This window comes from Sinosporangium album (assembly GCF_900100605.1).
In the GTDB taxonomy this organism is placed as follows: Bacteria; Actinomycetota; Actinomycetes; order Streptosporangiales; family Streptosporangiaceae; genus Sinosporangium; species Sinosporangium album.
This window is the reverse complement of record NZ_FNCN01000039.1, coordinates 1-54,524: the sequence shown is the minus strand read 5'-3', so window position 1 is coordinate 54,524 and position 54,524 is coordinate 1. Positions and strand designations below refer to the sequence as shown.

General features: G+C 70.6%; 46 protein-coding genes. 16 read left to right on the top strand and 30 right to left on the bottom strand.

Features of this window, described 5'->3' with window-relative positions:
* From BLQ73_RS26895 to BLQ73_RS26885, 3 genes are all read right to left on the bottom strand, one after another.
* Positions 1-425 (bottom strand): AAA family ATPase (locus BLQ73_RS26895; RefSeq protein WP_143020460.1); only part of this gene is annotated, 425 nt, incomplete at its 3' end.
* Between the two features lie 117 nt (positions 426-542).
* Complete coding sequence (locus BLQ73_RS26890) at positions 543-1,007, bottom strand: DUF2231 domain-containing protein (RefSeq protein WP_093174699.1); 465 nt, start codon at positions 1,005-1,007, stop codon at positions 543-545.
* Positions 1,008-1,097: 90 nt separating this feature from the next.
* Positions 1,098-4,403, bottom strand: a complete 3,306-nt coding sequence (locus BLQ73_RS26885) for a S41 family peptidase (protein WP_218126030.1) — start codon at positions 4,401-4,403, stop codon at positions 1,098-1,100.
* Positions 4,404-4,539: 136 nt separating this feature from the next.
* On the opposite strand from BLQ73_RS26885, the gene BLQ73_RS26880 reads away from it, so the two are divergent.
* Complete coding sequence (locus BLQ73_RS26880) at positions 4,540-5,436, top strand: peptidylprolyl isomerase (RefSeq protein WP_093174695.1); 897 nt, start codon at positions 4,540-4,542, stop codon at positions 5,434-5,436.
* Between the two features lie 69 nt (positions 5,437-5,505).
* Here the strand turns inward: BLQ73_RS26880 and aspS are convergent, their stop codons facing one another.
* From aspS to BLQ73_RS26865, 3 genes are read right to left on the bottom strand one after another with little or no spacing between them, the layout of a single operon-like run.
* Complete coding sequence (gene aspS, locus BLQ73_RS26875) at positions 5,506-7,260, bottom strand: aspartate--tRNA ligase (RefSeq protein ID WP_093174693.1); 1,755 nt, start codon at positions 7,258-7,260, stop codon at positions 5,506-5,508.
* On the bottom strand, positions 7,257-8,522 hold the full coding sequence (hisS, locus tag BLQ73_RS26870; RefSeq protein WP_093174691.1) for a histidine--tRNA ligase: 1,266 nt from the start codon (positions 8,520-8,522) through the stop codon (positions 7,257-7,259). Before hisS ends, aspS begins: the two co-directional genes overlap by 4 nt.
* Positions 8,522-9,205, bottom strand: a complete 684-nt coding sequence (locus BLQ73_RS26865; RefSeq protein ID WP_093174689.1) for an MBL fold metallo-hydrolase — start codon at positions 9,203-9,205, stop codon at positions 8,522-8,524. Before BLQ73_RS26865 ends, hisS begins: the two co-directional genes overlap by 1 nt.
* A 150-nt stretch (positions 9,206-9,355) precedes the next feature.
* Between BLQ73_RS26865 and BLQ73_RS26860 the strand changes: the two genes are divergently transcribed.
* On the top strand, positions 9,356-10,210 hold the full coding sequence (locus BLQ73_RS26860) for a peptidylprolyl isomerase (RefSeq protein ID WP_245691446.1): 855 nt from the start codon (positions 9,356-9,358) through the stop codon (positions 10,208-10,210).
* 65 nt (positions 10,211-10,275) lie between these two features.
* Positions 10,276-11,505, top strand: a complete 1,230-nt coding sequence (locus BLQ73_RS26855; RefSeq protein ID WP_093174711.1) for a DUF349 domain-containing protein — start codon at positions 10,276-10,278, stop codon at positions 11,503-11,505.
* A 145-nt stretch (positions 11,506-11,650) separates the two neighbouring features.
* Here the strand turns inward: BLQ73_RS26855 and BLQ73_RS26850 are convergent, their stop codons facing one another.
* From BLQ73_RS26850 to pgsA, 17 genes are all read right to left on the bottom strand, one after another.
* Positions 11,651-13,846, bottom strand: a complete 2,196-nt coding sequence (locus tag BLQ73_RS26850) for a RelA/SpoT family protein (protein ID WP_093174685.1) — start codon at positions 13,844-13,846, stop codon at positions 11,651-11,653.
* A 208-nt stretch (positions 13,847-14,054) separates the two neighbouring features.
* Entirely contained in the window at positions 14,055-14,600 is a 546-nt protein-coding gene (locus tag BLQ73_RS26845) for an adenine phosphoribosyltransferase (RefSeq protein ID WP_093174683.1), read from the bottom strand.
* A gap of 148 nt (positions 14,601-14,748) precedes the next feature.
* Positions 14,749-15,822 (bottom strand): protein translocase subunit SecF, encoded by a 1,074-nt coding sequence (gene secF / locus BLQ73_RS26840; protein ID WP_093174681.1) that lies wholly within the window; start codon positions 15,820-15,822, stop codon positions 14,749-14,751.
* Positions 15,822-17,654, bottom strand: a complete 1,833-nt coding sequence (secD, locus tag BLQ73_RS26835) for a protein translocase subunit SecD (protein WP_338056654.1) — start codon at positions 17,652-17,654, stop codon at positions 15,822-15,824. The genes secF and secD overlap by 1 nt, the downstream gene beginning before the upstream one ends.
* A gap of 215 nt (positions 17,655-17,869) precedes the next feature.
* Complete coding sequence (gene yajC / locus BLQ73_RS26830; RefSeq protein ID WP_093174707.1) at positions 17,870-18,259, bottom strand: preprotein translocase subunit YajC; 390 nt, start codon at positions 18,257-18,259, stop codon at positions 17,870-17,872.
* 468 nt (positions 18,260-18,727) lie between these two features.
* Entirely contained in the window at positions 18,728-19,768 is a 1,041-nt protein-coding gene (ruvB, locus tag BLQ73_RS26825; RefSeq protein ID WP_093174679.1) for a Holliday junction branch migration DNA helicase RuvB, read from the bottom strand.
* Entirely contained in the window at positions 19,765-20,400 is a 636-nt protein-coding gene (ruvA, locus tag BLQ73_RS26820) for a Holliday junction branch migration protein RuvA (protein WP_093174677.1), read from the bottom strand. Before ruvA ends, ruvB begins: the two co-directional genes overlap by 4 nt.
* The gene (gene ruvC, locus BLQ73_RS26815) at positions 20,397-20,951 is read right to left on the bottom strand and encodes a crossover junction endodeoxyribonuclease RuvC (RefSeq protein WP_093174705.1); all 555 of its coding nucleotides are present in this window, start codon (positions 20,949-20,951) and stop codon (positions 20,397-20,399) included. The genes ruvA and ruvC overlap by 4 nt, the downstream gene beginning before the upstream one ends.
* 143 nt (positions 20,952-21,094) lie before the next feature.
* Positions 21,095-21,844, bottom strand: coding sequence for a YebC/PmpR family DNA-binding transcriptional regulator (locus BLQ73_RS26810; protein WP_093174675.1), 750 nt, complete (start codon positions 21,842-21,844; stop codon positions 21,095-21,097).
* Between the two features lie 3 nt (positions 21,845-21,847).
* On the bottom strand, positions 21,848-22,438 hold the full coding sequence (gene pdxT, locus BLQ73_RS26805; protein ID WP_093174673.1) for a pyridoxal 5'-phosphate synthase glutaminase subunit PdxT: 591 nt from the start codon (positions 22,436-22,438) through the stop codon (positions 21,848-21,850).
* Positions 22,439-22,532: 94 nt separating this feature from the next.
* Positions 22,533-24,089, bottom strand: coding sequence for an alkaline phosphatase D family protein (locus BLQ73_RS26800; protein ID WP_093174671.1), 1,557 nt, complete (start codon positions 24,087-24,089; stop codon positions 22,533-22,535).
* Between the two features lie 178 nt (positions 24,090-24,267).
* Positions 24,268-25,182 (bottom strand): pyridoxal 5'-phosphate synthase lyase subunit PdxS, encoded by a 915-nt coding sequence (gene pdxS / locus BLQ73_RS26795; RefSeq protein ID WP_093174669.1) that lies wholly within the window; start codon positions 25,180-25,182, stop codon positions 24,268-24,270.
* Positions 25,183-25,352: 170 nt separating this feature from the next.
* Positions 25,353-26,369, bottom strand: coding sequence for a DUF3048 domain-containing protein (locus tag BLQ73_RS26790; protein ID WP_245691445.1), 1,017 nt, complete (start codon positions 26,367-26,369; stop codon positions 25,353-25,355).
* 240 nt (positions 26,370-26,609) lie between these two features.
* Entirely contained in the window at positions 26,610-27,152 is a 543-nt protein-coding gene (locus BLQ73_RS26785; RefSeq protein WP_093174665.1) for a hypothetical protein, read from the bottom strand.
* A complete protein-coding gene (locus tag BLQ73_RS26780; protein WP_093174663.1) occupies positions 27,149-28,297 on the bottom strand; it encodes a glycosyltransferase family 4 protein in 1,149 nt (382 codons plus the stop codon). The genes BLQ73_RS26785 and BLQ73_RS26780 overlap by 4 nt, the downstream gene beginning before the upstream one ends.
* 46 nt (positions 28,298-28,343) lie before the next feature.
* Positions 28,344-29,255: a phosphatidylinositol mannoside acyltransferase gene (locus BLQ73_RS26775; RefSeq protein ID WP_093174661.1), complete on the bottom strand. Its 912-nt coding sequence runs from the start codon at positions 29,253-29,255 to the stop codon at positions 28,344-28,346.
* Entirely contained in the window at positions 29,252-29,854 is a 603-nt protein-coding gene (gene pgsA / locus BLQ73_RS26770) for a phosphatidylinositol phosphate synthase (protein WP_093174659.1), read from the bottom strand. The genes BLQ73_RS26775 and pgsA overlap by 4 nt, the downstream gene beginning before the upstream one ends.
* Positions 29,855-30,190: 336 nt before the next feature.
* Between pgsA and BLQ73_RS26765 the strand changes: the two genes are divergently transcribed.
* On the top strand, positions 30,191-32,320 hold the full coding sequence (locus BLQ73_RS26765; RefSeq protein WP_093174657.1) for an elongation factor G-like protein EF-G2: 2,130 nt from the start codon (positions 30,191-30,193) through the stop codon (positions 32,318-32,320).
* Positions 32,321-32,638: 318 nt separating this feature from the next.
* Positions 32,639-34,219, top strand: a complete 1,581-nt coding sequence (locus BLQ73_RS26760) for a glycoside hydrolase family 10-like protein (protein ID WP_093174655.1) — start codon at positions 32,639-32,641, stop codon at positions 34,217-34,219.
* Here BLQ73_RS26760 and BLQ73_RS26755 read toward each other — a convergent pair.
* Complete coding sequence (locus BLQ73_RS26755; protein WP_143020459.1) at positions 34,160-35,713, bottom strand: hypothetical protein; 1,554 nt, start codon at positions 35,711-35,713, stop codon at positions 34,160-34,162. The genes BLQ73_RS26760 and BLQ73_RS26755 overlap by 60 nt on opposite strands.
* Before the next feature lie 673 nt (positions 35,714-36,386).
* On the opposite strand from BLQ73_RS26755, the gene BLQ73_RS26750 reads away from it, so the two are divergent.
* The 3 genes from BLQ73_RS26750 (at position 36,387) to BLQ73_RS26740 (ending at position 39,520) form a co-directional block, all read left to right on the top strand.
* The gene (locus BLQ73_RS26750; protein ID WP_143020458.1) at positions 36,387-38,591 is read left to right on the top strand and encodes a hypothetical protein; all 2,205 of its coding nucleotides are present in this window, start codon (positions 36,387-36,389) and stop codon (positions 38,589-38,591) included.
* A gap of 72 nt (positions 38,592-38,663) precedes the next feature.
* A complete protein-coding gene (locus BLQ73_RS26745) occupies positions 38,664-39,215 on the top strand; it encodes an HIT family protein (RefSeq protein ID WP_245691444.1) in 552 nt (183 codons plus the stop codon).
* Between the two features lie 44 nt (positions 39,216-39,259).
* Complete coding sequence (locus BLQ73_RS26740; protein WP_093174647.1) at positions 39,260-39,520, top strand: nucleotidyltransferase domain-containing protein; 261 nt, start codon at positions 39,260-39,262, stop codon at positions 39,518-39,520.
* A gap of 68 nt (positions 39,521-39,588) precedes the next feature.
* Here the strand turns inward: BLQ73_RS26740 and thrS are convergent, their stop codons facing one another.
* The 3 genes from thrS to BLQ73_RS26725 all read right to left on the bottom strand — a co-directional run bounded on the left by thrS (position 39,589) and on the right by BLQ73_RS26725 (position 43,408).
* Positions 39,589-41,553 carry a threonine--tRNA ligase gene (gene thrS / locus BLQ73_RS26735; protein WP_093174645.1) on the bottom strand — a complete coding sequence of 655 codons (1,965 nt, stop codon included), beginning with the start codon at positions 41,551-41,553 and terminating at the stop codon, positions 39,589-39,591.
* A gap of 163 nt (positions 41,554-41,716) precedes the next feature.
* Positions 41,717-42,346 (bottom strand): glycoside hydrolase family 25 protein, encoded by a 630-nt coding sequence (locus BLQ73_RS26730; RefSeq protein WP_176955703.1) that lies wholly within the window; start codon positions 42,344-42,346, stop codon positions 41,717-41,719.
* 156 nt (positions 42,347-42,502) lie between these two features.
* A complete protein-coding gene (locus BLQ73_RS26725) occupies positions 42,503-43,408 on the bottom strand; it encodes a helix-turn-helix domain-containing protein (protein WP_093174642.1) in 906 nt (301 codons plus the stop codon).
* 445 nt (positions 43,409-43,853) lie between these two features.
* Between BLQ73_RS26725 and BLQ73_RS26720 the strand changes: the two genes are divergently transcribed.
* Positions 43,854-44,651, top strand: coding sequence for an SAM-dependent methyltransferase (locus BLQ73_RS26720; protein ID WP_093174640.1), 798 nt, complete (start codon positions 43,854-43,856; stop codon positions 44,649-44,651).
* A gap of 65 nt (positions 44,652-44,716) precedes the next feature.
* On the opposite strand, the gene BLQ73_RS26715 is transcribed toward BLQ73_RS26720, so the two are convergent.
* Entirely contained in the window at positions 44,717-46,153 is a 1,437-nt protein-coding gene (locus BLQ73_RS26715) for a cytochrome P450 family protein (RefSeq protein WP_245691443.1), read from the bottom strand.
* 123 nt (positions 46,154-46,276) lie between these two features.
* Between BLQ73_RS26715 and BLQ73_RS26710 the strand changes: the two genes are divergently transcribed.
* The 5 genes from BLQ73_RS26710 (at position 46,277) to BLQ73_RS33585 (ending at position 49,606) form a co-directional block, all read left to right on the top strand.
* On the top strand, positions 46,277-46,489 hold the full coding sequence (locus BLQ73_RS26710; RefSeq protein WP_093174638.1) for an RNA-binding S4 domain-containing protein: 213 nt from the start codon (positions 46,277-46,279) through the stop codon (positions 46,487-46,489).
* 99 nt (positions 46,490-46,588) lie between these two features.
* Positions 46,589-46,816, top strand: coding sequence for a hypothetical protein (locus BLQ73_RS26705; protein WP_093174701.1), 228 nt, complete (start codon positions 46,589-46,591; stop codon positions 46,814-46,816).
* 65 nt (positions 46,817-46,881) lie between these two features.
* Complete coding sequence (locus BLQ73_RS26700) at positions 46,882-48,150, top strand: sensor histidine kinase (RefSeq protein WP_245691441.1); 1,269 nt, start codon at positions 46,882-46,884, stop codon at positions 48,148-48,150.
* A complete protein-coding gene (locus BLQ73_RS26695) occupies positions 48,129-48,830 on the top strand; it encodes a response regulator transcription factor (protein ID WP_093174634.1) in 702 nt (233 codons plus the stop codon). The genes BLQ73_RS26700 and BLQ73_RS26695 overlap by 22 nt, the downstream gene beginning before the upstream one ends.
* A gap of 257 nt (positions 48,831-49,087) precedes the next feature.
* Positions 49,088-49,606 (top strand): PASTA domain-containing protein, encoded by a 519-nt coding sequence (locus BLQ73_RS33585; RefSeq protein ID WP_218126029.1) that lies wholly within the window; start codon positions 49,088-49,090, stop codon positions 49,604-49,606.
* Between the two features lie 110 nt (positions 49,607-49,716).
* On the opposite strand, the gene BLQ73_RS26680 is transcribed toward BLQ73_RS33585, so the two are convergent.
* Positions 49,717-51,195 (bottom strand): amidase, encoded by a 1,479-nt coding sequence (locus BLQ73_RS26680; RefSeq protein WP_176955702.1) that lies wholly within the window; start codon positions 51,193-51,195, stop codon positions 49,717-49,719.
* Positions 51,196-51,206: 11 nt separating this feature from the next.
* Positions 51,207-52,202 carry an ABC transporter substrate-binding protein gene (locus BLQ73_RS26675; protein WP_093174626.1) on the bottom strand — a complete coding sequence of 332 codons (996 nt, stop codon included), beginning with the start codon at positions 52,200-52,202 and terminating at the stop codon, positions 51,207-51,209.
* 157 nt (positions 52,203-52,359) lie between these two features.
* Here BLQ73_RS26675 and BLQ73_RS26670 point away from each other — a divergent pair, with 157 nt between their 5' ends.
* Both BLQ73_RS26670 and BLQ73_RS26665 read left to right on the top strand, forming a co-directional pair.
* Positions 52,360-53,172 (top strand): enoyl-CoA hydratase/isomerase family protein, encoded by an 813-nt coding sequence (locus BLQ73_RS26670; protein ID WP_176955701.1) that lies wholly within the window; start codon positions 52,360-52,362, stop codon positions 53,170-53,172.
* Positions 53,169-54,350 (top strand): thiolase family protein, encoded by a 1,182-nt coding sequence (locus BLQ73_RS26665; RefSeq protein ID WP_093174622.1) that lies wholly within the window; start codon positions 53,169-53,171, stop codon positions 54,348-54,350. The genes BLQ73_RS26670 and BLQ73_RS26665 overlap by 4 nt, the downstream gene beginning before the upstream one ends.
* Positions 54,351-54,524: the final 174 nt, after the last annotated feature.

The following is a 54,524-nucleotide window of genomic DNA, read 5'->3' as shown; positions in this document are numbered from 1 at the left end:
ATGAAGGTCACCCAGCGGTTCTCGACGGCCGGCAGGAGCGCGTCCTGCTGGGCCTTGTTGAATCGGTGGACCTCGTCCACGAACAGCACGGTCTGCCGCCCGCTCATGCCGAGCTCGCGCCGCGCCAGGTCGATCGCGGCCCTGACCTCCTTGACCCCGGCCGACACCGCCGACACCTCGACGAAGCGTCGCTTGGTCGCGCCGGAGACGACGTAGGCCAGGGTGGTCTTGCCGGTGCCCGGCGGCCCCCACAGGAACAGCGACATGGGGGCGTCGCCCTCGACCAGCCGGCGCAGCGGCGTTCCGGAGCCGAGCAGGTGGCGCTGGCCGACCACCTCGTCGAGCCCTCGGGGGCGCATGCGCACGGCGAGCGGTTCCTGCCCCTTATGGGCCTCCTCGGCTGCGGCATCGAAGAGACTGTTCACACGCCGACAGTACCGCCCGCCGGGGACCGCCGATCACGCCGGAGCCGCGCGGGGCCGGGGCCGGGCGGGAGCCGTACGGCACGAGCCCGGGTCACCCTCCGCCTCGCCCGTGGCTGCTCACCCCTGGAACCACACCGCCGCCGAGCCCGAGTGGCCGGCGCGGATGACGTAGTAGGTCACGGCCGCCGACAGCAGCACGACGAGGAGCGTGAGCGGGCGGAGCAGGGCGGAGCCGAACCGGGGGCCGGCGTGGGCGAGCAGCAGGGAGGACGCACTCAGGCCGAGTGTGGTGAGGAGCAGCGGCACCGCGAAGCCCTCATGGGCGGCCACGAGCTCGCCGAGCCGCCCCGAGGGCTCCTGCCCGCCGAAGACGCGGTCCCGCAGGGCCGGTCCGCTGAGCTGGGCGGCGAGGACGGCGAGCGGGGTCGCGACGGCGAGCACGGTCACGAGCCAGGCGAGGCGCTCACGTAAGCGAGGCGCGAGGGCGAACATGAGTGAGACCAGGGAGAACAGAGGCGCGAACACCACGGCCGCGTGCACGACGAGGGGGTGGACGGGCAGGCCGAACAACTCGTCAACCATGAGGAGGCTCCTGGGGTCTCGGGGGGCGCCGGACTCGAGGAGCCGGGGGCGGGGTGGGATCACCATAGGTGCCGCCGCGTAACGAAGGCATCAAGGCGCGCTCCCGCCGGCGGGCTTAACGGGGCGTGCGGGCTCCTGGGGGGTCCATCGGCGCTCCGGGCGGGTGGCGGGGTCCGGCGGGGCGGCGGCGGGGCGCTCGTCGAGGGCCGCGAGCGCCAGCCGTACGGCGGTGCGCAGCTGCGTGTCGATCCCGGCGGCCCAGTCGCGGGGCGTGATCGGCACCTCGACGTCGGGGACGGCCCCGCCGTTCTCCAGGTCCCAGCCGTAGGCGGTGGACCAGTGGGCGTATCCGGGCACCGTGATGGATGTCCCGTCGCCGAGCCTGTGCGTGCCCCGGTAGCCGATGACGCCGCCCCAGGTGCGGGTGCCGACGACCGGCCCGAGGCCCAGCGACTGGACGGCGCCGATGATGATGTCGCCGTCGGAGCACGTCTCCTCGTCGCAGACCACCACGACGGGGCCGCGCGGCGCGTCGCGCGGCCAGCTCCTCGGGGAGGTGTGGCGGTTGACGCTCCAGCCGACGATCCTCCTGGTGAGCTTCTCGACCACGAGTTCGGAGGTGTGCCCGCCCCGGTTGCCGCGCACGTCCACGATGAGGGTGTCGCGGGTGAGTTCGCGGCCGAGGTCGCGGTGGAGCTGCGACCAGCCTCCGGCGGTCATGTCGGGCACGTGCAGGTACCCGGCCCGCCCGCCGCTGAGCCGCCTGACCTCGGCCCGCCGGTCCTGCACCCAGGCGTGGTAGCGCAGCACCGCGTCGTCGTACACGGGCACCACGGCGGCGCGGTGGACGCGGTCCCCCGATTCCACGGTCAGCTCGACCGGCCGTTCGGCCGCGTCGACCAGCAGGGGCGCGGGTCCGGTCGCGGGGTCGACGGGTCGGCCGTCCACCGCGAGGATCGCGTCGCCGGGCCGTATCCCGCTGCCCGCCAGCGGGGACCGCGCGCGGGGGTCGGAGGACTCGGCCGCGTAGACGCGGCTCACGCGCCACAGCCCGTCGGTGTCGCGGACGAGGTCGGCGCCGAGCATGCCGACGAAGCGGTAGGACCCGTAGCCCTGGTGGGAGGTGACGTAGGTGTGCGACGCGCCGAGTTCGCCCACCACCTCGCGCAGCAGGTCGGCGAAGTCGTCGGGGCCGCCGAGGCGGTCCAGCCACGGCCGGTAGGTGTCCAGTGCCGCCGCCCAGTCGACCCCTCCCATGTCGGCCACCCAGAACAGGTCCCGCATGATCCGCCCCGCTTCGGCGTACGCCTGCCGCCAGCGGGCCGCGGGGTCCACGTCGAGCCGGACGCGCTGCAGGTCGATCGCGGTGGCGTCGCTCTTCTTGCCCGACACCGGCATCACCCGCAGGTCTCCGCCGTCCATCACCACGACGCGGAGTCCATCGCCGCTGACCGCGAAGCCGTTCGCCTCGTCGTCGAGTTCCTCGACGGTGCGCTTGGCGAAGTCGAAGCGTTCGAGCGCGTACCGGTGCCTGTGGCCGTGCGCGCCGCCGGGCGCGGGGTCGCGCTGCGGCTGCCGCAGCCAGAGCAGGCCGTCCTTGACCGCCAGGAGCCCCAGGTAGCGCCCCTCCCCCACCGGCAGCGGCACGACCCTCTCCTGGAGGCCCTCGACGTCGACGACGACCTCTCCCGCCTCTCCGGACTCCTCGGGCTCGACGGGCCGCCCGTCAAGGCGGGGGGCGAACGGCGAGGGCGTCCCCACGGCCAGGGTGAGCAGGTACGGCCGGTGGCCCAGGGGGAAGACCAGGTCCAGGGAGTGGGCGTCGTAGATCGTGTCGAAGCCGCGCCGTGACAGGAAGGCGAGATATTTCCCGTCCAGGGTGAACACCGGGTCGCTGTCGGCGAAGCGCCCGTCGGTGGCCTCGACGACGGTCCGGTCGGCCAGGCGCATGAGGCGGATGCCGCGCAGCGGCCCCTGTTCGGGATGCGACCAGGCGATCCAGGCCGAATCCGGGGAGAAGGCGAGGTCGCCGACCGCGCCGTCGGTGGAGCGGGCCAGTTCGGTCACCTGGCCGCTCGCGACGTCCACGAGCAGCAGCCGCCCGTCGTGGGAGGCCACGGCCACCGCGCCGCCGTCGGGTGCGCCGGCGATCTCCTCGACGCGGCCTAGGCGGCCCGCGGCGAGCAGGCGCGGCCTGCGGCCGGGTTCCACGACGGCGAGGCCGTCCTCGCCGTCGGCGTCGTCGACCCAGGCGACGGGCCCGTTGCGCGGTTTGGCCTGCCCGGCCACCTCGACCTGCCCGACCTGCCCGACCTGCCCGACCTGCCCGACCTGCCCGGTCTCCTCGGTCTCCTCGGTCTGCTCGGACTCCTCGGCCTGCTCCTCGTCGCCGTCCGGACGGGGGCGGCCGAGCACCAGGGGGAGCCGGGCACGCACGCCGGGCCGTACGTCCAACGCGCGCACCGGGCCGTCCTCGTGCGGCACCCAGTGGACCGTGCCGCCGATCTCCACCGCGCTGGCCCGCCCGGTGGCGTCGCAGGCGACGTCGTCGGCGCGGCGGGAGGCGGGGTACGGCCTGCGCCCCAGGCCCGCGCCCGCGAGCCTGACCCGCAGCGGCCTGGGTTCGGCCGACAGGTCGTCGAGCATCCACAGCTCCCCGGCGCGGACGTAGACCACGCGGCGGCCGTCGGTGGACGCCTGCCTGGCGTAGAAGCCCTCGTGGGAGCTGTGCCGGGTCAGGTCCGAGCCGTCACGGGCGCAGGAGTACAGGTTTCCCGTGCCCTCGTGGTCGGACAGGAACGCCACGCGGTCGCCGACGAGCATCGGGCAGGCGAGCTGCCCGGGCGCCGCCAGCGGCAGCCATCCCCGGTCCAGCCACAGCCGTCCGGTGCCGCCTCCCCGGTATCTCTTCCAGTGCGCCGGTTCGTGCGAGGCGGCTCCGGTGAGCAGCAGCGTGCTCTCCCCCGCCAGGCCGAGGTCCGACACCGGGCCGTACGGCTGCCGCTCGGCCGGCCCGCCGTCCACCGGCACGGCGTAGGCCCATGTGAGGAAGCCGAACGGCTGGCTGTGGGCGCTGGTGGCCATGAGGGCGGCGGTGCCGTACCAGCCGCGCAGGCGGGTGCTGTGGTGGGCCCAGTAGGTCAGCCGGCGCGCGGGCCCGCCGTCCACCGGCGCCATGTGGAGTTCGGCGTCGGTGTCCCTCCAGCTCGTCCAGGCGACGCGGGTGCCGTCGGGGGAGATTCTCGGATGGCTGACGCGCACGCGGTCCACCGTCAGCCGGTAGGCGCGCCCGCCGCCGACCCCGTCCAGGGGGGCGATCCAGACGTCGTCCTCGGCGGTAAAGGTCAGAAGCTCATGGTGAATGTGTGGAAACCTGAGGTACGACCCACTCGTCACTCCGGCCATGTTAAGCCGGGGGTGTAGGGCTCTCAATAGCGTTGATCGATTTCTCGGCTTATGTGAAGCACACCCGAAGGCCGATACGATGCGCCAGGTTGCAATATCAAGGATCAGTACACCCGGAGGACACAGCGTGAGCGGCGACGACCGCCAGAGCCGACTGGCTCGGGAGCACAGGGAGAGGCAGGCGCAGCGCGCGCAGCAGACCCCCGAGAAGAGCAAGCGCAGCGCGATCCTCGGGGTCGGCATCGGTGCCGTCGTGGTGGTCGGAGGCATCATCGCCGGTGCCGTGTTCATGGGCGGAGGGGACGAGCCCAAGCCCGCCGCCGCCGGATCGCCCTCGCCCTCCGCTCCCTCCGAGACCCCGTCGGAGCTGCCCACGACGATGCCGAGCCCGACGGTCAAGCCCGGATCGGTGACCTGCGAGTACCGCAAGGACGACACCGGGGTGCCGACGAAGTTCGTGGGCTACCCGCCGAAGAAGCCGAGTCTGCGCTGGAAGAACATGACGCTCGAGACCAACCACGGGAACATCGTCATCGAGCTGGCCACCTCGGCGGCGCCGTGCGCCGTCAACTCGTTCGCGTTCCTGGCGAAGAAGAACTTCTACGACGGCAACAAGTGCCACCGTCTGGCGACCATGGACAACTCGGGTCTGAAGTTGATCCAGTGCGGCGACCCGCGGGCCAAGGCGGACGGCAAGTCCGACACCGACGGCCTCGGCACCTCCGGCTACCTGTTCAACGACGAGAACACCGGCATCCTGCCGACCCGAGGCGTGGTCATCCTCCCGCAGCCCGCCGACGGCTCGAACATGAACAACAGCCAGTTCGCCATCTCCTACGGGGAGGAGACCAGCCAGATCGGCGGCGACCTGAGCACGCTCGGCGTCGTCACCACGGGGCTGGAGATCCTCGACAAGATCGCGGCGGGCGGCTATCTCGCCCACGACGGCGACGTCAACGGGGACGGCGGGTCCAGCGCGCCCAAGATCCCGCTGACGATCAAGGACGTCAAGCTGTCGATGTGACGACCGGCGGAACGAGACGGCCCCGGCGAGCCTCCCGCTCGCCGGGGCCGTCCTCGTTCGGCACGCCGGTTACTGGCCGGCGGCCTTCGGCTTGGCGTCGACGCCGGCCTCCTTGCGCTGCTCCGCGGTGATGGCCGTCGGAGCGCCCGTCAGCGGGTCGAAGCCCGAGGCGGTCTTGGGGAAGGCGATGACGTCGCGGATCGACTCGCCGCCCGACAGCAGCATGCAGACGCGGTCCCAGCCGTAGGCGATGCCGCCGTGCGGGGGCGGGCCGTACTTGAACGCCTCAAGCAGGAAGCCGAACTTGGACTCGGCCTCCTCCTTCTCGATGCCGAGCACGTCGAACACGCGCTGCTGCATCTCGGCGCGGTGGATACGGATCGAGCCGCCGCCGATCTCCATGCCGTTGCAGACCATGTCGTAGGCGTAGGCCAGCGCCTGCTCCGGGTGCTCCTGGAAGTTGTCGGCCCACTCGGGCTTGGGACCGGTGAAGGGGTGGTGCACGACGGTCCAGCCGACCTGCACGCCCTTGTCGTCGATCGCGGGCTCGAACATCGGCGCGTCCACGATCCACAGGAACGACCACTGCGACTCGTCGATCAGGCCGCACCGGCGGCCGATCTCCAGCCGCGCGGCGCCGAGCAGCTCGCGGGAGGCGGCCCTGACCCCGGCGGCGAAGAAGACCGCGTCGCCGGGCGCGGCGCCGACCTTGCCGGCCAGTCCGGCGCGCTCGGCCTCGGAGAGGTTCTTGGCCACCGGCCCGCCGAGCTCGCCGTCCTCCTGGACCAGCACGTAGGCGAGGCCGCGCGCCCCCCGGGACTTGGCCCACTCCTGCCAGCCGTCGAGCTCCTTGCGCGTCTGCGAGGCGCCGCCCGGCATCACGACCGCGCCCACGTAGGGCGCCTGGAAGACGCGGAACGAGGTGTCGGCGAAGAAGTCGGTCATCTCCACCAGTTCGCAGCCGAAGCGCATGTCGGGCTTGTCCGACCCGAAGCGGGCCATGGCCTCGGCGTAGGTGAGGCGCGGCAGCGGCGAGGGCAGCTCGTAACCGAGGATCTCCTTCCACAGGCGGCCGATCAGCGCCTCGCCGAGGGCCATCACGTCGTCCTGGTCGACGAAGGACATCTCGATGTCGATCTGGGTGAACTCCGGCTGGCGGTCGGCGCGGAGGTCCTCGTCGCGGAAGCAGCGGGCGAGCTGGTAGTAGCGCTCCAGCCCGGAGACCATCAGGAGCTGCTTGAAGAGCTGGGGCGACTGCGGCAGGGCATACCAGCTACCGGGCTGCAGGCGGACCGGCACCAGGAAGTCGCGCGCGCCCTCGGGGGTCGAGCGGGTGAGCTGCGGCGTCTCCACATAGACGAAGCCCTGCTCGTTCATGACCTCGTTGGCGAGGTAGGTGGCCTTGGAGCGGATGCGCATCGCCTCGGCGACCTGCGGACGCCGGATGTCGAGGTAGCGGTACTTCAGCCGCGCCTCCTCCGAGACCCCGGCCGACCCCTCGATGGGGAAGGGCAGCGGCGCGGAGTCGCTCAGCACCTCGACCTGGGAGGCGACGACCTCGATGTCACCGGTCGGCAGATCGGGGTTCTCGTTGCCCTCGGGGCGCACGCGGACCTCGCCGACGACCTTGACGCAGTATTCCGAGCGCAGGTCGTGGGCGTGCTCCTCCTCGCGGAAGACCACCTGGGCCGAGCCGGAGGCGTCGCGCAGGTCGATGAAGACGACGCCGCCGTGGTCGCGGCGGCGCGCCACCCATCCGGCCAGGACGACCTGGGTCCCGGCGTGCTCCCTGCGGAGCGATCCGGCCTCGTGCGTGCGGATCATTTGACCAGCTTCTCCTTAAACATGGTGACGATCTCGGCGAGCGGGACGGCGGTCTGCTCGCCACTGGCGAGGTGCTTCACCTGGGCGGCCCCGGCGGCGATGTCGCGCTCGCCGAGGATCAGCGCGTAGGCCGCTCCCGAACGGTCGGCGCCCTTCATGGCCCCCTTGACCCCCTTGCCGCCGAAGGCGAGGTCGGCCGAGACACCGGCGCCCCGCAGCTCAAGGACGAGGTCGAACAGCACCCGGCGGGCCTCGTCGCCGAGCGGTACGGCGTAGACCTCGACGCCGGCGCGCGGCGTGTTCGCCTCGACCAGGCCCTCGGTCTCCAGCGCGAGGACCGTGCGGTCGACGCCGAGGGCCCACCCGACGCCGGGCAGCGGCGGACCGCCGATCATCTCGCTCAACCCGTCGTAACGGCCCCCGCCGCCGACGGCGGTCTGCGCCCCGATGCCCTCGTAGACGTACTCGAAGGTCGTGCGCGTGTAGTAGTCGAGGCCGCGTACGAGCCTCGGGTCGTCGGTGAAGGCGACGCCGGCGGTCCGCAGAAGGGACCTGACCTCCTCGTGATACCCCTTGCACGCCTCGCACAGGTGGTCGGAGACCAGGGGCGCCTCCGCCAGTTGCGCGCGCACCTCGGGCCGCTTGTCGTCGAGGACCCGCAGGGGGTTGATCTCGACCCTGGCCCGTGTGGCGTCGTCGAGGTCGAGGCCGCGCAGGAAGTCCTGGAGGGCGGACCGGTAGGCGGGCCGGCAGGCGGCGCAGCCGAGGGAGTTGAGCAGGAGCTCCACGCCGGTCAGGCCGAGCGAGGCGAACGCCTCGGCGGCGAGCTGGATCATCTCGGCGTCGAGCGCCGGGTCCTCCACGCCGAGCGCCTCGGCCCCCACCTGCGAGAAGTGGCGGTAGCGGCCCTTCTGGGCGCGCTCATAGCGGTAGAAGCTCCCTGAATACCACACCTTGACGGGCAGCGGCCCGTGGTGGAGGCCGTGCTGGAGCACCGCCCGCACGACCGCCGCGGTGCCCTCGGGGCGCAGCGTGATCGAACGGCCGCCCTTGTCCTCGAAGGTGTACATCTCCTTGGACACGATGTCGGTGGACTCGCCCACACCCCGGGCGAACAGGGCCGTGTCCTCGAACGCCGGCGTCTCGACGTAGCGATAGCCGGCGAGGCGGAGCGGCGCGGACATCTGCTCGCGGACGGAGAGCGCCAGCTCGGAACGCGGCGGCATCCAGTCGAAGGTGCCCTTGGGCGCCTGGAAGGTCATTAGATCCCCCTGGTAGGACCGGTCCGGGGCGCGAGATCCTTGAGGTAGGGATTCGCCGCGCGCTCACGACCGATCGTGGTCTGCGGTCCGTGGCCGGGCAGCACGACCGTCTCGTCAGGCAGAGGCAGGCACTTGGCCGCCAGGCTGGCGAGGATGGTCGGATAGTCGCCGCCCGGGAGATCGGTGCGTCCGATCGAGCCGGCGAACAGCAGGTCGCCCGAGAACATCACCTCGGGCTGGGGGAGCCTGAAGGTCACCGACCCTCGGGTGTGGCCGGGAGCGTGGTCGACGGCGATCTGCAACCCGGCGAGCTCGAGCACCTCGCCGTCGGCGAGCTCCCGCACGTCGTCCGGCTCGGTGAAGGTCGACCCGCCGAACAGCGACTGCGTCATCGCGAGAGGCAGGCCCTTGCCCGGGTCCGACAGGAGGTCCCTGTCCTCGGGATGGATCCAGGCCGGCACGTCGCGCGCACCGCACACCGGCACCACCGACCACATGTGGTCGAGGTGTCCGTGGGTCAGCAGGACGGCGACAGGCTTGAGCCGATGCTCGCGCAGCAACTCGTCGAGCGGGCCCACCGCGTCCTGCCCAGGGTCGACGACGACGCATTCCTCCCCCGCCTCGGGGGCGACGACGTAACAGTTGGTCTGGAGCGACCCTGCGGGAAAGCCGGCGATGAGCATCTGCCTCAGGTGATCTCGTCAAGAATGCGGATGGGAATGTAACCGAAGGGTACCGGTGCGGGTCGCCGGGCTGCGAACCATTGCCCGATGGCCGATACGATTCGCCCACCTCAGTTAGTTCATACACGGACACGCGGGAGGCGAGGGACAGTGGCCACCGGCAAGGATCGCCAGCGGGTGCTCGCACGTGAGCACTACGAGCGGCAGATGAAGAAGCGCGCCGAACGTGCGGCCAGAGCGAGGCGGAACACCGTCATCGGCTCGTCCGTCGGCGTGGTGGTCGTCATCGGCGGTGTGGTGGCGGCGTTCGCGCTGATCGGCGGGCAGAACGACAGCACGAGCGCGCAGGCGTCCCCTGCGGCGTCGGACAACGCTTCGGAGCAGAGCGCGGCCGAGCCCACGGCGTACGATAAGAACTCCGGCACCTGCGGATATGTCGCCGCGCCCGAAGGAGGCACGAGCAAGAACGTGGGACTGCCTCCCGCCAAGGTCTCCGCCCAGCCGAAGACCATGACCGTGCAGACCAACCTGGGCACGATCGAGTTCGCGCTCGCCGGGGACAAGGCGCCCTGCACGGTCGGCTCGTTCGAGTTCCTCGCCTCGAAGAAATATTTCGACAACACGGTCTGCCACCGCCTGACCACCCAGGGCATCAAGGTCCTCCAGTGCGGCGACCCGCAGGCCTCGGGGAAGGGCGGCCCGACGGACGGCCAGGGCAACCCCGGTTACCGTTTCGTGGACGAGAACCTCCAGGGCGCCGAGTACGGCAGGGGGGTGCTCGCCATGGCCAACAGCGGTCCCGGCACCAACGGCAGCCAGTTCTTCATCGTCTACGGCGATGAGACCAAGTCGTTGCCCCCGCAGTACACCCCATTCGGTACGGTCACCAAGGGAATGGAGATCGTCGACAAGGTGGCAAAAGCCGGGGTCGAGAGCAAGACTGGGGATGGTCCCCCGAAGGAACGCGTCGAACTCAAAAGCGTGACAATCTCTGGCAAGAGCTGACGTAATACAACAAGGGACGACCAACGTAGTCCCGGAGGGTCTGATTTCAAGTGCGGGAGGACACGGTGAGCACCGACCCGTGGGGCCGGGTAGACGACGACGGCACCGTCTACGTGCGTACGGCTGAGGGAGAACGGGCCGTCGGGTCCTGGCAGGCAGGCAAGCCGGAAGAAGGACTGGCCTTCTACCGCCGCAAGTTCGATGAACTGGCCACCCAGGTCGAGTTGCTCGAACAGCGCATGCGCGGCACAGACCTGCCGCCCGCCCAGGCCGAGGCCAACATCGTCAAACTACGCGAAGCTGTCGCGGACGCCCACGCCGTCGGCGACCTGGGCGCCCTGGCCGGCCGCCTCGACTCGCTGACGGAGCTGGTCGCCAGGCGGCGCGAGGAGGTCAAGGCCGCCCGCGACCACGCCAGGGCCGAGGCCAAGAGCGTCAAAGAGCGCATCGTCGCCGAGGCCGAGCGGATCGCCGACGACACCACCCATTGGAAGTCCGGCGGCGAACGGCTCCGCCAGCTCGTCGAGGAGTGGAAGGCCGCGGAGCGCATCGACAGGGCCACCGAGGCGACCCTGTGGAAGCGCCTGTCCGCGGCCCGTACGGCTTTCGCCAAGCGGCGCAAGGCCTACTTCGCGGGCCTCGACGAGCAGCGCGAGGGCGTGCGGGCGGCCAAGGAGCGCATCGTCGCCGAGGCCGAGGCGCTCGCGGACTCGACCGACTGGGCCAACACCGCGGCGGTCTACCGCGACCTCATGCGGCAGTGGAAGAGCGCCGGCCGGGCCTCCCGAGAGGCCGAGGACGAGCTGTGGACCCGCTTCAAGAGCGCCCAGGACCAGTTCTTCCAGGCCCGCTCCGCCGTCTTCGCCGAGCGCGACGCGTCCCTCGCCGCCAACGCCGAGGTGAAGGAGCAGCTCCTCATCGAGGCCGAGAAGATCATGCCGGTGACCGACGCGAGGGGTGCCCGCTCCACCCTGCGCGGCATCCTGGAGCGCTGGGAGGCCGCGGGCCCCGTCCCCCGCGATATGCGCGACCGCCTCGAAGGCGGCCTGCGCAAGGTGGACGAGGCCGTCCGCAGGGCCGAGGAAGCCGAGTGGAAGCGTTCCAACCCCGAGGCCCGCGCCCGCGCCCAGGACACCGTCAACCAGCTCAGGCGCTCCATCGAGCAGCTGGAGGCCCGCCTCGCAAAGGCGGGCGCCGCCGGGCGCGAGAAGGACGTGAAGGAGGCCGAGGAGGCCCTGGCGGCCCGCCGTTCCTGGCTGCAGGAGGCCGAGCGGACGCTGGCGGAGTTCTCCTGACGCCTGCCCAGGCACACCCCGCGGGGGCGGAGACCGATCGGTCTCCGCCCCCGCGGCGCTTTCCGGGCGCTCCCCCCCGGCGGGCGAGCCGACCGCGGCGCGCCGCCGGATGCCCGGCGGCGCCGTACGGCGTGGCTCGGGAGGGTCAGACGCCCGCGCCGCTGACGCGGTAGACGTCGTAGACGCCCTGGACGTTGCGGACGCCCTTGAGGACGTGGCCGAGGTGCTTGGGGTCGCCCATCTCGAAGGTGAAACGGCTGACGGCAACGCGGTCGCGCGAAGTGGCGACGGAGGCCGACAGGATGTTGACGTGATGGTCGGACAGGGCCCGCGTCACGTCCGACAGCAGGCGCGGCCGGTCGAGCGCCTCGACCTGGATGGCGACGAGGAAGACCGAGTCGTCGCTCGGCGACCAGCTCACCTCGACGAGGCGGTCGGGCTCCTCCTTGAGCTGATCGACGTTCGGGCAGTTGACGCGGTGGACCGACACGCCGTGGCCCCTGGTCACAAAACCGATGATCTCGTCGCCGGGGACGGGGGTGCAGCAGCGCGACAGCCGGACCCACACATCGGGGTCGCCCGCGACCACGACACCGGCGTTGGAGCCGCTGCGGGGCCGCCCCCGCAGCCGGGTCGGCACGGACGCCTCGGCGATGTCCTCCTCCGCGCCGTCCACCCCGCCGAACGACTGCACGAGCTTCTGCACCACGGACTGGGCGGCGACGTGGCCCTCGCCGACGGCGGCGTAGAGCGCCGACACGTCGGGGTAGCGCAGGTCCCGGGCCAGGGCGAGGAGCGCCTCGCCGGACATGAGCCGCTGGAGCGGCAGCCCCTGCTTGCGCATGGCGCGGCCGATGGCCTCCTTGCCCGCCTCGATGGCGGTCTCCCTGCGCTCCTTGGAGAACCACTGGCGGATCTTGTTGCGGGCCCGGCCGCTCTTGACGAACTTCAGCCAGTCGCGCGAGGGGCCGGCGTCGGGCGACTTCGAGGTGAAGATCTCGACGGTGTCGCCGTTGCCCAGCCTCGACTCCAGCGGTACGAGCCTGCCGTTGACGCGGGCGCCGATGCACCGGTGCCCGACCTCGGTGTGCACGGCGTAGGCGAAGTCGACCGGGGTCGCCCCCTCGGGCAGCGCGATGACCTGGCCGCGGGGGGTGAAGACGTAGACCTCCGACACCGACAGGTCGAAGCGGAGCGACTCCAAGAACTCGCCCGGGTCGGCGGTCTCCTTCTGCCAGTCGAGGAGCTGGCGCAGCCACGCCATGTCGCTCATCGGCTTGATCTTGGCCCCGCCGCCGGCGGCGCCCGTCGTCTCGTCCTTGTACTTCCAGTGCGCGGCCACGCCGTATTCGGCCCGGTGGTGCATGGCGTGGGTGCGGATCTGGAGCTCGACCGGCTTGCCCTCGGGCCCGATGACCGTCGTGTGGAGCGACTGGTACATGTTGAACTTGGGCATCGCGATGTAGTCCTTGAACCGGCCGGGCACGGGATTCCACCGCGCGTGGACCGTTCCGAGGGCCGCATAGCAGTCGCGCACCGTGTCGACGAGCACTCTGATGCCGACCAGGTCGTAGATGTCGTCGAAGGCCACGTCCTTGGCGATCATCTTCTGGTAGATCGAGTAGTAGTGCTTGGGTCGGCCCTTGACCGTCGCTCGGATCTTGGCCTGCCGCAGGTCGGTCGAGACCTCCTCGATGACCTCCTGGAGGAACAGGTCGCGGCGCGGCGCGCGCTTGGACACCATGCGCGCGATCTCGTCGTAGCGCTTGGGATACAGCAGCGCGAAGGCGAGGTCCTCAAGCTCCCACTTGATGGTGTTCATGCCGAGGCGGTGGGCCAGCGGAGCGAAGATCTCCAGCGTCTCGCGCGACTTCTGCTGGCGCTTGTGCTCGGGGAGGTAGCGCATCGTGCGCATGTTGTGCAGACGGTCCGCGAGCTTGATCACCAGCACGCGGATGTCGCGGGACATCGCGACGACCATCTTGCGCACGGTCTCCGCCTGGGCGGCGTCGCCGAACTTGACCTTGTCGAGCTTGGTGACGCCGTCGACCAGCAGCGCGATGTTGTCGCCGAAGTCCGCGCGCAGCTCGTCGAGGCCATAGGCGGTGTCCTCGACGGTGTCGTGGAGCAGCGCCGCGCAGAGCGTCTCGTCGTCGGTGCCGAGCTCCGCCAGGATCGTCGTGACCGCCAGCGGGTGCGTGATGTAGGGGTCACCGCTCTTACGCTTCTGGTCGCGGTGGTGGTAGGCCGCCATCTCATAGGCGCGCTCGATCAGCCTCAGGTCGGCCTTGGGATGGGTCGCACGGACCGTCCTGAAGAGCGGTTCGAGCACTGGGTTCATGCCCCCACCCCCAAAGAGTCTGCGTCGGACACCCGTGCCCCCGGATGTGGACGAACTCTGTTCGCCTGCAGGCGCGAGTGTCTCAGGACCGTCATTCCCGGCGGTCAGGTCAGGCACGACCACATCACGCGACACACAGACTCCTTACGTTCGAGTCAGATCCCTCAGTGTATCCACGTCGGTGGTGAGGGTGCCGTCCCCAGGCCGGTCAGACGATCACCAAAGAACGCAGGTCAACGCCTTCCAACCGGTCCCGGCCCTTGAGGAAGGCCAGTTCCATGAGCACGGCGACACCGACGACCTCGGCGCCCGCCCTGCCGACCAGCTCCACCGTCGCCTGCGCCGTGCCGCCGGTGGCGAGCACGTCGTCGACGATGAGCACGCGGTCTCCAGGGGCGAAGGCGTCGCGATGGACCTCGACGGTCGCGGAGCCGTACTCCAGATCGTAGGCCGCCGAGAGGGTTTCAGCGGGCAGTTTGCCCTTCTTTCGTACTGGAACAAACCCCACGCCCGCCTGACAGGCCACCGGGGCCGCCAGGATGAAGCCCCGCGCCTCGATCCCGACCACCTTGTCCACCATGCCCACCGTGTCCGCGGAGTCCGCCGTGGCCCATCTGGCGAGCTCGTCCACCACCGCGGCGAAGGCCACGGGGTCTGCGAGCAGCGGTGTGATGTCCTTGAACAGCACACCAGGCTGAGGATAGTCGTAAACATCCCTGATCCTGCTGAGAATCAGCGACGTCAGCTCGGTCATGTCACACCTCGGGGTCGCGGAGGGCCTGTCCCTGGGAAGGATTGTGCCGGAAAACGAGCGAGGGCTCCGCGTGTCCGGCGAACTCGCCGGACACGCGGAGCCCTCGGCACGACCCTGGGAGGCCGGCCCTCGCGGGCCGACCGCCCGATCAACGCTTCTTGCGCTTGTCGGAGGGCGGCTCGGGCGCGGCGGCGGATGTCGCCGCCCCCGCCGCGCCGGCGGCGACCGGCTCCCGGCCCCCCGCGCTCACTCGCGGGGTCTTGTTGCTTTTCGTACTCCCGAGGCGCCTCGCGATCGCCTGGTACTTGGGCTCGCGCTCCTTGAGCTGGACCAGCAGAGGCGTCGCCACGCAGAGCGACGAGTAGGTGCCGACGATCATGCCGACGAACAGCGCCAGGGACAGGTCCTTCAGGGTGCCCGCTCCGAGCAGCGTCGTGCCGATGAACAGGATCGCCGCGACCGGCAGGATGGCGACCAGCGTGGTGTTCAGCGAGCGGATCAGGGTGTGGTTGAGCGCGTTGTTGGCCGCCTGCGTGTAGGTCATCTTGGAGGTCGTGCCGAGCTTGGCCGTGACCTCCTTGATCATGTCGAACACGACCACGGCGTCATAGAGCGAGTAGCCGAGAATCGTCAGGAAGCCCAGCATCGTCGCCGGGGTGACCTCGAATCCCGACCAGGCGTAGACGCCCGCGGTGATGACCAGGTCGTGGAGGAGGGCGACCACCGCGGACATCGCCATCTTCCACTCGAAGGCCATGGTCAGATACAAGATGATCGCCAGCATGAAGACGATCAGGCCGATGACCGCCTTCTCGGAGACCTCCCCGCCCCAGGAGGCGCCGATGACGTCGACGCTCACCTGGTCGCGCTTGACCTTGAACTCGTCGCTGACGGTCTGCTGGACCTTGGTGACCGCCTCGGGCTTCAGGCTCTCGGTCGTCACGCGCCAGCGCTCACCCGCCGTCTGCACGATGACCTGGTGCGCCCCGGCGTCCTGCATGGTGGAGCGCACCTGCTCGATGGAGGCCGCCGGCGCGCTGAAGGTGAAGACCGAGCCTCCCCGGAACTCCACACCCAGGTTGAGGCCCTTGAACAGCAGTCCGGCCAGGGAAACGATCAGCAGGAAGGCCGACAGGCCGTACCACAGCTTGTGGCGCCCGACGAAGTCGACGTTGATCTCGCCCCGGTAGAGGCGGCGGACGAGAGTGCCGAAGCCGGACATCATGCCTCCTGCGGGGCGCTCGTGCGGACGGTGGTGTCGCTGCTCATGCGCTCGGCGTCAAGCCCGGAGAGCTTGTGCCCCTTGCTGAAGAACTTCAAGCGTGCCAGCAGGGTCACGAGGGGCTTGGTGAACATGAACACCAGGACCACGTCGATGAGCGTGGTGAGGCCCATCGCGAAGGCGAACCCGGCCACGTCTCCGACCGACAGGAAGTAAAGCACGACCGCGGCGATGAACATGACGGCGTCGGCCACCAGGATCGTGCGCCGTGCGCGCACCCAGGCCACCTCGATCGCGGTTCTGAGTGAGCGCCTGCCCTCCTTCATCTCATCTCGGATGCGTTCGAAGAAGACGATGAAGGAGTCGGCGGTGATACCGATCGAGACCACCAGGCCGATGATGTGCGGAAGGGACAGGCGGAATCCGGCATTGTGTCCGAGGAGCACCACGGCCTGGTAGGTCAGCAGGGCCGCGACCGCGAGGCTCAGCACCGACACGCTGCCGAGACCCCGGTAGTAGATCATGGAGTAGATCACCACGAGGATCAGGCCGATGCCGCCCGCGACGAGGCCGCCGGAGAGCTGGTCCTGTCCGAGGGTCGACGACACCGACACGACGGAGCTGTGGACGAACTTCAGTGGCAGAGCACCGTATTTGAGCTGGTTGGCCAGCTCGGTGGCGGACTGCTGGTTGAAGCTGCCGGAGATCTGCGCCCGGCCGCCGGGGATCGGCTCCTGGATGACCGGCGCCGAGATGACCACGCCGTCGAGGACCATGGCCACCTGGTTGCGCGGGGGCTGCGAGTTGAACGCGGTGGTCGTGACCTTGGACCACTCGGTGGCGCCCTTGCTCTTGAAGTCGAGCTGGACGATCCACTCGCCGGTGGTGTCGGCGACGCCGGAACTGGCACTGTTGATCTCGGTGCCGGTCACCGCGGCCTTGTCGAGGATGTAGCGCTCCGCGCCGTCCTTGCTGCAGGCGGCGAGCTGCTTGTTCTGGTCGTCCTGGGCGCCCTGGCCGCGGTCCTGGGCCTGGCACTTGAGGTCGCGGAACTGCTGGAGCACGGCCGGGTCGATGCCGGTGGTGTCCATGCCCGCGAGCGGGTCCTGCTGGTCGGCCGGCGGCGGGGCCGAGGCGGACGGCGAGGGGGTGGACTGCCGGGCCGGCCGTGTGGAACCGGTCGCCCTCGGCGTGGCCTGCGCCGACGGACTCTGGTCCGGGGTGGCGGCCGCGGCCGGGGGCGAGGGGGCGGAGGCCGGGCCGACCAGAGCCGACGACAGCGCCCGTCCGGCGGGCGAGACGCTCACGCCGGGCCGGGCCGTGTCCGAGGGGGCGGCCGTCGGCTCCGTCGCGCGCGACTTCGGCGTGGCGGCGGGGCTGCCACTCGGCGACGCCGAACCGCTCGCCGAGGGGCTCGGGGCGGTCGTCGGGATCTCGGCCGGCGGAATCACCGCCGGAGCCGCGGCCAGCACCTGGCGGAACCGCAGCTCCGCCGTGGTGCCGACGAGTTTGATGACCTCTTCCTGGCCCACGCCCGGCACCGAGATGACGATGTTGTCGCCCGACTTGGCCACCTGGGCATCGGAGATGCCGCTGCCGTTCACCCGGTCGCGGATGATGTTGACTGCGAGGTCGAGGCTCTCCTGCGACGGAGGGCGGTTGTCCGGAGTGAGGGGCGAGAGCGTGAGGGTCGTGCCGCCCGCAAGGTCAAGACCGAGCTTGGGGGTGAACGCCTTCTGCAGGATCATTGCCCCGCCCATGGCGAGGATGAGCGCCAGTAGCAGGAGGAGCGTGCGTCCCGGTCTGCTCTGGCCGCTGGTCGGTCGGGCCACTGGTCGTCGATTCTTTCGCGTGTCGAGTGCGTCGGATGAGATTGCCGTGCAATAGCTGAGCCTATTGAGCCCTGAGCCTGGTGAGGACCGAGTCCTCCTCATCCGCCCCCGCGGGGTGGCGATTGGCCGGGTGGTGGGCCCGACCCTGCCGTGCCCCGCGAACGGGGGCCCGCGAACGCCGACGAGGACCGCTCACCGCGCCTCGTCGGCGCCGGTCAGGGTTGCTTTCCGGGCGAGTCCGACCCGTTGCCGGCGGACCCGTCCTTGTCCTTGACGTCCTTCTCCTCGGCGTCGTCGAGACCCGTCACGTCGTCCACGGGGTCGATCGTGGTCTTCGCGTCGCTGTAGGGCTCGATCACCCGGCCCACAGCCGCCTTCACCCAGCGCGTCTCCACACCGGGCGCGAGCTCGAGAATGACGTCCTCGTTGTCCACGGCGACCACCGTGCCGAACAGTCCCGTCGTGGTCATCACCCTCGTTCCGGGGGCCAGGCTGTTCTGCATCTCCAGCTGCTCGCGCTGCCGTTTGCGCTGCGGGCGGATGAGCAGGAAGTAGAACACCACGACCAGAAGGATCAGCGGCAAGAACGAGGTAATGTCGCCCACAAGGGCCACCTTCCATGAGAACACCGGCGGTCGCCGGAGATATCAACTGCAGTGAGTGCGGCCGCGCCGCTAAGCACGTCAGCCTACACAGCCAGCCAAGCCACGGAGTGTAGGCGAGCGTTTGTCAACCCGGCAACGAACCCACGATCCGCCGCGCGGGGAAGTTCCCATTTCGCAACGGTTGTCACCATTCTGTGATCAAGCTCCGTACGGCTCCCGCGCTCGAATCCCCGTGCGCTCCGGGCTTGGGGACAACGCCGCGGCGGTGGAGTACGGCCTGCTCGGGGGGCATCTCTTAGTGAACCACCTCCTGAGGGAGGGAAGCACATCAGCCCACTGCGCGAGCCCACCGCACAGGCCCACCGCGCGAGTGCGTGCGGCAAGTCCGTCGAACGAGTCCGCACATCGGAACCGCGCTCCTGGAACCTCGCGCCCCGGACCTGATGCGGCCCCGCGTCTGTCGCTGCGTCAGGGCTCCGCGGGCCGGGGGTCGGCGCCGAAGGCATCCGGTGGCGGGACGAGCCCCAGGTGGATCCAGGCGGCGGCCGTGGCCACCCGCCCGCGGGGAGTGCGGGCCAGAAGGCCCTGGCGCACGAGGAAGGGCTCGGCCACCACCTCGACCGTCTCGGGCTCCTCCCCCACCGCGACCGCCAGGGTGGACAGGCCCACGGGACCGCCGCCGAACTTGCCGAGCAGCGCACCGAGCACGGCCCGGTCGAGCCGGTCGAGGCCCTCGGCGTCGACCTCGTAGAGGTCGAGAGCGGCCGAGGCCAGGTCGCGGGTGACCAGGCCGTCGGCGCGGACCTCGGCGAAGTCGCGGACGCGGCGCAGCAGGCGGTTGGCGATGCGGGGCGTGCCCCGGGAGCGCCGCGCGATCTCGCGCGCCCCGTCGTCGGGGAGCACGATGCCGAGGAGCCGCGAGGAGCGGTGCAGCACCCGCTCCAGCTCGCCGACGTCGTAGAAGTCCATGTGCGCGGTGAAGCCGAATCGGTCGCGCAGCGGAGCCGGCAGCAACCCGGCGCGCGTGGTGGCCCCGACGAGGGTGAAGGGCGCGATGTCGAGGGGGATCGCGGTGGCGCCGGGGCCCTTGCCGACGACGATGTCGACGCGGAAGTCCTCCATCGCGAGATAGAGCATCTCCTCCGCGGGGCGCGCCATGCGGTGGATCTCGTCGATGAACAGCACCTCGCCCTCGGACAGGGTGGAGAGGATCGCCGCGAGGTCTCCGGCGCGCTCCAGCGCGGGACCCGAGGTGACGCGGAGGGGCGCGCCGAGCTCGGCCGCGATGATCATCGCCAGCGTGGTCTTGCCGAGGCCCGGCGCCCCGCTCATGAGCACGTGGTCGGGCGGGCGGTTGCGGCGCAGGGCACTGTGAAGCACCAGGGATAGCTGCTCGCGGACGCGGGCCTGGCCGATGAACTCGTCAAGCCGCTTGGGCCGCAGCGCGGCCTCGATCGTGTGCTCGTCGCCCTCGGCGTCGGGGGACACGAGCTCGCGCCCGGCGCTCACCGCCGCCCTCCGGCCGGCCCGCTGAGGACGCGCAGCGCCGACTTGAGCAGCGCGGCCACCTGCGGCGTGCGGCCGAGGGCGATCTCGGCCTCCGCCTCGCGGGCGACCAGCTCCACCGCCTCGTCGGCGTCGCGCGCGGTGTAGCCGAGGCCGACGAGGCCCGTGTGGACCTGGTCGCGCCACGGCGGGGCCGGCGCGTGCCCGTTGGCGGAGGGGGCGGCGGCGTCGCCGGGGACGCCGAGTCTGTCCTTGAGTTCGAGGACGATGCGCTGCGCCCCCTTCTGGCCGATGCCGGGAACGCGGGTCAGCGCCTTGAGGTCGCCGGAGGCCACGGCCAGGCGCAGCGCGTCGGGGGTGTGCACGGCCAGCATCGACAGCGCGAGCCTCGGGCCGACCCCGCTCGCGGTCTGCAGCAGCTCGAACACCGCGCGCTCGTCGTCGTCGGCGAAGCCGTAGAGCGTCAGCGACTCCTCGCGCACGACCAGCGAGGTGGCCAGCCGGGCCGCCTCTCCCGTGCGCAGCCCGGCCAGAGTGCCGGGGGTGCAGTGGAGCAGAACGCCCACTCCCCCGACATCGACGACAGCCGTGCCGGGGGTGACCGACACCACCCGCCCCGAGACCGACGCAATCACAACGCTGTCCCTCTCCCATCCCGTCGCACGGCCCCGCTCGCCTTGACGCGGGCCAGCGCCTCGGCCACCCGCCCCGCGCTGCCGCCGCGCCACACGTGGCAGATGGCGAGCGCCAGTGCGTCCGCCGCGTCGGCTGGCTTGGGCATCGCGGTCAGCCTGAGCAACCGGGTCACCATCAGGCCGACCTGCTTCTTATCGGCGGTGCCGCTGCCCGTGACGGCCGCCTTGACCTCGCTCGGGGTGTGCAGCGCCACCGGCAGGCCCCGGCGGGCGGCACAGGTGATCGCCACGGCCGACGCCTGGGCGGTGCCCATCACCGTGCGGAGGTTGTGCTGGGCGAACACCCGCTCGACCGCGAGCACATCGGGCCGGTGCTCGTCGAGCCACCGCTCGATCTCCCGCTCGATGGCGACCAGCCTGGCCCCGATGTCGTCACCCGCGGGAGTGCGCACCACCCCCACGTCGACCAGGGACAGCGGGGCCCCCGGGCGGCCCTGGACCGCTCCGAGCCCGCACCGCGTCAACCCGGGATCGACCCCGAGGACGCGCAGCTCGGGCAGACGCATCGCCACCGCCTCCCCCGTCAACGCATCGGACCGAACATCTGTTCGGCCCGAACTCTACCCCTCCCGAAGCCCGCACGCACCACGAACACGCCGCACACCGGCATCCGCGCGCGAGGCGAGCCGCGGGCCTAGTCGAGCTTGGCGAGGATCTCGTCGGAGACGTCGAAGTTGGCGTAGACGTTCTGAACGTCGTCGCTGTCCTCCAGGGCCTCGATGAGCCGGAAGACCTTCTTCGCGCCCTCTTCGTCGAGCGGGACGGAGAGCGAGGGCATGAACGCCGCCTCGGCCGACTCGTAGTCGATGCCGGCGCCCTGAAGGGCGGTGCGAACGGGGATGAGGTCGCCCGCCTCGGAGACGACCTCGAAGGATTCGCCGAGGTCGTTGACCTCTTCGGCGCCCGCTTCGAGGACCGCGGTGAGCACGTCGTCCTCGCTCAGCCCGCCTTTGGGCACGATCACGACGCCCTTGCGGTTGAACATGTAGGAGACCGAGCCCGGGTCTGCCATGGAGCCGCCGTTGCGGGTCATGGCGACGCGCACCTCGGAGGCGGCGCGGTTGCGGTTGTCGGTGAGGCACTCGATGAGTACGGCGACGCCTCCCGGCGCGTATCCCTCATACGTGATCGTCTGCCACTCGGCGCCGCCGGCTTCGAGGCCGCCGCCGCGCTTGCGGGCGCGCTCGATGTTGTCGAGGGGCACGGAGTTCTTGCGCGCCTTGGTGATGGCGTCGTAGAGGGTGGGGTTGCCGTCAGGGTCGGGACCACCCGTGCGCGCCGCCACCTCGATGTTCTTGATGAGCTTCGCGAACAACTTGCCGCGCTTGGCGTCGAGCGCGGCCTTCTTGTGCTTGGTCGTCGCCCATTTGGAGTGGCCGGACATTGCCTAGGACTCCCTCACCATCTCAGCAAAGTATGAGTGCACGCGGCCCTCACCGGTCAACTCGGGATGGAAGGACGTCGCGAGCAGCGGCCCCTGACGGACCGCCACGATCCTATCCCCAGCGTCGGCCTGAGCCAGCACCTCAACGCCCGCTCCCACCGACTCGACCCAGGGCGCTCGTATGAAGACCGCTCTGACCTGGCCGAGTCCGGCGAATTCCAGGTCTGATTCGAAGGAGTCGACTTGGCGGCCGAAGGCGTTGCGCCGCACTACCATGTCGATACCGCCGAAGGTCTGCTGGCCTTCCATGCCGCCCTCGAGGCGGTCGGCGAGCATGATCATGCCTGCGCACGAGCCGTAGGCGGGCATGCCCTCCTTGATGCGCATGCGCACGGGTTCGAGCATGCCGAAGGCCTCGGCGAGCTTCCACATGGTGGTGGACTCCCCTCCGGGGATCACCAGCGCGTCGACGGCGTCGAGCTCGCTCTGGCGGCGCACACCGACCGCCCGCAGACCTGTGGCCGCCAGTGAGTGCAGATGCTCGCGCACGTCGCCTTGGAGGGCGAGCACGCCGACGGTGGGTGCGGCGGTCACAGTGGTCCTTCCCGAGGGGGCTGATTTCCTCCTTAGCGTATGGCCACTCTTCAAATCCCCTCAAACCACCCCTGCCCCAGGAGACGGCGGCGCGTCATCGCAACGGGCCGCCGACCGGCACCTCGCGCATCCCCGGCACCCTGTCCTTGATCACGAACCGGGCGCGGGTGTGGACGGGCGCACCGGCCGTGGTGACGTACGGCAGGACCTTGTAGTCCACGGTCACCGCGTCGGGCGCGATTCGCAGCATCGCGTAACCGCGCTGCCCGTTGTAGAACTTCAGGTGGGGATTGTCCCAGAACAGCGGATGCACCGAGGGCACGTTGTCGGCCCCGTCTCCGCCGCTGCTGATGGAGGTCGTCACCACCTCCGAGCCGATGACGGGCGAGTCCGGGTCGTCGTAGTCGAGCCGGATGTCGGACGCCCAGTGCGAATGCGCGTCGCCCGTGAGCACGATCGTGTTGCGCACACCCGCCTCGATCCACCCCCGTGCCACTCTCAGGCGGGAGGCGGGATAGCCGTCCCAGGCGTCCCTGCGGACCTTGCGGCGCGGCCCCGGATCGCGGTCGCGCTGGCTGAAGAACACCTGCTGGCCGATGATGTCCCAGCGCGCGCGCGAGGTGCGGAACCCGTCGAGGAGCCAGCGCTCCTGCTCCCGCCCGATGATCGTGCGGGCCGGGTCGTCGCCCACGCAGTGGACGGCGTCGCCGAAGCAGGTCTGGTCGTCGCGGTACTGCCTGGTGTCGATCAGGTGGAAGCAGACCAGCTCCCCCCAGGGGAGACGGCGGTAGAGCCGCAGGTCGGGGCCGCGCGGCACCGAGCTCGACCGCAGCGGCATGTTCTCGTAGTACGCCTGGAAGGCGTCCTCCCGCCGCTCGGCGATCCCGGGCCTGGAGTACCACCGCTGGCCGGCGCCCGCCCAGTTGTTCTCCAGTTCGTGGTCGTCCCACACCACGGCCCAGGGGGCGGCGGCGTGCGCGGCGCGCAAGTCGGGGTCGGTGCGGTACTGCGCGTAGCGCAGCCGGTATTCCGCCAGCGTCCAGGTCTCGCCGCCCAGGTGCCGGCGCACCCCGTGGGTGGTCCGCGGGTGCTCGTAGATGTAGTCGCCGAGATGCAGCACCAGGTCGGGCCCTTCCTCGGCGAGCCTGCGGTAGCCGGTGAAGTAGCCCTCCTCGTAGTGCGCGCACGAGGCGACTCCGACGAGGAGGGGTGCGCCGGTCTCGCCCGGGGCGGGCGCGGTACGGGTGCGCCCCACCGGGGAGAGGTGCGCGCCGGATTTGAACTGGTACCAGTAGTCTCGGTTGGGCTGGAGCCCGGACACCTCCACGTGAACGCTGTGCGCCCACGCGGGGTAGGCGTCGACGACGCCGCGCCGTACCTCCGCGGCGCGTTTCTCATCGCCGTAGATACGCCATTCGACCTGCACGGGCCGGTCTCCGGCGCCGCCCTTGCCGTCGGCGGCGAGCGGGGTCGGCGCGAGGCGCGTCCAGAGCACGAAGCCGTCGGGTGAGGGGTCGCCGGAGGCCACGCCGAGGGTGAAGGGGTCGGGCGCGGTATGTCGGGCGGAGGCCCCCGCCGTGCCCGGCAGCCCCACGGCCGCCCCGGCCGCGGATGCCGCGGTGAGGAACGAGCGCCTGGTCGACACGGGCATGGACGGCCTCCGGGAAGATCGGAACGGATTCCCGCAGCTTCCCGTACGGCTCCCGCCCCCGCGGCCCGGTGCGATGGCGGATGCGCTAAATGGACCGGATCTTTGGACGCACGAAAACGGCGGCCCCCCACATAGGGGGCCGCCGTGGGCGGAAGACGGGTCAACCGCCGTGAAGGACCTACCAGCCGCGGTCGGCCAGGCGGTGCGGCACGGGGATGTCGTCGACGTTGATACCGACCATGGCCTCGCCGAGACCGCGCGACACCTTGGCCAGGACGTCGGGGTCGTCGAAGAACGTGGTGGCCTTGACGATCGCGGCGGCGCGCTTGGCCGGGTCCCCGGACTTGAAGATGCCCGAGCCCACGAACACGCCCTCCGCGCCCAGCTGCATCATCATCGCGGCGTCGGCCGGCGTGGCGATGCCGCCGGCGGTGAACATCACGACGGGCAGCTTGCCGGTCTTGGCGACCTCGGCGACCAGCTCGTACGGCGCCTGCAGCTCCTTGGCCGCGACGTAGAGCTCGTCTTCGGCCATGGAGGACAGCCGCTTGATCTCACCGAGGATCTTGCGCATGTGGGTGGTGGCGTTGGAGACGTCCCCGGTGCCGGCCTCGCCCTTGGAGCGGATCATGGCCGCCCCCTCGGAGATGCGGCGCAGCGCCTCGCCGAGGTTGGTCGCGCCGCACACGAAGGGGACGGTGAAGCGCCACTTGTCGATGTGGTTGGCGTAGTCGGCGGGGGTGAGCACTTCGGACTCGTCGATGTAGTCCACGCCGAGGGCCTGGAGGACCTGGGCCTCGACGAAGTGCCCGATACGGGCCTTGGCCATGACCGGGATGGACACGGCGGAGATGATGCCCTCGATCATGTCGGGGTCGCTCATCCGGGAGACTCCCCCCTGTGCCCGGATGTCGGCGGGAACGCGCTCCAGAGCCATGACGGCGACCGCGCCGGCGTCTTCGGCGATCTTGGCCTGGTCAGGGGTGACGACGTCCATGATGACGCCGCCCTTGAGCATCTCGGCCATTCCACGCTTGACCCGGGCGGTTCCGGTGACGGGGGTCTCGGGGACTTCGGGACTGCTGCTGGACACGATCTTTCCTCACGACGGCTGGACCAGAGATCATCGGCCGCCCGATGGGGGGTACCGACTCATGTCCATCGTAGGTGCTGATCAGGACAAGCCCCTACCCACCCTCTTGTCAGGTTTTGTCCTTCGGTTTCGACATTCAGGCAATACCCCCGTGAGGCGGACCGCTGAAGTCAGGGCTGGACCGGCTTGGGCGCGGCGAGCACCACCCAGACCTGCCCGGGAGCGAACGGCATCGGCTCGCCCGCCTCGCTGGTGAACTCGGTGCCCGACTTCTCGCTCTTCCGGCTCCAACGCGCTTCGTACGCCTTCCCGTCCCGCAGCACGACCGCGCGCCCCTTGCCCACGGTCTGGATCAGCGGCGTGTAGCTGTCGTTCACGTCGTGGAACTGCGACCGCGTCGTCGTGGCGTACTGCACGACGATGGTCGGCGCCCCCTGCTGCCCGCCCTCGGCGGCAACGTCCTTCTTGCCGTCCTGCCAGACCAGCCAGCGCTTCTGCTTCTCCGACCAGCCGAAGGTGAAGCGGGCGGCCGGGTAGCGCACCGAGAACGACTTCTTCGGCGTGCCCCCTTCCGGCGCGTCGCCGAAGACGAAGCCGATGTCCTTGGCCTTCGCCGCCTTGGAGGCGTTGTCGAGCAGCTTGTCCGGCGTGGCGAACAGGTTGTAGGGCGCGTAGCGGCCCGGTTCGCGGAAGTAGGCCCCGGGGGCGGAACTGTCGGACACGTCGATCAGCGATGCCTGCTGGACGAACGGGATCATCTTCGTCTGAACGCCCGAGTAGGAGAAGGCGGGTTTGCCGTACTGCGCCATGATGTGCAGGTCGGAGATGCGGGCGCTGCGCACCGGGCCGATCTTCTTGGGCAGTTTCGAGGAGAACACCGCCATGAGCCGGGTGAGCCCGCCCTCCACCTGGGTGACGTAGATGATGTCGGCGCTGCGCAGGCCCATCTGGGGTTTGCCGGCCGCCGTGTTCTCGATCTTGGCGGTGAGCACGGGCCCGGGCTCGCCGGAGTACGGCATGCCGGTGAAGGGGTGGGCGGGCCGGGCCTCCACAGTGGGCGCGGGGGTGGCGGGAGCCGCCTGTGGGATCTTCCCGGGGGCGGTGGGCTCGGAGGAGGAGCAGGCCGCGACGGGCGCGAGTACGGCAGCGCCGGTGAGAGCGATGGCGATGATCCGGGGTACCCGCACGAGACGACTCCTCAACTTTGCCCAGGAAACGGGCCAAAGCCTACCCATGTCGCAAGAGGCAAGTTTCCCGTTTGATGAGGGAGATCGTCGACAAATCGAATGATCGACGTATTTCGGCAGCACAAAAGGGGATTTTTCGCCCACATGCGTACGCGGCCGAGCGGGGACCCGCGGTGTTGTCGGCGGTGCCGGCGGTGCCGGGCCTCCGCGGCCTACTCGGCGCGTCTCACTCGGCGCGTCTCACTCGGCGGCCATCGCCTGCGGCGGCTCGTCGTCGATCTCGAAGAACCTCGGATACTCGGTGTGCCCCGCCAGCCGCAGCGTCCTGGCCAGCCACCGGCGCTGCGCCGTACGGGTGACCCCCACGGAGTTGTTGTAGAAGCGCCGCGAGTAGACCACCTTGGCCACGGCGGCGTGCAGCTCCTCCACCAGTGCCGGCCCGTCGGGCGCCTCGGCCAGGCGCTCCCGGAAGCGCTCCTGGTCCACCACGGCCCTCACGGTGCGCGACAGGTCGCTCTCGGCGTGTTCGCGCTCCTCCAGCCCGGCCGTACGCGCCTCGTGCGCCGCCGCGGCCAGCACGAGACTGGTGGCGGGGTCGAGGACACGCGACCCGGCGAGCTCCAGGCAGACCGCGGCGCGGCGGATCAGTGCCGCGTCCAGCGACTCGCGCGCGAGTTCCAGCCGGATGTGCATGCGGTCGAGGCGCCCCGCCCGCCAGGAGATGTAGACGGCGGTGAGCACCACGACGACGCCCACCACCAGCAGGACCGTGGCCGCGTTCACCGCGCCCGCCCCTCCGGCCGCTCGTCCTCGACCCGCACAGGCGCCCCGCCCACCACGGTCTCGTACACGCGGACCACATCGCGCGCCACCGTCGACCAGTCGTACTTCCGTACGGCGTGCCGCGCCTCGTCCGACAGCTTCGCGCGGCGTCCGGGGTCGTCGAGGAGCGCGCCCGCGGCCCGCGCCAGCGCGGGGGCGTCGCCCGTGGCGAACAGCATGCCCGCCTGGCCGTCGCCGAGGACGCGGCGGAACGCCGGGATGTCGCTCGCGAGAATGGGCGCCCCCGCCGACATCGCCTCCGTCAGCACGATGCCGAAGCTCTCCCCGCCGAGGTTCGGGGCGCAGAAGACGTCGACCGAGTGGTAGGCCCTGACCTTGTCCTCCTCGCTCACCATGCCGAGCACGCCCACGCGGTCCCTGAACTCGCGCGGCACCTGGTCGTAGACCTCGTCCGCGTCGCCGGGGCCCGCGATCAGCAAGCGCACCTCCGGCCGCTCGGGAGCCAGCAGGCGGAACGCCGACAGCAGCGTGGGAAGCCCCTTGCGGGGCTCGTCCATCCGCCCGAGGAATCCGATGACGCCGCCGTCGGGACCCCACCCCGGCAGGGGCTCGGCCCTCTCGTAGCGCCCGACCGCGACGCCGTTCGGGATGAGTACGGCATCGCCCCCGACATGCTCGACGAGCGTCTTGCGCGCCGCGTCGGACACCGCGATACGGCCGGTGATCTTCTCCAGGGCGCTCTGCAGCATGGGGCCGGCCACCGACATCGCCCGCGAGCGGCGGTAGGAGGCGTGGAAGGTCGCCACGATGGGCCCGCGCGCCACCCAGCAGGCCAGCAGGCCGACGGAGGGCACCGCGGGCTCGTGTACGTGCAGCACGTCGAAGGCGCCCTCCTTGATCCATCGGCGCACCCGGGCCGCCGACAGGAACCCGAACGCGAGCCGCGCCACCGACCCGTTGTACGGCACGGGCACGGCCCGCCCCGCCGAGGTGACGTAGGGCGGGAGGTCGGCGTCGTCCCCCGCCGGGGCCATCACCGACACGTGGTGGCCCTCGCGGGCCAGGGCCTCGGCCAGGTCGCGGATGTGCGCCTGGACTCCGCCCGGCACCTCCCAGGTGTAGGGGCAGACGATGCCGATCCTCATGCGCTGATCCTCATGCGCTGATCCTCATGCGCTGATCCTCATGTCCTCACGCCCGCGGTCGGAGGTCGTCCAGCCACAGGCGCTGGAGCATGTGCCAATCGTCGGGGTGCTCGGCGATCCCCTCGGCGAACACGTCGGCCATCGCCTGCACCATCACCGCCAGTTTCTCCTGGCGTGTGCCGTACTCGGGCACGGGGATCTCCGGGTGGATGTGCAGCCCCCAGTCGTCGCCCTCGAACCACAGCGTCGCCGGGTGCATCGACGCCCCGGTCTGGATCGCCAGCAGGGCGGGCCCGGCGACCATACGGGTGCGCGACCCGAAGAAATCGACCTCGATGCCGCTGTCGGTGAGGTCGCGGTCGGCCGGTAAGCACACCACCCCGCCCTCGCGCAGGCGCCGCGCGAGCGTGCCGAAGGCGTGGGCGGTGCCGCCGCCCTGGGCGGTCAGCGGCAGGACCTCCATGCCGAGGCTCCGCCGGAAGGCCAGCCACCGCTCGAACAGCGACTCGGGCTTGAGCCGTTCGGCCACCGTCGTGAAGGGATGGCCGAAGTGCACCAGCCACGCCCCGGCCTGGTCCCAGTTGCCCATGTGCGGCAGCGCGAGGACGATGCCGCGGCCGGAGGCGACAGCCTTCACGATGTGGTCCTCGCCCTGGACGTGCATGCCCGTCAGGATGCGTTCGCGGGACATGGCCGGCAGGCGGAACACCTCCATCCAGTACCGGAAGTACGACCGCAGTCCCGCCCTGCTCAGTCGGCGCACCGCCGGGTCGCCCGGGTCCTTGCCCAGCACCCGCGCGAGGTTGCGCTCCAGTTGCCGCACCGGCTTGCCGCGCCGCCGCCAGATCTCATCGGCGATCACGCGGAACACCGCGGCGGCGAGCCGCTCGGGCACGCGCGGCACGAGGAACCACGCGACCGCGTAGAGCGACGCCACCAACCGGTCTTGCAGTTTCACCGGGTCACCGCCTGACGGTAGACGTGGTGCAGGCGCTGGCACACCGTGACCGCGCTGGCCGCGGCGAGCAGCCAGAGGCCCGCGGGGAGGATGTACGGCACGCCGAGGCCGGACAGCCCCGTCGCGACGAGGATCACGACGAGCCGCTCGGGGCGCTCGGCGAGGCCGACGTCGGCGGACATGCCGAGCCCCTCGGCCCGCGCCTTGGCGTAGGAGACGAGCGCCCCGGCGACCAGGCAGAACAGCGCGAGAGCGGCGAGAAGCAGGTCGTCGCGCAGGACGAAGTAGAAGATGAGCCCCGAGAAGATCGCCGCGTCGCCGAGCCGGTCCAGTGTCGAGTCGAGGAAGGCCCCCCAGGTGCTGCCGTCCGTGCCCGTCATGCGGGCGAGCACGCCGTCGAGCAGGTCGGCCAGGACGAACACCGTGATGACCACCGTGCCCCAGAAGAGGTGCCCCCGCGGATAGAAGAAGAGCGCGGACGCGACGGTGCCCAGGGTGCCGACGGTGGTGACCACGTTCGGGCTGATCCCCCACCGCGCGAGAGCCCTGCCCAGGGGGGTCAGGACCCGGGTCACGGCGGGGCGTAGAAGTTTGAGCATCGCTGTTTGATCGTAGCCACCGCAGGGCCCGGGTGGCGTCCGGTGGCATGTGATGAGGGCGGGGAATACGCGGGAAGGGGTGAGGATGCGGCGGGAAAACGGCCGCGCCCGGGCCGGCGGGACCCGGCCGGGACCGCCGAACCCCGACGGGAAACGGCGGCACGGCCCGCCAGGGCCGGACAAACCCCCGCAAGCACTTTGCCTCTCCCCCCTTGTGATATTCGCCACATAGGTATTTGGTGAACACACCGCGTCTTTGCGGTTCGTGTGCGCAGCGACGCGGCAGCGGACCAGGTTGCGGCCGGCGGCGGCCGTACGAGAGACGCGGGAGGCGACGTGGCGGACAGGACAAACGGTGGACCTTCGGGAGCCGCCGGCAGGGCACCTGCGGCCGACCGGCCCGACAAGGTGCGCAATGTCGTGCTGGTTGGCCACTCCGGAGCGGGAAAGACCACACTTGTCGAGGCCCTGCTGGCCTCGACCGGCACGATCCAGCGCACGGGTCGCGTCGAGGACGGAACCACGGTGAGCGACTTCGACGAGGTCGAAGTACGCCAGCAGCGCTCGGTGAACCTGGCGCTCGCGCCCGTGGTCCACAACGGCATCAAGATCAACCTTCTGGACACCCCCGGATACGCGGACTTCGTCGGCGATCTGCGGGCCGGCCTGCGTGCCGCCGACGCCGCCCTGTTCGTGGTCTCGGCGACCGAGGGCGTGGACGGGCTCAGCCGGATGCTCTGGGACGAGTGCGCCGCCGTGGGCATGCCCCGGGCGGTCGTCATCACCAAGATCGACCACCATCGGGCCGAGTTCGACGACGTGCTGGCCTCATGCCAGGACGCCTTCGGCGGCGGCGTCGCCGCGCTCTACCTGCCGTACGGCGGGGGCCTGGCCGGGCTGCTCTCGCAGCGCTTCTTCGACTACGCGGGCGGCAGCCGTACGGAGAAGGCGCCGGGCGCGGAGCTGGCGGAGCTGATCGAGCAGTACCGGGGGGAGCTGATCGAGGGCATCATCCAGGAGAGCGAGGACGAGTCGCTCATGGACCGCTACCTCTCCGGGGAGGAGATCGACAGGAAGGTCCTGATCGAGGACCTGGAGAAGGCCGTCGCCCGAGGCGGTTTCCATCCGGTGCTCGCGACGGGAGCGGGCATCGGCACGCGTGAGGTGCTCGATCTCATCACCCAGGGCTTCCCGTCGCCGCTCGAACACCCCCTCCCCGAGATCACCACGATCGACGGGAGGCCGGTCGACGGCATCGCCTGCGACCCGGAGGGGACGCTGGTGGCCGAGATCGTCAAGACCACCAGCGACCCGTATGTCGGGCGCGTGAGCCTGGTGCGGGTGTTCTCCGGGACGCTGCGGCCCGACCAGACCGTCCACGTCTCCGGGCACGGCCTGACGGACCGGGGCCACGAGGACCACGACCTGGACGCCCGCATCGGCGCGCTGTCCTCGCCGCTCGGCAAGAACCAGCGCACCGCCGCCACGTGCGTGGCCGGCGACATCGTCGCCGTCGCCAAGCTCTCCCGGGCCGAGACCGGCGACACGCTGTCCGACAGGGACGCGCCGCTGCTGATGAGGCCGTGGAGCATGCCGGACCCGCTGCTGCCCGTGGCGATCCAGGTGAAGTCCAAGGCCGACGAGGACAAGCTGTCCCAGGCCCTGGCACGGCTGGTGGCCGAGGACCCGACCCTGCGCCTGGAGAACAACGCCGAGACGCACCAGCTCGTGCTGTGGTGCATGGGCGAGGCCCATGCTGACGTGCTGCTGGACCGGCTGGCCAAGAGGCATGGCGTCGAGGTCGAGCAGGTCCCGCTCCGGGTGCCGCTGCGCGAGACCTTCGGCGGCCGGTGCCAGGCCATGGGGCGCAACGTCAAGCAGACCGGCGGGCACGGGCAGTACGCCATCTGCCACCTGGAGGTGGAGCCGCTCCCCTCCGGAGGCGGGTTCGAGTTCGTGGACAAGATCGTCGGCGGTGTCGTGCCCCGGCAGTTCATCCCCTCCGTGGAGAAGGGGGTGCGGGCCCAGATGGAGCGGGGGGTCGTCGCCGGCTTCCCCATGGTGGACATCAGGGTCACCCTGTACGACGGCAAGGCCCACTCGGTCGACTCCTCCGACATGGCGTTCCAGATCGCCGGGCAGCTCGCGCTGAAGGAGGCGTCGAACAAGGTGCCGACGCTGCTGCTGGAGCCCGTCGACGAGGTGGCGGTGCTGGTGTCGGACGAATACGTCGGCCCGGTGATGTCCGATCTCTCCTCGCGTCGCGGCCGAGTGCTCGGCAACGAGCCGGTCGGCCGGGGGCGCACCCTGGTCAAGGCCGAGGTGCCGGAACTGGAGATCACGAGGTATTCGATCGATCTGAGGTCGATGTCCCACGGGACGGGCACGTTCACGCGGTTGTTCCTGCGCTATGAACCGCTGCCCGCCCATCTGGCCGGCAAGGTGGCCGACTCGGCCTCCACCTGACCGCCCACCTGACCACCCACCCGGCACCCTCCCGACGGCCGTCCGGCGGCACCGCCCGCGGCCGGCACCGCGGCGGGTCGACGGGCGCCCGAGCCCGGACGAGCCGTTCCGGGCCCGGGCATGGGTGTGACATGACCCGGCCTTTGCCTTGCCCGGGGCCGGGACGACCGGAAATCCCGGGGGTAGGCACCGGTGGGAACGTTCCGCGCGGAGACCCTGCGGGACATCGGTGAGACCACCCCTTGTTACCCGGTCATCACACCTGGGATTCCTTCTTCGGGTGAAAGCATGCCGGTCGCGGTGTAAGACTGGGGATTTATGCGAACCGGACGCCCACTGCTCGTCGTGGCCGCTCTCACCATCGCCACCACCGGCGCGGCTTACGCCTTCGGCCCCAGCGGCAAGACCGAGTCCAAGCCCAAGGCCCTGCCGGCGGTGGCCGCCGCGGGCGTGGAGCTGGCGTCGGCGGGCGCCGCATGCGAGACCGACCCGAACCGGCCGAAGCGCGAGTTGCGGGGCGTGTGGATCGCCACCGTGAAGAACATCGACTGGCCTTCGCGCCCCGGTCTGCCGCAGGCCCAGCAGAAATCGGAATACATCCGCCTTTTGGATAGCGCAGTGAAGAGGCGGCTCAACGCGGTCTTCGTCCAAGTACGACCCGCTTCTGATGCGTTCTACAAGTCGCCGTATGAGCCGTGGTCGCAGTGGCTGACCGGCACGCCGGGCAAGGACCCCGGATGGGACCCGCTGCCCTTCCTCATCGCCGAGGCCCACAAACGCGGCCTGGAGTTCCACGCGTGGTTCAACCCCTACCGCGCCGCCGACACCGCCACCACCCCGCTGCCGCCCGGCCACCCCGCGCGGCTCCACCCCGGATGGACCGTCAAGCACGAGGGCAAGCTCTACTACAACCCGGGCCTCCCCGAGGTGCGCGACCACGTCACCAAGGTGATCACCGACGTCGTCAGGCGCTACGACGTCGACGGCGTCCACTTCGACGACTACTTCTATCCCTATCCCGGGAAGGGCACCCGGTTCGCCGACCAGGCCGCCTACGTGAAGTACGGCGACGGCAAGAGCCTGGCCGCCTGGCGGCGATCCAACGTCAACAAGCTGGTGGCCCAGGTGGACAAGGCCGTCCACGAGACCAAGAACCACGTCAAGTTCGGGATCAGCCCGTTCGGCATCTGGCGCAACAAGAGCAACGACCCGACCGGGTCGGCCACCTCGGGCATGTCCGCCTACGACTCGATCTACGCGGACTCCCGCACCTGGATCCGCAAGGGCACCGTCGACTACGTCATGCCCCAGCTCTACTGGCAGCGGGGCTTCCGCGCGGCCGACTACAACGTCCTGGCACCCTGGTGGGCCAACGAGGTCAAGGGCAGCGACGTCCAGCTCTACATCGGCATGGGGCTCTACCGCGTCGGCGAGGCCGGATGGACCAACCCCAACGAGCTCGGCGCTCAGATCAACCTCAACCGGAAGTACAGCACCATCAGGGGCGAGGTCTTCTTCAACGCGAAGAAGCTCTTGACCAACCCGCTGCGGGCCATGGACCGGGTCGCCGCGACGCAGTACGCCCGGCCGGCCCTGCTGCCCCTGATGAAAGACCGCGACGGGGAGGCCCCGCCCTCCCCGACCGGGCTCAAGCAGGAGGACGAGACGCTCACCTGGTCCTCCGCGGGCGGCGCGACCGGCTACGCGGTCTACCGGGTGAAGGGCGAGCCGGACAAGTGCAGCACCGCCGACGCCCGCAACCTCGTCGCCGTCGTGCCCGCCGCCGCGGGCGACCGGCAGAAGTACACCATCCCCGGAGCCGGCACCTACATCGTCACCTCACTCAACCGCCACACCCGGGAGAGTCCCCCCGCCACGCTCACCGCGACGGGCTTCTGACGGCTCGCCGAGGGGCGGCGCTCCGCTCCGCCCCTCGGCCGCTCCGCTCCGCCCCTCGGCCGCTCCGCTCCGCCCCTCCGCCTCGGCGCTCGGCCGCTCATGCGACCAGCGGGTGAGGGCCAACGCCACACAGAACATCGGAACGGCCGGCAGCCAGTATCTGCTGTCGTAGGCCGTCACGGCGGCCGGCGCCGCGATGAGGACCACTCCCACGGCCAGCGGAAGAGCCGCCGCCTTCAGCGCCTTCACATCCGCCGGCCTCTTCACCTGCTTCACCTGCTTCACCTGCTTTCCGCGGACGCGCGAGAGGCACGCCCTGCCGTACAGCAGCGTGACCAGCACGGCGAAACCGCCGAACACCGCTCCGGGCACATAGACGAATGCCTGGTAAGCCCGCATGATGGAGGCGAAAGGCTCGGTGAAACCGATGGCGACGGGCCCCCCTTCGTAGGCCTCCAGATCCTGCCGTACGGTCGCCCCCGCTATTCGCACGTCGTCCGGCAATGGGCCGCGGACATTGGGAAATCCATATCTGTTGTAGGTGATCCGGGTCGACAGCGGATTGGGCCCTCTTCTCCAGCCGAACGTCCGGCTGAGGTCGAACGCGACGGTCGCGGCGTAGTCGAGGGGCTGTTCCAGGATCGCCCGCCGCGCAAGGCGGCCGGCGAGCCGGTCGATTCCCGGGTGGAAAAGGTCGGCCCGGGTAGTGATCGGGTATTCCGGTATCCCTCTGAGCGGCGACCAGTCCGACCATATGAAATATGGAGAGGCCGGACGCAGGTGGCGAGGCTGCGCCGGGCATAGGGCCGCCTCGTCGGCGGGTGGCCGAATCCGTTCGCAGTGGATGAAGGGCATCGTGCGGGCCCAGAGCCACACGCCGCTTCCCCCGTTGAGCCCCGGAATGCCGTGGTGGGCCTGATACCACGCGGCGTAGCCGGCCAAGGGCAGCACGACGGCCGTCGCAGCGGCCAGCAGGTTTCTCAGGCGGCAGCGTAGAAGCAGAAGAAAGCCCAGTACGAGCGGGATCAACGCTAGTCCGATCGAACGCGTGAGCACGGCGAAGGCGAGGAGCACTCCCGCCGCGCACACCTGGACGATGGAGGGCTTCCCATTCCAGAGCAGGAGCGTCACGGCACTCATGACCAGGAACGCGAAGAGGACGTCGCTCAGAATCGCGTGCTCGAAGAAGATCAGATATGCGTCCAGGAGAACCGGCGCCGCGATCAGGGCCGCACCCAGACGAGGCAGCAGCGCCGCCCGTCGGCGGGCGAGCAGGTAGACCATCACCCCGATCGCCAGGCCCATCAAGTGCTGCACGAGCGCGACGGCGGCGAAGGCACGCAGGGGCTCCAGGGACCGCAGGAAGATCGAGTAGCCGCTGGGACGCACAGCGTACGGCTGCATGCGCCGCGCGACGCCCACGTATTCGAATGCGTCATCGAACCACAGTGGAGCGTAACCCGCCATGGTGAGCGCGCGGAGGACGATGGCCATCAGAAGAACCGCACCGAAAGACCGGTGCCGTGCCAGGAGGCGCATGAGCAGGTCAGCCTTCCCGCTTCACGCCATTTGATTTATCTTTCAATTGAATGGGGACTTCGGCCACCTTCCACGCTTCTCCGCCCCCGACGCGGCTTCTGCTCGCGTTGTACCGCTCCATAAAGACCGGCCCTAGCATTTGCCACCCAACCCCCCGATAAGAGACCTACATGACTTCCTGGCGAGATGCCAATCGCCAAATATAGATCCTTTTTGCGGAGTTTTTACGGCCTTCCCCTGTCGCAGGCAGATTCGCCTATGCGCCAAACAAACCCACCGCCTGCGGCATGCTTCATGCCGGCCCTCCGGGAAGTCCCATCACCCCCGCACACGGGCGAAATCCTACACACCGGGCATGGCCGCCGCGGCACCCGGACCGGTGAGTTCATCAGGCACGACGTGGCGAATTCGAAACGGCCGCGGCTCTCCGCGGCTTTCGCTGGACCCGGAGCGTGACCTTGCCCTACCGTGCGTGCTGGGCCTTCGGCCGTGATCGCGAGGGCCTCTGCCGCCCGGGGCGTGAACGCAGACCTGGGCCATGCCGCTCGCGACCCGCCGTGGCCGGTCGCCGGGGCGCGAAGACCGCGTCGGTCCCGCCCGCAGGGCCGGGACACCAGGGAGGTTTCAGGTGGGGCACCCATTGACCCGGCGGCTCGCACACGTGGTGGCCGGAACGGCGCTGGTGGTCGTGTCGCTGTGCGCCGCGCCGGGCCCTGCGTCGGCGTCCGCGCCGGAGGGGCACTTTCCCGCGCCACCGCGCGCCGACCCCCGCGGCGGCGCCATCGCGCTGATCGGCGTGCCGGCGCTCCAGTGGAGCGATCTATCTCCGCGGGCCACCCCTCACCTGTGGCGCCTTGCGGAGAGCAGCGCTCTCGGGTCCCTGTCGGTGCGCACCGTCGGCACGGTCTCCTGCCCCTACGACTCCTGGCTGACGCTGTCGGCCGGTGTCAGGACGGCGTCCGGGGGACGCTGCGGAGCCCCTCCCGCCCCGGAGCCGCGAGGAGAGGGGGCCGTGGTGCCCGGCTTCACCTCCACGTTCCAGGGAAGCGGCCAGAAGGCGGCGGGCGCCCTCGGCCAGGCGCTCAAGACCGCCGGGCAGTGCGCGACGGCCATCGGGCCCGGCGCGGCCGTCGCGCTCGCCGACCCGGCGGGCGAGGTCGGCGTCTACGCCGCCTCCCCCGCCGAGGTGAGGCCCGAGGCGATGTCCCGCTGCCGTGTCACGGTCGCCGACGTGGACGATCTCATGCGCCCCTACCTGGCGTCGGGGGCCATGCCGAGGGAGCCGGAGCCCCTCTCCGCCGCCGAGCGGCTCTCGGCCCTGCATGCGGCCGATGCGCGCGTCGGCGAGGTGCTCGCCCTGCTCCCGGCGGACGCCACCGTGCTCGTGGCCGGCCTGTCGGACCACGACTCGGTCCCCCACCTGCGGGTCGCCGCGATGAAGGCATCCGACACGCGGGGCCGCACGCTCGGCGCGCGTTCCACCCACCGCGACGACATGGTGATCCTGCCCGACATCTCGGTCACCCTCCTCACCGCGGTGGAGGCCGAGGTCCCCGCACACTCCGTGGGGGCCGCCTGGGAGGCCGGCGAGCGCCGCCTCGCCTCGGTGGAGCAGGCGCGGGACGAGCTCATGGCCGCCGAGACCGCGGGGCAGTCCATCCGCCGTCTCGGCGGCGGCTTCTACTGGACCCTGGCCGGTTCCCAGCTGCTGTTCTACGCCGCGGCGCTTCTGCTGCTGCGCCGCCGCGGCGGGCTGCGCGGGGTGCGCGTCACCGCGGTCGTCCTCGCCTCACTGCCCGTCTCGACCTACCTCGTGAACCTCGTCCCCTGGCACAGGTCGGAGGCGCCTGTGGCGGTGCTCGCGGGCGGCATCGCCGGCTGCGGGCTGCTGATCGCCTCCGCGGCGCTCCTCGGCCCGTGGGGCAGGAGGCCGCTCGGCCCGCTCGCCGTCGTCACCGGCGTGACCGCGGCGACACTTCTCGGCGACCTGCTCACCGGCACCACTCTGCAGTTCAACAGCGTCATGGGGTTCAACGGCATTAACGGCGCCCGCTACCACGGCCTGGGCAACATCCCGTTCGCCCTGCTCGCCACGTCGGTCCTGCTGGGGTCGGTCGTGGTCGCCCACCGGCTCTCGGCCGGCGGGAGGCGGACGCTCGGCGCCGCCGTCGTGGCCGTGGCCGGAGGCGCCGCGATGGCTCTCGGCGGAATGCCGGGGATCGGCAGCGACTTCGGCGGTGTGATCGCCTTCCTCCCCGGCATCGCGGTCACGGCCCTGCTGATCAGCGGGCGGAAGGTGTCGGTGGTCAAGCTCGGCGCGTTCTGCGTCGCGGGCGCGGTGGCCGTCATGTCGATCGCCTTCCTCGACCACATGCGGCCCACCGCGTCCCAGTCCCACCTCGGCCGTTTCGCCGGGCAGCTCCTGGCCGGCGAGGCGCTGCCCGTCGTCATGCGCAAGTTCGACGCGATGATCCGCACGCTGGTCAACCCGAACCTCATGCCGATCGTGCTGGCCGCCCTCGCCTTCCTCGTCTTCGCCGTCCTCCGGCCCGGAGCGGCGAGCGCCGGCGTGCTGCCCGCGGCCTTCGCCCACTCGCCCGCGCTGCGCGCCGGCCTCATCGGCACGCTGGTGAGCGGCGGCGTCGGCACCCTGGTCAACGACTCGGGCGCGGCGGTGCTGTCGATGGCGCTGGCACTCGCCGTCCCCCTCGTCCTGTCGGTCGGCATCGCCGCTCTCCGGCCCGCCGCCTCCCCCGCCGCACCCGGAACGCCGCCCCGACCGGCCGGCGCCGGTGGGAGCGCCGCCTCCCCCACGTCCCACGGCCGCCTCTGACCGGCACCGCCGGCGGCGTGTACGCCCACCCGGCCCGAGCGGAGCGGGCCGGGCCCCCCTATGCTGCAAAGCATGCAGGAGAGCGAGCCGATCGAGCAGGCCGGCGCGGGCATTCCCGACACCTTCCAGCGCTTGTGGACCCCCCATCGGATGGCCTACATCAAGGGTGAGAACAAACCCACCGGGTCGGGCCCCGGAGACGGCTGCCCGTTCTGCGAGATCCCCAAGATGCGCGATGAGGACGGCCTGATCATCGCGAGGGGATCCGCCGTGTTCGCCGTGCTCAACCTCTATCCCTACAACTCCGGCCATCTGATGGTGTGCCCCTACCGGCACGTGGCCGACTACACCGAACTGGACACGGCCGAGACCAGCGAACTCGCCGAGTTCACCAAACGCTCACTGCAGGCCCTCCGCAAATCCGGAGGCGCCCAGGGCTTCAACGTCGGCCTCAACCTCGGCGGCGTCGCCGGGGCCGGCATCGCCGCCCACCTCCACCAGCACGTCGTGCCCCGATGGGGCGGCGACACCAACTTCATGCCGGTGGTCGGCCACACCAAGGTCCTCCCCCAGCTCCTCCGCGACACCCGCGACCTCCTCGCCGACGCCTGGCCCTCCCCCTGACCCGTTCCCGTACGGCACAGGCCCCGCCGCCGCAGAGTGCGGGAATGACGACCAATCCGGACGTCAACGTCTCGCGTGTCCGCGCGGACCATCTGGAGCTCGCCGACCGGCACGCGCCTGGCCTGGTGGAGGGCCTCTACCCGCAGGGTTCGATCGCCCTCGGCGACTACCGGCCCGGCGCGAGCGACATCGACGTCGTCGCGGTGGCCGGTAAGGCTCCCGGCGCGGAGGTCCTCCGGCGCATTCATCGCGCAATGAGTGCCCGTCACGCGAAGCCGCACTCCGACGGCCTCGACCGGCGGTGACCGCAGGTCCGCCACGCCAGGTGGCGTGGCGGACGGAAGCGCCGGCGAGGACCCGGGCCGGACCTGTGTCAGACCTGGATGCGGCGTTCGACGGCGTTGACGATCTCGGCGATGGCGTCGTCGACCGGCACGCCGTTCTTCTGCTCGCCGCTGCGGTAGCGGAAGGAGACCGCTCCGGCCGCGATGTCGTCGTCACCGGCGAGGAGCATGAAGGGGACCTTGGCGCGCTGGGCGTTGCGGATCTTCTTCTGCATGCGGTCGTCGGAGCCGTCGACCTCGACGCGGATGCCGCGCTCACGGAGCTTCTTGGCGACGTCGCGCAGGTAGGCGATGTGGGCGTCGGCGATCGGGATGCCGACGACCTGCACCGGGGCGAGCCACGGAGGGAATGCGCCGGCGTAGTGCTCGGTGAGCACGCCGAAGAAGCGCTCGATGGAGCCGAACAGCGCCCGGTGGATCATGACGGGACGCTGGCGGGAGCCATCGGCCGCCTGGTATTCGAGCTCGAACAGCTCGGGCAGGTTGAAGTCGAGCTGGATCGTCGACATCTGCCAGGTGCGCCCGATGGCGTCGCGGGCCTGAACGGAGATCTTGGGGCCGTAGAAGGCGGCTCCGCCCGGGTCGAGGACGAGGTCGAGACCTTCGGCGAGGGCCACCTCGCGCAGCGTCTCGGTGGCCTCCTCCCAGTTCTCCAGGCTGCCCACGGACTTCTCCTCGTCCCGGGTGGACAGTTCGAGGTAGAAATCGTCGAGGCCGTAGTCGCGCAGCAGGGCGAGCACGAAGCGCAGCAGCGAGGTGAGCTCGTCGCGCATCTGCTCGCGGGTGCAGTAGATGTGGGCGTCGTCCTGGGTCATGCCGCGCACGCGGGTCAGGCCGTGGACGACTCCGGACTTCTCATAGCGGTAGACCGCGCCGAACTCGAACATCCGCAGCGGGAGCTCGCGATAGGACCGCCCCCGCGACCTGAAGATCAGGTTGTGCATGGGGCAGTTCATCGGCTTGAGGTAGTAGCGTGCGCCCTCCAGCTCCATGGGGGGGAACATGCCGTCGGCATACCAGTCGAGGTGCTGGGAGATCTGGTAGAGGTTCTCCTTGGTGATGTGCGGCGTGTTGACGAAGGAGTAGCTCGCCTCCTCGTGCCTGCGCCGCGAGTAGTCCTCCATGACCCGGCGGATGGTGCCGCCCTTGGGGTGGAAGACCGGCAGCCCGGAGCCCAGCTCGTCGGGGAAGGAGAACAGGTCGAGCTCGGCGCCCAGCTTGCGGTGGTCGCGCTTCTCCGCCTCCTCAAGGAAGCGCAGGTATTCGTCTTGCTTGTCGCGGCTCTCCCAGGCGGTGCCGTAGATCCGCTGGAGCTGCGGGTTCTTCTCGCTGCCGCGCCAGTAGGCCCCGCCCGAGCGCATGAGCTTGAACGCCGGGATGCCCCGCGTGCTGGGCAGGTGCGGCCCGCGGCAGAGGTCCTTCCAGCACAGCTCGCCGGTCTTGGCGTCGACGTTGTCGTAGATCGTCAGCTCGCCCGCGCCGACCTCGACGCTCTCCTCGGCGGCGGCGCCGCCCTTGAGGCCGATCAGCTCCAGCTTGTAAGGCTCCGCGGCGAGCTCCTGGCGCGCCTCCTCGTCGCTGACCGGGCGGCGGCGGAAGAGCTGCCCCTGCTTGACGATCTCGCGCATACGCTTCTCGATGCGCTTGAGGTCGTCGGGGTGGAAGGGCTGCTCGACGTCGAAGTCGTAGTAGAAGCCGTTGTGGACGGGCGGGCCGATGCCGAGCCTGGCCTCGGGGAAGAGCTCCTGGACGGCCTGGGCCATAACGTGGGCGGTCGAGTGCCGCAGGATGGCCCTGCCGTCCTCGCTGTCGATGGCGACGGGCTCGACGGAGTCGCCGTCGCGGAGGACGGTGGCGAGGTCGGCGAGCCGCCCGTTGACGCGGGCGGCGACCGTGGCGCGGTCGCCGCCGAGGACCTCGTCGGCCGTCGTGCCGACCGCCACCGCACGCTCGGCTCCGGCGAGGGTGATGTGCAGTTCGGGCACGGCAGACACGGGAACTCCTCAGTGGTGTGATCGTGGGAGCGGGGCGCGCGGGACGCCGGAACCCGCTCGAAGACCGATGCTACCGGAACCCGGGTGGCCGCCCCCGCCTTTAAGTGCCCGGGCGCCCGGGCACGCCCGCCCTCCGCCGCACGGCCGCGCCGCGCGCCTCGCGTCAGCGGCGGTCGCGGCGGCCGGCGCGGGGAGCGTCGAAGCCGAGGGACATGAGCTCGCGGCGGCTGCCGAGGAAGATGTTCCGGTCGATCGGGCGCTGGGCGTATTGGTGGATCGTCCAGTCGCGCCACGGGCCGGGCACGAGCGGGCGGCCCCTGGGTCGTCCCGGGCCGGCGATCCAGAGCGGGTAGCGGCCCAGCCCTTCGCAGTGGCCGCGCCGGGCGAAGGTGTGGAAGGTGTAGATCATGGGGCGCATCCGGCAGCGGCGCTCGATGTAGGCACACCATTGGAGGGCGAAGCGGCTGACCTTCTCGGGAGGCTGATCGTCGCTGGTCTCCAGATCGAGGGCGACGAGGTCGCCGCGGCGCAGCCCGCCCGCCGCGCGCAGGACGCGCAGGAAGTGGCGGGCCTGGTCGACGGGGTCGCCGGCGGGTCTGCCGAAGTGGTAGGCGCCGCAGAGGATGCGGTTGGCCCGCATGCCCCTCCAGTTGCGGCCGAACCAGCGGTCGACGTAGGTGGTTCCTTCGCTGGCCTTGGCGAAGGCGAAGGAGACCCCTGCGGCGGCGTGGGCCCCCCAGTCGACCGCCCCCTGCCAGTTGGACACGTCCACACCATGGAGCAATCGCTTCACAGTGCCGGACATTAAGGAAAGATCAATGCCCGAATCTCTGTGACGCGCCGCAATTGACCTAACACTGACCGTGACGGCGGCGCGCCGGGGTCCGGGGTCCGCGAAGGGCGCGGAGCGCGGACCCCGGCGGGGCGGGGGCCGGCGGGGCGGAGGCCGTCAGATGTCGGCGGCCAGGTCGAGGAGGAAGTCACGCGACTCCTCCACCGAGGACGCCTCGATGCAGAGCCGCTCCATCACCGCGAGATAGCTGTCGGAGTCCTCCTGCTTGTCGAGGTAGACCGAGCTGGTGAGCTGCTCCAGGTAGATCACGTCGGGCAGATCGGGCTCGTCGAAGCGCAGGACGCTGAACGGCCCCCCGGCCGCAGAGTGCCCTCCGACGCTGAACGGGATGACCTGGACCGTGACATTGGGCCGGTTGGCGTCCTCGACAAGGCGACGGACCTGCTTCCGCATCACCTCGGGGCCGCCGAGCGGACGCCTCAGCACGGCCTCGTCGATCAGCACCCACAGGTGCGGGGCGTCGGGTCTGTCGAGGATCTGCCGGCGGGCCATGCGGAGCCTCACGCGGCGCTCGACCTCGTCGGCGGGCCCGTCGGGGAAGCCGAGGCCCACCACGGCGCGGGCGTAGTCCTCGGTCTGGAGCAGACCCGGAACGAACTGGACCTCGTAGTTGCGGATGGACGTCGCCGCCCCCTCAAGACCGACGTAGGTCTCGAACCAGCTCGGGAGGACGTCGCTGTAGTTGTGCCACCATCCCGGCGCGTTGGCCTGGGCGACCAGGGTGAGCAGGCCGTCGCGGTCGGCCTCGTCGGTCACACCGTAAAGCGACAGGAGGTCGGCGACATCCCTGGGCCGGAAGCCGACTCTTCCGAGTTCCATGCGGCTGATCTTGGAGTGGGAGGCGCGGATGGCGTGCCCGGCGTCTTCAAGGGTGATCTGCCTGGCCTCCCTCAGCCGGCGCAATTGCGCACCCAGCAGAATCCGCAGAACCGTGGAGCTCTGCTGGGGGCGGGGTCGGAGTGAGTGTGGACGTGGTTCATTGTCTGCATGAGCTGTGATCATGTGCGGCGTTCCTTCGGGGCCGTGGCGAGCCGGAGCTCCACTAATGGTTACCGTGAGAATCCTTTACGTTACTCCCGGAGCGCACTATCGGCTACACGATGCTTTCTGCCGATCCAATCGCGGAAATGGCTTGCTTGCACCCACCCCGGGAAGGTTCGCCTAAGAAGTCACCATTCAGATAGCCGCCCGATGCATATGCACGTGCATTGCGCTCTTGCATATGCACGCGCCGGCCGTGAGGGCCCCTCACAGTGCGGGAACGCCTGCCTACCGAGGCCTGGACCCTCCCGAGGCGCGAAGGCGCGGGGGGTGCACAGCCCACGCCGGGGCCGCCGCCGAATTCTTTCTCCGTACTCCGCGGGCCACTTCATAATATGGTTCTGCCAGAAACAGACACCAATCGTTCAAGTATCGCTAATATCAGCAATCTGCTGAACGGAGGGCCATGGCGGACTTTTCACGGCTCACTCGCTTCGATCCGACAACGCCGAACGAGGCCCGGATCTACGACTACCTCTTGGGCGGCAAGGACAACTTCGCCGTCGACAGGGTAGCGGCACAGGCGGCGCTGGATATCGCGCCGGAACTACCGCTCATGTGCCGAGAGGGACGCCGCTGCATGGAGCGAGTCGTGACATTTCTAGCCAAGTCCGGCATCAAGCAATTCATTGATCTCGGCTGCGGCCTGCCCATCCCGCGGAGCAACGTCCACGACATCGCCCAGCGGGTCGTCCCCGACGCCCGCGTGGTCTACGTGGACCGCGACCCCATGGTGGTGGTCCACGCCCACGCCCTCATGGAGGACGGCGTCCGCACCGCCGCCGTCGAGGCCGACGTCCGCGACCCCGGCCTCGTGCTGGAGCACCCGGCGCTACGGCGCCTGATCGACCTGGACCAGCCGGTCGGGGTGCTCATGATGTCGCTGCTCACCTCGATCCCCGACGACGGTGAGGCCGCCGGCGTCGTCGAGCGCTTCCGCAAGGAGACGGCCCCAGGCAGCCATATCGCGATCACCCACGCGGTCTCCGACGTACGGCCCGCCACCGTGGCCAGGCTGATGCCCCTCCTGCCGTGGCGGCACCGGCGCCTGCGCTCCAAGGCCGAGGTGGAACGCCTCCTCGAAGGGCTGGAACCCGTCGAACCCGGCGTGGTCTACCTGCCCGAATGGCGGCCCGCGCCCGGGATCGTGCGCCCGAGGCCCGAGTCGATCTGGGCCGTCTGCGGGGTGGGCCGCCGCCCCTGACCGGCCGCGCCGGCGGCCGGCCTGCCGGGGTGCTGCTCGCCCTGCGCCTGCTGCTGCGTACGGCCTCAGCCCTGCCGCTGTGACGGGTCGGCCTCATTTGCGTGCATCCGCAGGTGCAGCGCCTGCACGCCGCGCACGATGTTGCCGACCGTGAAGCGCCGGGGCGGCTCCTCGTCCGGCTTGACCAGCTCGATCACAGGGAAGCGCCGCAGCACCGTGCCGAGGGCGATCTGCCCCTCCAGCCGTGCCAGCGGCGCCCCCAGGCAGTGGTGGATGCCGTGCCCGAAGGCCACGTGCGGGTTGTCCTCCCGGGTGATGTCGAACACGTCCGCGTCGGGGAAGCGCCCCGGGTCGCGGCCGGCGGCCCCGATCACCACGGTGACCAGCGCGCCCTTCGGGACGGTCAGCCCTCCGATCTCGACGTCCGCAAGAGCGATCCGCATCGTCGCGCGCTCCACCGGCCCGTCGTAGCGGAGCACTTCCTCCACCGCGCCCGGCAGCAGGTCCGGCCGTTCGCGCAGCAGGGCGAGCTGCTCGGGGTTGCGCAGGAGGGCGAGCATCCCGTTGCCGATCAGGTTGACGGTCGTCTCGTGGCCGGCGACCAGGATGAGCGTGAGCATGCCGATCAGCTCGTGGTGGTCGAGGCTGCCCTCCTGGTCGTAGGCGGCGATCAGAGCCCGCACCAGGTCGGGCTGGGAGCCGGGCGGGACCGACGGGTCGACCTGCGCCCGGCGCTCTTCGACAAGCTCCCCGAAGTAGCGGGGCAGCTCCTCGACGCCCTCCTGCCGCACCCGTTTGGCCTCCTCGCTGAAGGGCGGCGTGATGATCCCGGCCGACCACCTGCGGAAGTCGTCCATGCGTTCGGCGGGCACGCCGAGCAGCTCGGAGATGACGGTGACCGGGAGGGGGAAGGCGAACGCCCCGATGAAGTCGACCTCCTCACCGCTCGCGATCCCGTCGAGCAGGTCGTCGGTGATCCTCTGGATCCTGGGGCGCAGCGCCTCCATGCGGCGGCGGGTGAACGCCTTGGTGACGAGGCCGCGCAGGCGGGTGTGGTCGGGCGGGTCGGCGTTGAGCATCGACCGCTGTATCAGCCCTTCGCCCTCGGGCACGCCGAACTTGCGCATGATGTCGGGCGCCTTCCTCGGGTCCTTGGTGAAGCGCGGATCGTTCAGCACGGCCCGGGCGTCCTCGTAGCGGGTGACCATCCAGGTGTCCACCCCGATCGGCGTCTCCACCCGGTGCACGGGCGCCTCCGCCCGCAGTCTGCCGTACACGGGATAGGGATCGGCCTGGAACTCCGGGCTCGACAACTCCTCGCGCACGGAATCCGGGACCGGAACGGGTACAGGGCTGCTCGGGACGCTCATCTGCGTCTCCTCTCCGCGGCGTCTCAAGGGCAACAGCAGGAGGTGCACGCGAGCCGTACTCGTGGCCTCGCCGAGGCGGCCGCGGGTGCGTCCGGCGACGCCCGTCGACTCGACCGCCTCTCTTGGCAGCATAAGCGCTGAAGATCCGTTGTGGTTCAGCCCGGTTTCCGATTCCCGGTACTGCGTGCGCCGGGGCCGTGCCGTACCGGGGGACGACGTCGCGGCGGGATCCGCGTGCCCCTCTATGCTTGGGGGGTGCGTGAGATCTTCACTCTGGCCACCGACCACATCGCCCTGTGCGACCTGCTGAAATACTGCGGCGTCACCGACACGGGAGGCGAGGCCAAGCGCCTGGTGGCCGAAGGCCACGTCATGGTGGACGGGCAGGTGGAGCTGCGCAAGGCGTGCAAGATCCGCGCCGGCCAGGTCGTCACGGGCGACGGCTTCGAGATCCTTGTCGAGGGCTGACCGCGGTCGGCGTGCCGCCGGTCCGAGTCATACTTCGGTCGGATTCGGCGCTCCTCATGACCGATGACCCGCGGCGGGCGCGCCTCTAGCGTCGTCGGCATGCGGAATCCCCTGACTTTCGCCGGTTTCCTCCTCGTCGTAGTGGGGGTGAGCGGGGCCCTCGACCATGTGGCCGCCCAGCCCCTGATGGGCCTGGTGCTCAACGCGCTCAACCGCCACGTCATCGAACCGGCGCCGGTCTTCGACGGCTACGAGCTCTACGCCAACCTGGGCGTGGCCGGCCTGGGAGCCCTTATGCTGCTGGCCTCCCGGCGGGCCCGAGAATGATCAGGCTCCTTGGGCGAACCCCATCATCACCCCCAGGGCTCTCTGGGCGAGGAGACGAGCTTCCCGTGACGAGCACGCCGCCGCGCCGGAGAGGACTGCGTGACTGGGCGGTCGACACCGGCCTGTTCGCATTCGCCGTACTCGTGGGCTTACTCGCCGCCGCCGAACGCGCCGATGCCCCCATGCCGCCGCATCAGGAGGTGATCCTTGCCGTGGACCAGCTCACGGGCGTCCTCGGCTGTGCGGCGGTGTGGGTGCGGCGGCGCCGACCGGTCACGCTCGCGATCGTGCTGATCGCGGTCTCGACGTATTCCGAGTTCGTCAGCGGGGCGGCGCTCGTGGCCGTGTTCACGGTCGCGGTGCACCGGCCGCCCCTCGTCAGCGTCCGCGTGTTCGGACTCACCCAGCTCAGTGGGGTCGTTTTTGTCGCGTTCCGTCTCTACCCGGGGGACTCCGCCCTGACCACCTGGCTCATCGGGGTGTCGGCCTACAGCGCAGCCGTCGGCTGGGGCCTGTTCATCCATCACCGCCGTCAGCTCATCCTGTCGCTGCGCGACCGTGCCGCGCGGGCCGAGACCGAGGCGCGGCTCCGCGCCGAGCAGGCGCAGCACGCCGTCCGCGACACGCTCGCCCGGGAGATCCACGACGTCCTCGGGCACCGGCTGTCCCTGCTGAGCGTCCACGCCGGGGCGCTGGGCTACAACCGTGACGCCTCGCCTGAGGAGGTCGCACGCGCCGCCGAGGTGATCCGCGAGAACGCGCACCGGGCCCTGCAGGACCTGCGCGAGGTCATCGGCATCCTGCGCGCCCCCGTCGGCGAGCTGCCCCAGCCGACTCTGGCCGATGTCCGCGAACTCGCCGCCGAGGCCGCCGAGGCCGGGACGCGGGTGTCGGTGGACGAGGACCTGGCGGACGCCATCCCCGAGGTCGCGGGGCGCACGGTCTACCGGATCGTCCAGGAGTCGCTGACGAACGTCCGCAAGCACGCGCCGGGCGCGGCGGCGCACGTCCTGGTGCGCGGCGCTCCCGGTGAGGGGCTTACCGTCGAGGTCCGCAGCACTCTCCCGGCCACGGCCCCCGAGAGCCGTACGGCGACCGCCCGGAAGCCGGGCCCCGGAGCGGATGCGGCCGACCCCGGCGCGGCGGGCCCGGTCGGTGCCGTCGCGGCGCGTGGGGCCGAGCCCGTCGATCGGGCGTCCGGCCCCTCCGAGGGGGGCGGCGTCGGCCTGGTCGGACTCGGCGAGCGGGTCGCCCTCCTGGGGGGCCGCCTGGCGTACGGTCCCACCTCGGCGGGTGGCTGGCAGGTGTCGGCATGGCTACCCTGGCATTCGTGACCGCCGCAGAGGCCGACCAGGTGGACCTCCTCATCGTCGACGACGACCCGCTGGTGCGGGCCGGGCTCGCGATGATGCTGGCCCCGGCCGCCGACATCCGCATCGTGGGCGAGGCCGGCGACGGCTCGCAGGCGCTGCCTCTGGTGGAGGCCCGCCGGCCCGACGTGGTGCTCATGGACATCCGGATGCCGGTGATGGGCGGTCTGACGGCCACCGAGCGGCTCCGCGCCCTCACGCCGGCGCCGGAGGTCATCATCCTCACCACGTTCGACGCCGACGAGCATGTGCTGCGCGCGCTGCGCGCCGGGGCCGCCGGATTCCTGTTGAAGGACACCCCGCCGGGTGAGATCGTGGCCGCCGTGCGCCAGGTCGCACGGGGCCGCCCGGCGCTCTCCCCTTCGGTGATGCGCCGTCTCATCGCTCGCGTCGCCGAACCCGGCGTGGACCTGCGCCGGACCCGGGCCCGGCGGCGCCTCGACGGCCTCGGCGACAGGGAGCGCGAGGTGGCCGTCGCGGTCGGCCAGGGCCGGTCGAACGCCGAGATCGGGGCGATGCTGCACGTCAGCCTGCCCACGGTCAAGACGCACGTATCGAGCATCCTGGCCAAGCTCGGCCTCAACAACCGGGTGCAGATCGCCCTTCTCGTCCACGACGCCGGCCTCCTCGACGGCAACGGCTGACCCGGGGGAACACGTCGGAACCGCGGTGGGAACACGTCGGGACCGCAGCGGGACCGCGGCCGTTCCGACCTCCCGCCACCTGGGAATTTCCTTAGATTTCCAACTCAGAGCACATATTTCTGTATTCGGGCTAGAAGCGAGAAAGGCATTCCCACGACGGGTTCCGCCTCCTTACCGTCGCCGGAAAGGAGGCCCGCCCGACGCATCCCGCGGATAGTGTGCTAGAGGAGAACGCGTTTCCCCTTACCCCTGAAACAATGAGGAAGGGCAACACCATGACCTGGAAAGAGGCTGCCTCCACAGCGACGTCCCGACTCTGCGTCCTCGCACTCGCGGCCCTGGCAACGGTCTCCTGCGGGAGCACTCCGCCGGCGCAGTCCGCCCCCGCCGTCACCGTGTTCGCCACGGTGACCGCCACTCCCCCGCCGGCTCCGGCCCAGGCGGCGCCCGCCGCACCCGCGGCGCCGGACGCCGCCGAGGCCCACGCCCCGGCCGCGCCCGCCGCGCCCGCCGCGCCGGAGGCGCCCGAGGCTCCGGCGAAGGCGGACAAAGTCAAGGTCATCCCCAATGTGGTGGGCATGAACCACCAGCGCGCACAGGACAGGCTCCAGGCCGCCGGTTTCTACCGCCTGAGGGAGGTGGACGCGACCGGCCAGAAACGGCTTATGGTGTGGGACCGAAATTGGGTGGTCCAGTCGCAGAGCCCGAAAGCGGGATCACGCGCCTCTTCCGAAACCGTGATCACGTTGTATTCCAAGAAAAAGACCGACCCCTGACAGGCGCCGGCCGGGGATCTCCGGGAACGCCGCCCGCCGGGCCTCGCGAGGCCCGGCGGGCACGATTCCCTTCCCCGGCCGTGATCAGCGGTCGCGGATGAGACGGCGTCTCAGCGCGCCCACGGCGGGCGGACCGTATGGTGCTCGGTCGCGCCCTCGTAGGCCGCGGCGACGAAGCACACGAGGTCGTCCCTGGCCGGCGGGGCGGTGACCTGCAACCCGATCGGCAAACCCTGGTGATCGAACCCGCAGGGCACGCTGATCGCCGGCCAACCGGTGACGTTCAACGCCGCGTTCATGTAGACCATCTGCGTGGCCGCCGGGTATCGGGTGTCCCCGACCACGACTTCCGTCGCGCCGACCGGCGGAGCCGTATAGGCCAGGGTGGGCCAGGCGAGGACGTCCGCCTGCCGCCAGACCTCACCGGCGCGACGGGTCAGCTCGATGCGTTCCCGCTGCGCCGTGCGGTATCGCGCCACCGTGACCGGCCGTCCGCGGTCGGTGTACTTCCGCAGCCCGTCCGAGTAGCCCGGCAGCATGCGCAGGGGGTCATGTATCCTCGCCTGCTCACCATGGGCGAACGTGCGGTTGACCTCGATGAGCCCTTCCATTTCGGGCAGGTCGACGTCGAAGACCTCCGCTCCGAGCTCTTCCAGCTGACTCAGCGCCTCCTCGAACGCGGCGGAGACCGCCGGCTGCAACACCGGCAGCCAGCTCCGGGGAACCCCCACCCGCAGGCCGCGCAGGTCGGCGCCCTCACCGCTGAGGGCCGCGCGTTCGAGCTGCGAGCCCGTCATGAGATCGACGGCCAGCGCGCAGTCACGCACACTGCGCGCGATGGGCCCGACCTGGTCCAGGCTGGGGGACATCGGGAACACCCCGTCCGTGGACACCGTGCCGAACGTCGGCTTGAAGCCGACGACACCGCAGCACGCGGCCGGGATCCGGACCGACCCTCCGGTGTCGGTGCCCAGCGCGATCGTGCACAGTCCGGCCGCGACGGCCGCCCCCGATCCACTACTCGAACCGCCCGAGTCATGCTGGAGGGTCCAGGGGTTCACGACCGGTCCATTGAACTCGTTCGTGGACATCGCCCCGGAGAACTGCGGCATGCCGGTCTTGCCGGCCAGCAGCGCGCCGGCTTTCCGGAGACGCCCCCAGGCAGGGGCGTCCTCGTCGGGGATCCTGTCCTTGAAGACGGGCGAACTGCACATCGACGGGACCCGCGCCGCGTCGATCGCGTCCTTCAGGCCGACGGGGACCCCCGCGAGCCTGCCGTCGGGCTCTCCAGCGAGGTCGGCGTGGGCCAAGGTCTCGGTGACGAAGGCGTTGATCACCGAGGGGGCCGCGGCGGCGTGGTCGAGGAACGCTCGTATGACGGCCGCCGTGTCGATCCGACCCGCGGCATGCCAACGCGCGATGTCGGCGGCTCCGGCCCATACCAGGTCGTCCGGCTCTCCGCGCGGCGCACGGACCGCCCTCGCATCGGGGATCACGAACTGGCGCCACGTCGGATCCCCGGCCAAGATGATCGGGTCGAACGGCTGGATGGGTTCGGCGCTGTCGAAGAACGAGGCACCCGCCTCCACCGGCGCCCCCATCAGATGACCGCCACGTCGAGCGTCTCGGGAGCGAACAGCTCCTCCGGCGCGAGGCGGCGTTCCGACAATCCCTGCTCGAACGAGTAGCGCAGGAATGTATCCAGGACCTTCTCGTTCTCGCGCAGGCCGTATGGCCAGAACTGACCGCCGAGCAGGGCGCGCGACTGCTCGGCCCAGAGAGGCTGCCAGGGCAGCATCGTTTTCAGCGCCGTCGACTCGAACAACTCGGCCCGTGCGATGTCGCGCGCCTCCTCGAAGGCCTTCATGAGGGATCGCGCCACCCAGCGGTGTGCCTCGTAGACGTCCTGGCGGATCACGATGACGTGCATGATCGGGAAGATGCCCGTCTCGGCGAAGTAGTGCTGTTCGACCGCGATGGGGTCGGACCAGAGCCGCCGCACCGGCCCTTCGCCGTCTCCGGTGAACGACGACGGGGCGTGGGCGGTGTACAGCGCGTCGATCTCTCCCGAGGCCAGCATGGCGGAGAGGGTCTGGTCGGGGCCGATGGCCTCGATCCGGATGTCGGCGGGCAGGTTCATCGGCGTCTCGGTACGGCCGGACTGCTCAAGCCCGCCGGTGAGGTAGCCGACGCTGTTCACCGGGACGCCGTGCCGGTCGGCGAGGATGCCCTTCAGCCACACCGCGGCGGTCATCTGGTATTCCGGGCACCCGACGCGCTTGCCCTTGAGGTCCTCCGGCTCCTTGATGCCCGAGTCGGCGTTCACATAGACGCAGGAGTGGCGGAACATCCGCGAGGGGAAGACCGGGATCGCGATGAACGGCCGGGACGTCTGGGTCACGGTGCGCGCATACCAGGACAGGGACATCTCGGCGATGTCGAACTCACCGTGGCGCAGCATCCGGAACGCGGGCTCCGGCATCATCATCGGCAGGTAGTTGAGCTCGATCCCCTCCGCGCGGACGCGTCCGGTCAACAGGGCGTTGGTCCGGTCGTAGTCCCAGCAGGCCAAGGTCAGCGGCAATTTCGATGGCACAGGTAGAAGCTCCCTTCTCGTCGTGGCGAACTGCTCCAGACGGCAGGCCTGAAGCCCCGACGAGGCTTGTTACATCCTAGACACACTTGATGTGAATTTGCTATACGGTTACCTTGCCGGGTTGCCGGCGCATATGACGCCCCGGGAGGTAACGGGAGTGAGTGAGTCAACGGGCAAGCTGCACGTGCGGTCGGCCGACGGTGTCCAGACATGGCTAATGGAGTTCCCGCCTGTCAACGCCATCGATCCGGCGTTCCTCGACAGTCTGGAGTCCGCCCTGGACGAGGCGGAACGCGATGAGTCGGTGTCGGCCGTGGTGCTGGGCAGCGCCCTGCGGGTGTTCTCCGCCGGCGCCGACGCGACATGGATGAGCGAAACGGTCGGCGAGATCGGTACGGCGGGGCTGGTCGAGGTCTTCAACCGCACGATGGACCGGTTCCGCCGCCTGTGCGTCCGGATCCGCCGCAGCGACCTGCTGGTGGTCGCCGCGATGGACGGGCACACCCTGGCGGGCGGGCTGGAACTCGCCGCCGCGTGCGATCTGCGCGTCGCCGCCGACGACGACCGGATCAAGATCGGGGTCCCGGAGATGGACCTGTTCGGCGCTCTGCCGAGCGGCGGAGGGGGCAGCCAGTTCCTCGCCCGCCTCATGGGACCCGCGCGGGCGCTCAGGTTCATCCTGGAAGCCAAGCCGGTGACGCCGTCCCAGGCCCGCGACCTGGGGATCGTCGAGGAACTGTGCGACTCCGGCGGCGCCCTGGAGCGCGCCGAGACCTTCGCGGGGCAGGTGGCCGCCAAGGCGGGCCGGATCGGCGTGGCCGCCGCCAAGCGCTCCATCCTCGACGGCGCGGACCTGCCTCTGAGCGACGCCATGCTGCTCGACAGGGCGGTGCACTGGGACGCGATGCGACGGGGCAACTTCCCTGCGGGAGTCGAGGCGTTCACCCGCACCTACGGGCGGCGCGGATGACCGAGGTCGTGATCGCCGGTGTCGGCATGACCGCCTTCGGCAGGCACCTGGGCAGATCCCTCAAGCAGCTGGGCAGTGAAGCGGTCGAGCTGGCCCTGGCCGACAGCGGTGTCGACCTCGCCGACATCGACATCGCCTTCGCCTCGAACGTGGCCGGATCCCTGACCACGGGGCAGGTCAGCGTGGTGGGCCAGACCGTGTTCCGGGAGCTGGGCATGTCCCGCACGCCGGTGTTCAACGTCGACAACGCCTGCGCCTCCTCAAGCAGCGCCTTCCACCTCGCGGTGATGGCACTGCGAGCGGGCCAGGCGGACACCGCGCTGGTCATGGGCGTGGAGAAGCTGTTCGCGGAGGACCGTACGGCGGCCTATCGGGCGCTGAACGGCTGCGCGGACGTCGACCGCGTCGCCGAGGCGGGCATCGACGTGGGACGGCAGAGCGTGTTCGTCGCGTCGATCTATCCCGAGCGCATCAAGCGCTACGCCGACAGGTTCCGCCTGGATCCCCGCTCCCTGGCCGAGATCGCGGTGAAGAACCGGCAGCACGCCGGCCTGAACCCGATGGCGCAGAACCGCAAACCGCTGTCCGTGGAGGACGTGCTGGAATCGCGTGTGATCGTCTCTCCGATCACGGCGCTGATGTGCTCTCCGATCAGCGACGGCGCGACCGCCGTGGTCCTCACCACCCGGAAGCGCCGCCCCGGCGCGAGCCGTCCCGTCCACGTGCGCGGGACCGCCATCGGCATGGGCGGCCTGGGCTCCCCGGGGCAGTCCAGCATCGAGGCGGTGGCCCGCCGGGCCTACGCCCAGGCCGGGATCGGCCCTGAGGACATCGGCGTCGCGGAGGTCCACGATTCGACCTCGTTCAACGAGCTCCTGGCGTACGAGGAGCTCGGGTTCGCCGAGCCGGGGCGCGGAGCCGACCTGGTGGCGGCCGGCGACACGCGGCTGGGCGGACGGCTTCCGGTCAACCCGAGCGGGGGCCTCCAGTCGCGGGGGCACCCGATCGCGGCGACGGGCCTCGCCCAGCTCATCGAACTGACCCAGCAGCTGCGCGGCGAGTCGGGACAGCGGCAGGTGGACGACCCGCGCTTCGCGGTGGCGGAGAACGCGGGCGGGTTCGCGGGCGACGACACCGCGGCGATCGCCGTGACCGTGCTCTCCGACCGAGCCGACTGAGCCGACTGAGGCGACTCAGGCGACTCAACGCCGGAGGCGGTCCTCCGGGCGACGCGCGCTCGCCCGGAGGACTAGTCGGCCTCGTCCTCGAACCACTCCCGCAGCACGCTCTTCCACATCCCGTCGAACCTCTCCCAGTCATCCCGCAGAAGGCCCCCCGGCCACCTCGCAGGA

What these genes read in the sequence shown, in the direction of transcription:
- BLQ73_RS26890 (WP_093174699.1), bottom strand. Translation starts at nt 1,007, where the DNA reads ATGGTTGACGAGTTGTTCGGCCTGCCCGTCCACCCCCTCGTCGTGCAC.
- aspS (WP_093174693.1), bottom strand. Translation starts at nt 7,260, where the DNA reads ATGATCCGCACGCACGAGGCCGGATCGCTCCGCAGGGAGCACGCCGGG.
- hisS (WP_093174691.1), bottom strand. Translation starts at nt 8,522, where the DNA reads ATGACCTTCCAGGCGCCCAAGGGCACCTTCGACTGGATGCCGCCGCGT.
- BLQ73_RS26865 (WP_093174689.1), bottom strand. Translation starts at nt 9,205, where the DNA reads ATGCTCATCGCCGGCTTTCCCGCAGGGTCGCTCCAGACCAACTGTTAC.
- BLQ73_RS26850 (WP_093174685.1), bottom strand. Translation starts at nt 13,846, where the DNA reads ATGAACCCAGTGCTCGAACCGCTCTTCAGGACGGTCCGTGCGACCCAT.
- BLQ73_RS26845 (WP_093174683.1), bottom strand. Translation starts at nt 14,600, where the DNA reads ATGACCGAGCTGACGTCGCTGATTCTCAGCAGGATCAGGGATGTTTAC.
- secF (WP_093174681.1), bottom strand. Translation starts at nt 15,822, where the DNA reads ATGTCCGGCTTCGGCACTCTCGTCCGCCGCCTCTACCGGGGCGAGATC.
- BLQ73_RS26810 (WP_093174675.1), bottom strand. Translation starts at nt 21,844, where the DNA reads ATGTCCGGCCACTCCAAATGGGCGACGACCAAGCACAAGAAGGCCGCG.
- BLQ73_RS26800 (WP_093174671.1), bottom strand. Translation starts at nt 24,089, where the DNA reads ATGCCCGTGTCGACCAGGCGCTCGTTCCTCACCGCGGCATCCGCGGCC.
- BLQ73_RS26780 (WP_093174663.1), bottom strand. Translation starts at nt 28,297, where the DNA reads ATGAGGATCGGCATCGTCTGCCCCTACACCTGGGAGGTGCCGGGCGGA.
- pgsA (WP_093174659.1), bottom strand. Translation starts at nt 29,854, where the DNA reads ATGCTCAAACTTCTACGCCCCGCCGTGACCCGGGTCCTGACCCCCCTG.
- BLQ73_RS26760 (WP_093174655.1), top strand. Translation starts at nt 32,639, where the DNA reads ATGCGAACCGGACGCCCACTGCTCGTCGTGGCCGCTCTCACCATCGCC.
- BLQ73_RS26755 (WP_143020459.1), bottom strand. Translation starts at nt 35,713, where the DNA reads ATGGCCATCGTCCTCCGCGCGCTCACCATGGCGGGTTACGCTCCACTG.
- BLQ73_RS26745 (WP_245691444.1), top strand. Translation starts at nt 38,664, where the DNA reads ATGCAGGAGAGCGAGCCGATCGAGCAGGCCGGCGCGGGCATTCCCGAC.
- BLQ73_RS26740 (WP_093174647.1), top strand. Translation starts at nt 39,260, where the DNA reads ATGACGACCAATCCGGACGTCAACGTCTCGCGTGTCCGCGCGGACCAT.
- BLQ73_RS26725 (WP_093174642.1), bottom strand. Translation starts at nt 43,408, where the DNA reads ATGATCACAGCTCATGCAGACAATGAACCACGTCCACACTCACTCCGA.
- BLQ73_RS26720 (WP_093174640.1), top strand. Translation starts at nt 43,854, where the DNA reads ATGGCGGACTTTTCACGGCTCACTCGCTTCGATCCGACAACGCCGAAC.
- BLQ73_RS26715 (WP_245691443.1), bottom strand. Translation starts at nt 46,153, where the DNA reads ATGCTGCCAAGAGAGGCGGTCGAGTCGACGGGCGTCGCCGGACGCACC.
- BLQ73_RS26705 (WP_093174701.1), top strand. Translation starts at nt 46,589, where the DNA reads ATGCGGAATCCCCTGACTTTCGCCGGTTTCCTCCTCGTCGTAGTGGGG.
- BLQ73_RS26695 (WP_093174634.1), top strand. Translation starts at nt 48,129, where the DNA reads ATGGCTACCCTGGCATTCGTGACCGCCGCAGAGGCCGACCAGGTGGAC.
- BLQ73_RS33585 (WP_218126029.1), top strand. Translation starts at nt 49,088, where the DNA reads ATGAGGAAGGGCAACACCATGACCTGGAAAGAGGCTGCCTCCACAGCG.
- BLQ73_RS26665 (WP_093174622.1), top strand. Translation starts at nt 53,169, where the DNA reads ATGACCGAGGTCGTGATCGCCGGTGTCGGCATGACCGCCTTCGGCAGG.